Raw genomic sequence first — 57671 nt, 5'->3', positions numbered from 1 at the left:
CCAATACCATGGATCTGTATGGAGTCAATCATTCATTTGGTGAACTGTATGGCATTATGTATTTTGAGGATCGCCCCATGACGCTGGAAGAGATGAAAACGTCCATGAACATGAGCAAAAGTAATATGAGTTATGCTGTACGTTCGCTTACCGAATCTCAGATGATCTATAAATTGGAGGAAAAGCGGGAACGCCAGGATCAGTATCTGGCCGAAACCAACTTTTTCCGCACGTTTCAGAACTTCTTCGGAGCCAAGCTTCAACGGGAAATCGACGTGATGCAGGAAAGCCTTCGGGAGGTCATTCCGCAGTTATCGGAGATTATTCTCGCCAGAACAACTCCGCCGGAGGAACGGGAAGACGCTTTGCGCGATTTGCATAAACTTCAGCATGCGGAGCAGTATTATGAGTGGTTGCAGGGATTTGTAGACCAACTGCGGGAAGGTGTTTTTTACAAAGACGCTCCACATGAAAGTGATTAATAAAGTGTATACACCTTATAAAAAAGCCAACTCGCCGATCAACGATGTGCTTGCTGAGCTGGCTTTAAATAATCAAAAGGGGAGCCCCACCATGTCTTCATGGTCGGAGCTCCCCTTTTATAGATATGGTTATCTTACTTCTGTGCCGCAGCCTCAATGTCTGCATAAGCCCAGTGTGTTGCAGGTACGTCTGTAAAAGTTGGCGTAGTTACGCCTGTTGCCGGCGTCCGTTTGAACAGTACATTTAATACTTTCACGGCTTCAGCACGAGTCAGTTTGCTGTTCGGTTTAAATTTACCATCGTTATATCCAGTCATCAGGCCAGCCGATTGTACGTAGGCAATTGCATCGAAAGCCCAAAGGTCGGCGGACACATCTGTAAATCCAGCACCATCTGTTGCTTGTGTTGTGCTGCTTGATGCGTCTACGCTTTGTTGCTGTATCCAGCGGTATGCAATGGTCGCCATTTGTGCACGGGTAATCGAACCTTCGGGTGCAAATTGAGTGGCGTTCATACCGTTCATGATGCCTGCGGATTGCGCTTTTTGAATATCACTTGCTGCCCAAAGGGTAGCAGATACATCGTCGTAGTTTACAGCGTTCGAGGATGCAGTTCCCGCTTCATCAGACAGATTACGAGCCAGCATCGCTGCCATTTGCGCACGGGTTACGAATGCATCCGGACGGAAATCATCACCAAAACCGTTGATATACGGGTTGTGCGAGCCTTGGGAAGCTTTCAGTCCATCCACCACAACGAGGGTAAACGTGCTGAATTTGTTAACTGTAAACTCGATGCCTTCACTGGAATCACTGAGCTTCACGAGCTTACCTTGAATCAACTCTTTCGTGCCGTCACTGTGTTCAATGTACACAGCCAGGTTGTCCAAAGCTTGCTGACGGGCAGCCGGATCAGTTGGCAGACTGTCACACAGCGGTAATGTCAGTGTTACTTCATGACTTTGCATATTCGTTTCAATCTCAACCGGACGAGCCAGTACTTTCACGTTTGAATTTGGAGTAATCTGTTGAATCAACTGCTCTTTCTTCGCACGTTCTTCCACTTCTTTACGCTCGGATTCCTTTTTCAACGGAACGACGCGGAAGTACAGATCCTGGTCGAATCCGGCAATCGACTTCGTTGGAACCGAGATAATAGCGTTCTCTGTGGAAATCTCAAGGTTAAGCCCACCATCATTCAGCTGTTTCACCGCTGCTTTTGGCAGTTCAATGCGTGTCTCAGACACAGCATCTTTGGCGTCAGGGATGACAATGCGTGCAGTGTTCATGTTTAATTGCTTCGCTTTTTCCACCGATTCCTTGGCAATCGCCTCAGACATCTTCACGAGGTCCTTAATCGTACCGTCTGCCTCGGTTGTACGTGTAATTGGCGTTTTGGTGAGGTTGGTGCCATTCGCTCCGTTCACGTCCACGACGATTTGTTCCTGCTTGGTCGTCGGTGTAGTCGTTACAGGTGTAGTCACTGACGATCCACCACCTGTGCTTCCACCCGTGGTTGGTGTTGAACCATTTCCGTTATTGCTATCGCCATTCGCCGTGAAGACAATCTTCACCGCACGTCCTGGCAATAAGTCACTGATGGCTTTGTAACGAACCCATACCGTTTTGTCACCGCTAAAATCAAATTTCTGAATAGAAGCAACATCAATCCAGTTCAGTTTGCCGTTAAGGGAGATCTCCATGGTGTCATCCAAGCCAGTTATGGTGTTGTTGATATCGTTTCCCGTTACATTTGGGGCCGTAAAGAATCGGTTGATCACATATTGTAGATTCCCAACATCCTCGTATCTGTCTTGTTCGTTAAGCACCCATTCGGCCAGTTCTTTTCGGCCTTCCGGGCTAAGTTCAGCTCTTTTGGACAAATCAAGGGCACCTGTACGTCTAAATTTATAGTTATCGAAGAATGCTTCCCCTGCAATCCATTCGTTCATGGCATGATCAAGCCATTGATCCATTAGCGGAATAGAAGTAGCATTCTCAAAGGATTCCAAAGGCATAGAAAAGAGATTCAGCACAATGTCCGGATTAACAATATTCCCTTTAAATTCTCCTTCCAACCTTTCAAAAGCCACCTGATGCAGGTATTTATAAGCAAAAACTCCTTTATCTACTTGGCTACGGTCCAAATGTTGTTGCCCCAAGCTGCGCAGCACATATGTTTGTTGGTCATTAAAATAATCTGGTCCATCCACCAACTTTTGTGCAAATAAATCCAGTTTGTTTTTAAGAACGTCGAATTCCTTCTGCCCCCAGATGGATTGTGCCAGAGCAGCGAGTTCAATCATATATTGAACCTGATCTTTATTTCTATAATCGTTCTTCACATAATCAATCAGGAAACCAGCAATGAATTTCTTAACTTGCAAGGATTCATAGTATCCATTCGGTAAATTAATTTCCAGATCAGGATTTTCCACGGCCAGAATCATACCATCGATATCGTTGCTACTCTTTGCAGCATTTACAGCAGCCAACGCATCAATTTCATTACCAGGGAAAAATTCGTTAAATGTAGTCTGAATGGATTCAAAGCTGGTATATCCACCCATCGGTCTTTGAGCAAGCATATGATCAGCCAAATGCTCCTGCTCTTCCGTTGCAAGGTTTTCCCATTTACTTACATTCGAAGGAAAGCTCGCCATCGGGTTTTCCGGATTCGCAGTGTTGTATGAGTTACTCTCTTTCTCAATGTCACGGAATTTCTGCAACGATTTCAACATTTCCTCAGTCGTGTTTGCACGATTAATGAATGGCGTTTTTTCTACTGCTGTGTCTGTATATTTCAACACACGAGAAATGGACGGTGTTTTTTTGAGTCTAAGCTCGTACAGATAAGCAGTCATTCGTTTATCAATCTCGGAGGAAGTGCGATATGCATTAATGAGTTGATAGAATTTATCTTCTGGACCAGGGTAATCAAAATGCTGCCCTCGTTCTGCCTGTTTCGCATACATGTCATCAAGTGCAGTTATGGATCTTTGTCCCCCGATTTGGCGAGTCACTTCAAGGGCTTTCAGAGCTAATTGCACCAAAAACTCAACTTGCCCTTTGTTCTCGTATCCAGCGCTTGTTGGTGGATCAATTTCTAATAAGTATTGTGCAATAGCCTCCTGATCTCTTACAGGCAAAGATTTAAAGTCAGGCTCTCCAATGAATTGCTCATTACTAAGCAGCAAGATAGCTTCTTGGATAAAGTCATCGCTGTTACCCCGGTCTGCCTTCTTTTTGAGTTCGTTGTACTGATCTAGCTCACTCAGTTGTGCAGTGAATTGGATAGATTGCATTTGATACGCAGCTTCCAAATATCGGTCTTTAACTACTACATTGAAATAGTACGTATCGCCTTCTATTAGATCTGTAATTATTTTCGAAAATGTACCATTTGTAGTAGAAGCTGAACCATTAATCGGATCACCATAAGCCTGTCCTGATGCTCCACTGATTTGTTGCATGTCTGCAAGATCAGGAGCATTAGATATGTAAACCTGGTAATTTACATCAGGTGGTGTAGAAGATGAGGATTGTGCATACTCCCACTGTAGTTCTATTGATTTCTCGTCCACATACTTTATCGTTAATAGACCGTTATTTCCGGGTACCGGATACGATGCCCCTGCATGTACCTTTCCTGCCGGTACTGCTAACCAAGGAGCTACCAACACCAAAATGAGCAGCGTGCTAAATATTTTTCTGTATTGCATATACGCTTTCCTCCCTAATCTCGCTTGTCGAAATATAGGCCTATTGTATTACGCAACTCTGAACGGATTCTGAACATTCGCTCCAATAAACGGAAAAAAATCCGGCCTGTAGGTGAAAAACAGGCCGGATTTCAAATATTTTTCGTCATTATTCATCATTTTTACTTCTTCATTTAATTATAGAGTCCTATATTCCATAAAATTTATGATTCTTGTCACGTCGTACCTGTACTCATCCACCGCTCCTTGCCACATCAAACAGGTAGACGCATCAAATCATCGTGTATCCGCCATCGACAAACAATGTGCTCCCTGTCGTAAATGTATTCGTCATAAGGTACGTAACCGTATGTGCAATCTCCTCATTGTACCCCACACGCTTGAGCACAGACAGCTTCTCATAGTCTTTAAAATGTTCACCGCGAGGTGTACCCTCCTGCCCCTCTCGCCAGATGGTTCCGGGGGACACGACATTCACGCGAACAGGCGCGAGCTCCACTGCAAGTGCTTTGCCCAGACTTTCAATCGCTCCGTTACACGCAGCGTAAGAGGCCCCGCCCTCCAGTGGGCGTTGGCTGAAGCCGCCCGACATTAACGTGATCGAACCCGAAGCTGATAGATACGAAGCTGCGTATTTGGCAGCAAAATATTGAGGCCAGAACTTGCCCTTGAAACAGCTTTCGGCCGTCTCTCGATCTGAAGTTAACGGACCACGGGTGTATGCAGCTCCAGGGGTGAACAGGTGATCGAATGCACCAACCTGATTGAAAAATTGTTCGATTTGCTTTTCATCCTGATTGTCCAATACGTACACTTCGATGGACACCGTGCCAGTCTTGCCTTTGCCTGCGACACGAGCAATCTGCTCCCTTGCTTCCTCTAGTCTGGTCTCCGATCGTCCCGCGATAACTACATGTGCACCAGCCTCAGCAGCCTGCACGGCTGTTGCAAGTCCAATTCCAGAGCTTCCTCCTATAATCACGACACGTTTATTCTCCAATGTAAATGAACTCATTCTGCATCTTCCCCTCGTAGCGCCAGAACTTTCGTTGTACCAGCGTTTTGTTCATTATTATTGAAAAGATTAGCGCTGAACAGTACGCAATTGGATCGTACCAGGTACGAAAATTCGTACTATTGGAACCAGACACACAGTTATTTCTGCCCAATTAACATAGACAAAACAAGCAGAATGCGATGAAATCAGGTATAATGGAGTTACATATAGTTGTTTAAATCGAGGTGAATACTATGGATTTACAGGAGCCACGGTTACAAGGTGTTCTCGTTACGTTGGAAGCCATTAATGGAAAATGGAAACCGCTCATCCTGTTTATTTTATTGAAGGAAGGCACGAAACGATTTGGTGAACTAAGACGCATGATTCCCGATGTAGCACAGGGCACGTTAACGAAACAGCTGCGGGAGCTGGAACAGGATCAGATTATTGTGCGCACTCTCTATGGCGATGTTCCACCGAAGGTCGAGTACAGTCTGTCCAAACACGGGCAGACGATTGGTACGCTGTTGGATGGCATGTGCGGCTGGGGCAAGGCTCATCTGGAGTATTTGAACGGAACCAAACATATGATTACTGCGGAGAAATTAGTCGAGGAATCCCATAACGAAGCGAAATCTGAATAAAAACTCATGCCTTCATCTCTGTTAGCAGACGAGACGCCAGTATTGCCATCTGTTATGAACAGGCTACGCCTCATAACCGAACCACAGAATGTTAAGAAATCAGACCCAATTTTAGCACTCTCGCAATATTCTCGGTTGTACGCTCCACATTCTCCGGGCCTTCGCGCAGAAGTTGTTCCAGATCAGCCGCCCCCGGCACAATACCGAACACCGCGTCAATACCTTCAGTGTACAACGTATCTATCCCTTCACCAACGTAACCTGCAATGGCGATAACCGGCTTGCCTGCTTCCTTGGCAGCACGCGCTACACCGTAAGGCGTCTTGCCAAATTTCGTTTGAAAATCAATGCCGCCTTCGCCCGTAAACACCACATCCGCATGTAGCAGCTTGTCACGCAATCCAGTGTATTCAATGATGATTTCAATACCTTTGCGCAACACAGACTGTGTAAAAATCAAAAGCCCTGCGCCCAAACCACCTGCCGCACCAGCACCCGGCACATCACGTATATCCTTGTGCAGCTGCTGCTTCACCACATCTGCATAATGGGAAAGATTCGCATCCAGCACCTGTACCATCTCCGGTGTAGCTCCCTTCTGCGGTCCAAACACCCGTGAAGCGCCATGCTCTCCACATAACGGATTCGTTACGTCGCAGGCGACAATGAACTCCACATCCTGCAATCGTTCATCCAGGCCGGACACATCGATATGTGCCAACTGATCAAGTGCCCCACCTCCACGTGCAAGTGGATGCCCGTGTGCATCCAGAAAAGTTACGCCAAGCGCCTCGGCCATGCCTGTACCCCCATCGTTGGTCGCACTTCCACCAATTCCGATAATGATTTTGCGAATACCCTGATCCAGACACGCCCGAATCAGCTCTCCCATGCCATAGGTTGACGTGTGAAGCGGGTTCCGGGTTGCCTTGGTCACCAGATGAATGCCGCTCGCCGATGCCATCTCAATCGCCGCTGTTAACCCATCGCCCAGAATGCCATACTGCGCTGATACAGGCTGCCCTAGTGGCCCACTCACCTCTCTCTGGTGAATTACGCCGCCAGAAGCATCCACCAGCGACTGTACGGTGCCTTCGCCTCCGTCAGCCATCGGTACATGAATATAGTTGGCGGTTGGATAGATTTTACGCAATCCTTTTTCCATGGCCACACATACTTCTTTCGCTGTCATGCTCTCTTTAAATGAATCCGGTGCCAGTACAAATGTCGTCTCTCTCATCTTCTCCCACCCCATCCGTGTTATTAAAGGATAAACCTTTTTTGAACGCGCTTTCATTATAGTTACTGGTAAGCCAAATAAATATTGATGAACAGACGCAAATTCATTGTGCACGTGCACAATGAATAATGGCAGGACCGAATATCCTGCCACCCATACACTAACGTGCTTCGCTGCTACTTAGAGCAGCACACGGTGTTCCATTATATTTTTCATACTAATATGGGATTTGGATGGCCCAAGCTTCACAAGCGAGTCTTGGAACTCAGCAAGCTCTTCAATGGTTGCCGTCTGTACCTTAATCAGATAGTTGTACTCACCGCTAATCCGATATAAATCCGTGACCTCAACAGCCTGTTCACAGAAGTGAACGAATTCCTCACAATGCTCTGTTTTGAGTAAAATAAAAGTCGTTGTCCCACGATTTAGTTTGGACAAATCATAGATGGTTGAATATCCCGATATGACCCCATTTTCCTCCAGTTTGAGAATTCTCTCCTTGACTGAAGGCTGGGACATGTTTACCTCTTTGCTAATCTGTACAATTGGCATGCGAGCATGGTGCTGCAGCAAACGCATAATCTGCTGGTCGATCTCATCTATAACATAACCCATTTGTAGACCCTCCCGAGAATCAGGCTAATTTAATAAGTTTTTTGGGATAAAAGAGCTTATATATTGCAACTCTCACTCCATTATATCCTTTGATATCACATGGTTCCAATGCGCCGTTCCTTTTATACTTTAGAATACAATCTGACGAAGGAGTGATGAGCATGAGTGTAAACGGACTTGCTCACGTAGCCATTCAAGCACGTAATTATGAGGATACCCTCTCATTCTATACGAATGTTTTAGGATTTAAAGTTGGTCACTCCTGGAGTCTGCCCGCCTTCCAAATTACCGAGGCGTGCATGCTGATCTCACCGGATCAACGGACCTGCATTGAACTGTTTGACCCCGGAGCCGTAATCGCGGCCGAAGGTGAACCAGCAGAGTCTCCCGAAGCAGTAAAACATGGGGCATTACTGCATTTCGCCTTTTACGTAGACCATGTGGAAGAGATCTACGAGCGAGCGCTTGCTCACGGTGCCAAGCCTTATATTCAACCCGCTTGGATCTCACTTGGTGAACCCCCGCTTCAAGTTCGAAATGCGGTTGTGCATAGTCCAAATGGTGAAGTGATCGAATTCCTCAAAGAGGTTGATTTTGATCGTTCCTCTACACCATCGATCTAACGTTACACAAACCGAACAGCCTGTTGCCCGGAAATTCGTGGCGGCAGGCTGTTTTATACTATGTTTTTTGAGCGATAGGAAAGCGAGCATATGAGCATAAGACATACTCCTTGCCCTCCTTGCCCTCAATCCCGCTCTTCAATGCCCGGCTTATACTCCTTTAACTTCCCTTCATACACCAGCTGCAGTTGTTCACTTTGGCGAAAATCATCCGGGGTCACCAGCGCAGGCAGCTTGTTCCACAGCTTGATGCCTGAACGCTGCAGAATCTCGGCAACAAATTGTGAGCAAAAGTAGGAGTTGCTAAACTCTACTGGCTCCTTCAACGTAATACCAATCACACCAAGCAGATTGTACATATATTTCTGACGGCTGCGGATGAAGATGTGCAGCACCCGTTTCATTTTTTCCACTTCACGCTCCGTCACCTGAAGCTCATAAATCACACATGTGGTATTTGGATATTTACTGTATGTACCTGTCTGAATATCTTCCTTCACAAACCCGCCGTTCAGCGGATTGCTGGGATGCTTGCGACCAAAGCTGTACAGCTCGGATAATTCCCGGTCAAATGAGATGGAGGCATGATTGTATGGCGCTCTGGTGTAACTTTGAATGACTTTGGTAAACAACGTTCCCGTATTCGTAAGCAGGATATAGATGGAGCGTGGTTCTGTCATAACGAAATTTCCCCTTATCAAGTTGGCACTATTCCTTCATAATAACATAGGTACCCTATATTGGAATCTTACTTTTGGATAAGCAGGTGATTGTACTTGAGCAGTTCACTCTTTACCTTAACACTGATTTTTATTGCTTTATTGGTCATACATATCGTGTACAAAATCATTACGAAGCTTCAGCCGGATAAGGATTATTCGGGCATTGGCAACAAAATCAAAACCTGGTGGGGCATGTTTGTCATCTTCTGTCTCGCCACCCTCTTCAATCCGATTGTCTCCCTGATCTCCCTTATGGTACTCACCTTTTTCGCGCTGAAAGAGTACTTCTCCATGATCCGCAGCACCCGCAAAGCTGATCGTAGGCTGTTTCTATGGGCGTATATGGCGATTCCGGTACAGTTCTACTGGATCTATATTGGATGGTATGGGATGTTTATCGTGTTTATTCCGCTATATGTCTTCCTGGTGTTACCTCTGCCACGTCTAATTAATAAGGGCACGGTTGGTTTCCTGCGCAGTGTCAGCTCGACGCAATGGGGATTGATGCTGATGGTATTTGGACTTAGTCATCTGGCCTACTTCCCGTTCGCAACACCGGAATATGGCTCAAAGTTGGTCTTGTTCCTGGTCGTATTAACCCAGCTGAATGATGTGGTGCATTATCTGGCCTCGCTCTATCTGGGCAAACGCAAAGTGGTGCCCACGGCCAATCCTTTTTTGACATGGGAAGGGTTCGCCTGTGCATTCGTTGTAACCACCGCTGCCTCTTATTTCATTCATCCTTACCTGACTCCGTTTGATGCACGTTTCGCACTTTTCATCGGTGTGTTGATCGCTCTGGCAGGGTTCTTCGGAAGTCTGACGGTTTCTGTTCTGAAGCGGGATTTGTTAATTGGGGATGACAATAAGTTCGATGCGCTGAAAAAAAGCTACCTGAGCCGGGTCGACAGCCTGACGTACACCTCTCCGGTCATGTTCCACGTGGTGCGTTATTTCTTCGACTTCATGTAGACGGAGTATCCGTTACAGATACGAGATGCCGAAACACTCAGTCGATAGAACAAAGTGTAAGCTTGCAGATCAATAAAAAGCAGCCTTGACGGCTGCTTTTACTCATTTATGGGAGAAATGAAGGCGCACGTATAATGTGTCTGTTTCATTTTCCATTTTTGGATTAACAGAAAGCACTGCACACGGTTATGATCTGCCTGATTATTTTAATTTAATTTCCTTCTCCGAGGTCACTTCTTTCCCCTCTTCATTGGTAAATACAAAAGTCGCTTTGCCGCGTTCACCCTTCATCTCATCCGAATAAATAAATCCGGAGAATTGCCCGTCACCACTGATATAAAACCCTTCTTTTCCATTCGCGCCATGCTCGATCGCTTCCTTGTAGGAATTCACAATCGTTACCGTGTTGGACGTCCAGCGCATCTCGGATAAAGCATAGCCCTCAGGAATTTGTTTTATCGCAAAATCAAAGCTATTGCCCTCGGACGGCTTATCCGTCTGGTCAATGACGATCATGACCTGTCCTGCCGTATCAGCGGAGGATTCCGATTGGGCCGTAGGCTTGCCTTCATTCCCACTTTCGTTCGTCTGATTATTGTTATTCTTCGCCTCCATATTGGGAACGGAACTATTTCCCGCTTCCTCTATGGGCTGCTTTGATTGTGGGTAGGCGTGTTCCTGTACGGATTCGTTGTTGTTTTTTGCCCCACATGCGCTGGTCAACAGCAGAATACATAGAGCAGACACCCAGAGTATAGATTTATTTTTATTATTTTTCATCATTGGAACTCCCTCCATTGATCTCAAGTAACAAACCTTATGCATTCATCCAAAGAGAACTTCCCAAACAGCACCTTCTATAGTAATTACTACACCATATCGTCTCACATTAAGCTCCATATTATGTAAATGAGTACTAAATTCAATTCGTTAATACACTTCGATGAACCCTGAAATGTTGGCGTGTTACCCTGAAAGGGTCAAAAAAACATGCTATTTGAGGGGGTAAAAGGTTGAATCGCTTTGCTTTTATGATGCTCGTTATACTCGCCACTTCGCTTATGGGTTCATCCTTTGCTGTGGGCAAAATCGGATTGACTTATGTCTCACCCATTTTGCTGGTCGGCATTCGATTTACGCTCGCTGGAGGATTAATGGCGATCTGGGTACGAAATAAAAATCTTCCCGTGACCGCGCCTGACTGGCTCCGGTTATTCGTCATCGGTCTGTTCCAGACGACGGGTGTGATGGCCTGCATTTTCCTGAGCATGCGCACTATTCCTTCCGGGCAGACATCCATTCTCACATTTACAAATCCGCTATTGGTAGTTCTTCTCGGGAGTGTATTTCTTGGTCTGAGATATAAGGTATACCAGTGGTTTGGGGTGCTCATCGGTATAACAGGAGTTTTCATCACGCTTGGTTTCCATCTTCAATTCTCCGGAGGAACGTTACTGGGTATGGGGTCTGCCTTGTCCTGGGCGATCGCTACCCTCTTGGTCAAACAATGGGGCTCACACTTCAGCACATGGGTGCTAACGGCATATCAGATGTTATTCGGCGGACTAACGCTGTTATTGCTCAGTTTTACCATGGAATCAACAAAACTCATCCTGAACACCACATCCATAGGGGTGATTCTATATCTGGCGATCCTCGGTTCCATTGTGCAGTTCGCTACGTGGTATTACCTGTTAAGCAAGGGCGATCCGGGCCAGACAAGTGCGTTTCTGTTTCTTGCTCCATTTTTCGGGGTCTTATCCGGCTGGCTGCTTCTGGGCGAAGTCATTCGGAATTACGTCTATATGGGCGGGCTATGCATATTCCTGGGTATCTTTCTGGTAAACTGGACTGGACGAACAAATAATAAGAATGTATTGATGAAATAAAAATATTCATGCCTGATTTTCGGCGATGCCCTGCGCATCGTTTTTTTATAATATCAATAAGGATAAACTCTACTGATATAAGGACGTGCGCCCAATGATTTCTGCTGAACTGAAAGAACAATACTATGAGGCTCTGGTTGCCAAGGATTCGGAATACGAAGGTTTATTCTATGTAGGCGTCAAGACGACGGGTGTATTCTGCCGGCCTACATGCCCCGCGCGGAAACCAAAATTCGAAAACTGTGAATTCTATGAGACGGCGCAGCAGGCATTGCTTGCTTCGTATCGTCCTTGCCAGCGTTGCCGCCCGTTGTCTCATCCCAATCAGGTATCTGATGTGGTACGCGTATTGGTGGAAGCCGTGGAGAACCATCCGGAGAAACGCTGGAAAGGCCAGGACTTCAAGGCATTATCCATCGACGAATCTACCGCCAGACGTCAGTTCAAGAAGCGATTTGGCATGACCTTTGTCGAGTATGCCCGTGCCCGCCGCATGGGACTGGCTCTGAAAAATATTCGCTCCGGTCGCACGGTCATTGATGCCCAGCTGTCCACCGGCTACGAGTCTGGCAGCGGGTTCCGGGATGCCTTCTCGCGAATCATGGGCGCAGCGCCTACACAAGTAGATGAAGAACATGTATTGAAGGCGTCCTGGATCGACACACGTCTTGGACCCATGATGGCTGTAGCCGATGAGAAAGCATTATATCTGCTCGAATTCGTGGATCGAAGAGGTCTGGAGCGCGAGGTGGAACGATTGCGCAAACGAACGAAGTCAGCCATTGTACCTGGAGTAACAGATTCGATTCGTTCCATTGAACGGGAACTTGCACAGTATTTTGAAGGCACGCTAGCTGTATTCCATACCCCGTTGTTCTGGTTAGGAACACCATTCCAGAAGAGTGTATGGGAGCAATTGATTGCGATCCCGCCGGGGGAGACGAGATCATATCAAGATATCGCGAATGCACTGGGTAAACCCACAGCATGTCGAGCGGTAGCACAGGCCAACGGAGCCAATCAACTGGCCATTGTTATTCCTTGTCACCGTGTGATCAATGCTAGTGGTGAACTGGGTGGATACGGAGGAGGCCTGACACGCAAAAACTGGCTTTTAACTCACGAGAAGCAGGGTAGCTGAGTACTCAATAGATAAGAAAAGAACGGCAAGTGATATGAAGGATACAGCTATGTAACGGAGGAGATAAGTCTTATGAGTACCCTACAAAAAAAAGCGTTGATGTTCCACCAATCCCATACCAAAGGCAATCCATTGGTTCTGGTCAATGTCTGGGATGCCGGGAGTGCACTCGCCATCCAATCTGCTGGAGCAGCAGCAATCGCTACTGGAAGCTGGTCTGTAGCTGCTGCCCACGGTGAACAAGATGGAGAAGCGATGCCATTCCAGCTGGTACTGGACAATCTGGCCCGGATTACAGCGAGCGTGGATTTGCCTGTTACGATCGATATTGAGGGAGGGTATGGCAGGTTGGCGTCAGAAGTGAAGGGAAATGTGAGCCAAGTGATCCATCACGGTGCGGTAGGAATTAATATTGAGGATCAGCTCCCCTCTGGCGCGGGACTGTACGCTGTGGAGGAGCAATGTCTGAGACTGTCGGCTGCCCAGGAAGCTGCGGAGCAGGCAGGCATTCCGCTGTTCATTAACGCCCGCACAGATATCTTTTTGCAAAATGCACCTGAACGACACAATCACGCTCTCCTGGAAGAAGCACTTATTCGCTCCAAGGCATATGCAGAAGCAGGCGCCAGTGGTCTGTTCGTTCCGGGCTTACAGAATCAACAACTGATTCAGGAATTGTGTGAACGTTCGTCGCTTCCGGTCAACGTGATGGTTACATCCCATGAACCCTCACCGAAACAACTTGCCGGGCTGGGTGTGGCACGCGTAAGTTATGGGCCTTATCCTTATCTACAAGCGATGGAACACCTGAAAGAACTGGGGCAAAGTATTCTATCTGGAAATTAACAGAAAGGCGCGCTTCTCATTTTCCACCAGAAGGAAGCGCACTTTTCCACGATATTCATTTAATGCTACTATTACAAGCCATCATCTATGATGTGAATCCTCAAACAGGTGCTATACTGCGCCTGTTTTTTGATGCTTATCTTTTCACCTATGTATGTTATAATCACCACTACCCAACACTAACAGGAGGAAAATATGCTTAACGTTGAACAAAAGCTTGAAGTGCTACAATCGTATCCCCAACTGCAACGCAAAGATGTTTCTCTCGGCCGTGTTAATTTCCACTACGAAGAAAGTGCGTACGAGAAAAAGATCGTTGCTCTCCATATTCATCCTAACGGTAACGGTTATATCTATGCAGGGCTGCTGCCCAACTATGAGACAGATAATAAAGGATTCGTCAATATTCGAGATTACTCCGAAGCAGATCTACGCACATTGTTAGATGAAACGATTAAAGCAATGTCAACCAATCCCAACGCAGTAGAATTAGAAGAGCCAGAGCCAGAACAAGCAAAAGCTGCTCCTACATTGGCTACAACCTCTACTGCTGGCGGAACATGGATCGATGAAGATGGACATACACTTACTTTAAAATATGAAGATGACATGTGGTATGTGTATTCCGGTGTTAATCTGGATATGGCTTTCGAAACGCGTAGCGAAGCAGGCGAGTATCTCAAAGAAGAAGGATTCAAACCACAAGCTCAAGCTTAACTCATACAAAAAAACACGAGGCGTGTATGTACGCACTCGTGTTTTTCTGATCTTATCAGTCTTTTCTGCCTTTCATTGTAAGCGGCGCATTCTTCATCATGGGGTACGTGCTCAGAAGCAAAGCACCTCCAATGACCCCCAGAGTGGTGAACAATGTCATGCGATTGACCCCCGCAATCCACAACATAAACTCACTAAGATCGGTCAAAGTAAATACCAGCGTGACGATTAAGCTAAATCCAAAGAACAGACTGAAAAAATTGCGCATCCCCAATCTGATCCAACAGACGGTTGAAAAGATGGACAGTCCCAGCACGAGAAAACCAATCATCAGATCGATCCACAAATAGGAGAAAAAATGATATTCGCTTGAGTACAGCATGCCTGGTTGATAAAAGGTTACGCGAAGTGTTCCATATTCAAGGAGAAGATGCGTAATAAAATAGATTATATTCAGGATGGTAATTGTGCCTATGACCATCCAAACCGAAATGATATAGAAGGATTTCATGAACTGAATGCGTGTACTCCCTATACCTATCGCAACCGGAAACAAGGTAACGATTCCCGCAATCGCAAAAGCACAGATCCCTCCATACATTGGACCACAAAGTTGTGTAGTATAAGCAATATCGAAGATGAATCCAATGGCCAGATAGACTACAGTAAGCATAAGGGTGATGAAGGAGAAGATCATCAAATACCAGCGCATATCATCCAGAATCAGCCGATTCGTACCTTTCACCGAGTTCATCACTTAATCCCCTCCTGATTACGCGTCCTGTTAACCAAATAATCCTGTAATGTCGCCTTCTCAATGGAAAGCCCCTGCGTATGAGCGATGTCTTTCCACGTTTTCGAGTATGGCTCATCAATCATCACTTTCAAGGTCGATCCCATCTGGGAAGATTCTATGACCTTCACGTCTGCGGTGACTCGATTGATATCTTCTATTCTCCCTGTTAGGAGAACTCCTTTTTCGCGCATCTCTTCCATCGACTGATTAAACAACACTTCCCCTGCTTGCAGAACGATAAGGGACTCACATAAAGGCTGAATTTCCTCAATATGATGGCTTGATATTAGAATTAGACGCGGGTTATCTTCATAAGTCTCCAGTAAAGCATTGTAGAAATATTTACGTTTCTCAGCATCAAGTCCATTGGTGGGCTCATCAAGAATCGTTACCCTTGCGTTACTGGCAAGACCCAATATCATCTGAGCGGCGGTCTTCATGCCTTTTGAGAATTTGACGATCTTCTTCTTCTCTGGTAATTCGAAGATGTCGATTAGTTGCTCGGCAAGAGCCTGATTCCACTGAGGATGGAAGTATTGACCGAATCGAACCATGTCCTTGATCGTCCAATTTCTACCCAGGGGATGGTTCTCCTGGATATAACACAGGTTCTCCTGCGCAGCCAAGTTATTGTATGGATCCTGACCCATCACTTGAATGGTTCCAGCATCAGGTCGGTTATGGCCTGCGAGTAGACTCATCAGGGTTGTTTTGCCGGCACCGTTTCTTCCCCACATTGCACTGATGATCGGCTCATTTTCATGCAAAGTAACGTTGTTCAGAACCGGCGTTTTTGTTTTCTGATAGCTGTAGTTCATCTGCTCGATATGAATCATAACTCACTCTCCTTATCCTTCTTGCCGCGAATCAAATCAATAATCATATCCTCATTCATGTGAATCCGTCTGGCCTCTTCAAGTAAAGGTTTAATATATTCCTCGTAGAAATGCTGTTTTCGCTCAACAAGCAACGCTTCCCTGGCTCCCTTCGCAACAAACATTCCAACACCCCGCTGTTTGTAAATGATACCTTTGTCCACGAGCATTTGAAGCCCTTTGCGTGCCGTGGCTGGATTAATATTGTAAAAGCGAGAGAGCTCATTGGTAGACGGAACCTGTTCCTCTACCTTCAATCTGCCGTCTACAATGTCATCCATAATCATCATGGATATCTGATGAAAAATGGGCTGAGATTCATCCAAATTCGATTTCATGCGATTCCAACTTTCATTCATCGTTAATTAGTTAGTCGGTTAGTTACTCATGTGACTAACTATAGTATACGGAAACCAATATGTAAATAGGCGAACCACTAATTAATCAAATTTTTCATTTTGGCTCGATTGTATTGATTAATAAGACCGTCCAGAACTACAGATTGTTGGATGACTTCAGGATGAAGCAGACTACCGTATTCCGACTGTAAGCGGTGAAGCTGTTGTCTGGCTTCTTCGATCTGTGACATTAACTCCAGGCAATCCATAGTATCCCTCCTTTTTGTCATATTTTAGTTTATTATGCCAATCGATAGGCCGCAAGGGGTACGACATACTTATTCTTCCACCAGACGCAAAAAAAGACGCCTCTGAATGAATATTCAGAAGCGTCCCTTGGCTTAGGCTTATGTCCCTAAACCATGGTCATTAGTTCGGTAAATTGAAGGGTTCGGAACTTCCTCAGTGGGGACAGGTCCAATAACAGGAGCAACGATGTTCACCACTATACTACATGTAACTATCAGCAAAGCCAGCTTTCTCTTCATTGAGTTTCTGCACCTCACTAATCAAAATTTTGTACTGCTGTATAGCTGTGTCAGACGCATAATCCCTATATTGCTCAAATAGCCCGACACCTCTAAGCATACCTCGTCCGTCACTAATTTCAAGTGAAAACCTCAAACTATCAAGAACAAAATCTATTCCCTTGGCAAATTCATCTTTTTTAAGGTAATAGGTTCCCAATCCTGCCAACAGACGAACATAGCGATCATCCGTTACCTGTTTGCTAACTTTCCCAATTCGATTACTTTGTTCTTGATAAGTGAAGTAGGATTCGTATTCCTTTAGTACATAGTCAATATTCATATCATAGCGATTTGCAGCTGTTACAATGTCACACAGTGCAGGGAAAATCTCATTTTCTTTCGTTGAGATGTAATCGAGATAGTCAGGCAATATCTCAAACTGTCCAGCCATTAATTGATATATATAGCGATTTCCTTCAGCCCATTCCTGGAATTGATTAATGACAACCAGCTCATCCGAATCAGGCTTTTTTACCCAACTGTAGTCCGTATATAAAGAAACATATTTCAGTGCAATTTCATAATTATTTAGATGGAAGTTAGCACTTCCAGATGCCAAATAGGCATACATAATATAAAAGATAATCGGTCGTTTCGTCTCTTCCTGTTTCCGTCTTCCATTCAACTCATAATGAATGGTCGCTTTTACTTTCAACTTTTCAGAGAGCTCCTGAACCTTGCTCCACCTGTGAAGAGATGCAAAGGCATTGATCAGTTCGTTAAGCGCATCCAGCTGATAGCGTTCATCCAGCCGATCCACATAATACTCAAATTGAGCCGCAATGATTAGATTTCGTTGCTGATCATTGCTCAGCCCCAATCTGAATAGTCGATACTGACATAGTGCAAGCCGTTCAGAGTGTTGCATTTTCTCACTTTCGGCTATCGTTTCATATAGTAGAACGGCCGGTTTGAATTTACCAGCATGGTAGAATTCTTCAGCCAGATCAAATAACAAAGGAATATAAGATAGATTATCCATCATCAACCGGATAACATCTTCAATACAATTCAATTTATCCAATTCTGCACATCGATGAAGGAATGGTCCCAGTCTTCGCCAGTCAGGGGCAGCATGGACAAAACACTCATCTATATACAATTCATAGAAGTAACCTTCTTCAAGTCTCATAGCTGAAGTGATTCGATCCAGCTGCTGCATCGCAATCGGACGATTCTTATTCAAAATGTTGCTCAGCGTACCCGAGTTAATTCCTGACGTTTCCGAAAAAAGACTAATGGACATCTGCTCACGCTTCAGATAACTCTCTAAATGATCGCGTATCGTGGTTGTCGGCTCCAAACTAACACCACCCTCCAAAATAAAAAACCATAAACAGGATTAACGGTATGCAAAAGTAATTATATGTAATAATTAAGCAAGGGTCAATAAGATAAATTCAACTAATTTGTATTAATTACAAAATAATCCTTTTGTTAAAATAGAGGCCCTACCCTTATTTTATACCGGGAACGAATAAGCATCAAATAAAGGATAAAATAAAAACACGAGCGCTATATACGCTCGTGTTTTACATGCAATACAGCAGATCATTCTGCTATGTATTGATTTGGGTTTAAGGCAGCACATTGCCCGCTGCACGATAGATTTCGTACCACTCTTGGCGTGTAAGGTGAACATCGCCAGCTTTGATGCAATCCTGCAAACGCTGGATGTTCATTGTACCTGTCACGGGCTGCATTTGTGCCGGGTGACGCAGCAACCAGGCAATTGCGATGGTCGTGTTGCTCACTTCATATTTTGCAGCAATCTCATCGATCTTCGCATTCAGTTCCGGGAACTTATCGCTGCCCAGGAATACGCCTTCGAAGAATCCGTATTGGAACGGGGACCATGGTTGAATCGTGATATCATGCAGGCGGCAATAATCAAGAATACTGCCATCACGGTTAACCGCGGCATCGTTCTCCATATTTACGTTGATTCCACTGTCAATCATCGTGGTATTGGTAATACTCAACTGCAGCTGGTTGGCTACCAGTGGCTGTTTAACGTATTTTTTCAACAGTTCGATCTGGTTCGGATTCTGGTTGGATACCCCGAAGTGACGCACTTTGCCTTCGCGTTCCAGCTGGTCAAAGGCTTCAGCCACTTCTTCCGGTTCAACCAAGGTGTCCGGACGATGCAGCAACAAAACGTCCAGGTAATCGGTTTTCAAGCGTTGCAGAATGCCATCCACCGAATTCAAGATGTGCTCTTTGGAGAAATCAAACATGCCTTTGCGGATACCACATTTGGATTGAAGGATCATATTTTCACGAACCTGGGGATTCATCTGCACAGCCTCTGCAAAGATCTCCTCACACGCTCCGTTTCCATAAATATCAGCATGATCGAAGAAGTTCGCGCCTGCTTCCATGGCGGAATGAACAAAATGTTCAGCTTCTTTGCTGCTTAATGAATTAATTCGCATGCAGCCAACGGCTACAACCGGTATTTCGAGTGCGCTGCTGCCAAGTTTAATTGTTCTCAAGATGATTTCCCTCCATATTCGAATAGTATCGTACATTCATTCTCATGATCTTTGCCAACTAGTATATACTTGTCTTCCGTCTATGATTGTGACACAGAACTGCAATCGGTTTCAATGGAATTTTAGAATTCTTATATGGAATAATGGAGGTTTTTTTCAGCATCGTTCCCCCACCTATACTTCTTCCGGGACTATCACTTCAATATGCCGAGGCAATACACTGATTTGAATGGGCAGAGAGGGCCCTTCCTCCCCATCCACATTTGTGCGAATGGCTTCTATAGAACGGACGTGAACTTCTTTTGCTGTAAAATAATCAACATCCTTATGGTTCTTCAGGTTGCCAAACAACAGGGACGTTCCGAGTGTTACCGTATTAAAGACATTCATGCTACGGATCACAAAACAATGAATTAACCCATCATCCACCGCTGCTTCCGGGGACAATTTCTCAAAACCTCCAACCGAATTGGTCAGTGCCGCGAGGAAAAGTGGAGACTCCCCTTCCCAAAACTGCCCGTCATACTCAATAGTTAGTGGCTTGGCCGGTGTATTCATCAGATCTTTCAATCCTTCTTTCAAATAAGCGAATGAACCCAGCTTCGACTTCTCTTCCGATGATACCGAAAACAACGCCTCTGCCAATGAACCGGCTGCCACCACGTTGGCAAACAGACGATCATTGATTTTACCGAGATCCACCCTATGGATCTGCTCCGAACGTAACTGCCGAATGGCTTCCTCCGGATCAAGCGAGATATTCAGCGCACGCGCAAAATCATTCACCGTACCCAGCGGCACCACACCCAGTCTGGGACGATGCTCCTGATCCATCATGCCGTTAATCGTCTCATGCAGCGTCCCATCCCCTCCGATGGAAATGACGAGATCACAGCCATCTTTGCAGGCACTCAGACAGTAGTTGGTCGCATCTCCCTCACCAGCCGTCTCATTGACCACCACTTCATACTGCTGTGATTCAAGAATTTCTTGTACCTGGGACACATATTGCTGAGCCTCTTCTTTACCCGACGATGGATTACTAATGATCATGGCTTGGCGCATACCTGCATCTTCTCCTCCAAATGGCATTCTTACTTCATCTATACCCTTTCTGCCATGGAGTTGAATAGCATCTGGGGGAGTTGTACAATATTTTTTTGAAAAAGATGGCTGGAAGAGTGCAGTATGGGGTTTGTATCATATAGAATAGAAGTAGATGTTCTACCTGTCATGAATTTCTTGTTCCTTTTGCCCCATGATGGGTTAATAACTATAGATGTGTTTTTATTCGTGCCTGCATAAGTTAAACTGGTCCATTTACACTTACCACTCCGATGGCAGAACAACCTTCCGATCACTGTTATCCCCGGATTTCCTTGATTCCCTTTTTCTAAAGGGAGAAATCCCGTGATAAAGGTGACCGCTTCGCTTCTTCAGGTTATTTCTGCCCTCTCCGTTATCGTGTAAATATTGTACTTACCTTATATATCATCGAAAAAAATCAATCTGTTCGGAGTATTTTAAAATCGGAATCGGAGGGAATTCATGCAATGAGAAGAATGACTCTACTATTTCTAGTATTCATCCTGAGTCTTGGGGCGGCTGGGCAAGCGATGGCCTATACTACGGCAGACTTGGGCGAAGGAATCATCAAAGATCCTGCACTGGAGAACGGACTGAAGCTGATCCTGAACAAACCGGTAGATGCCCCTCTAACCTCCTCCGATCTGGAGCAGCTGAACGTGGTGGATCTAAGCAATGCAGGCATTCAAAGCCTGTCCGGTCTGGAATACGCCACGAATCTGACCCACCTCCGGTTATATGGCAATGAGATTGAAGACCTAACACCGCTTGCGCATCTGACTCAGCTTCGCGAGGTTGACGTCCGCAATAATTACATTACATCGATTGATGCACTGGCTGATTTGAAAGACCTGGGACGGCTGTATATCAGCAACAATTCCATTTCTTCCATAGAAGTTGTACGTGGATTCACCCGATTACATACGTTTCACGCCAGCGGTAACCAGATTACTAGTCTCTCCGCACTGGCGGATGCAGATGATCTTCAATGGCTTGAAATCTCGAATAATGCGATAACGGACCTGACACCACTGGCGGATAAAAGAAAACTGAAACAGCTCAATGTGGCCAACAACCACATTCATACACTGGATGTACTGGCTGATCTGCCGAATACACTTCAGAAGCTGAATGTGGCAGGCAACGAGATCTCCGATCTGATGCCCTTGAAGCATATGACACGCCTGCAGACGCTGGACTTCTCCGGGAATCAGGTTCAGCATCTGGCACCCTTGGAAGACCTGGTAGGGTTGAAAGAACTGAATGCGGAGTCCAATCAGATCTATGATCTGGAGCCATTACGCCAGCTATCCAAGCTGGAAGTACTGAAACTGTCCAATAACCGGGTGTGGAATCTGTCACCGATTGCCGGTTTTACTTTTACAAGAAACAGCTCTGCAAATACAAATACGATAACGGATATCTCGGCTTCCACTTCCTTATCCTCCGGTACGCAGACCTCGGTCTCTGAACCGGAACCTGCCGGACTTACGGTGCAAAATAATTATCTGGATGTTGCGAACGGTAGTGACACGATGCAGCTTCTAAACCAAATGAATGTGCGGGAGCAGAAGCGTACTCCACAGGGTAATTTCCAGCGGCTTATTGAAGGCTCTACCACGGCCTATGTCGGGGATCGTGCTTACGCACTGGAGGCTGCACCTTTTATCGATGAGGGACGGACCTATGTACCACTCCGTTTTGTCTCCGAGCAGTTGAATGCCAGCGTGAACTGGAATCCGGATACACAGGAGGTTCAGATTGCGCAGAATGATACAACGATTCATTGGACGGTGGGCAACAAGCAGGTGGTTGTGGACGATACGCTTGCTATAAATGATGCACCCCTGTTGATGAAGGATGGAAAGGCGTTTGTCCCGGTACGTTTTATTTCGGAGCAATTCAATACGACGGTTGCGTATATCGGAAGCAGCAAAACGATTCTGATCTTCGAAAACAAAGCGCAGGACGAAAATGTACAACCTTAATTAAGCAAAGCATGATCAGCACCGCGCACTTATCTCAACTTATCTTAATGCACAATTCAATTCATATGCCCTCCATGTAGATTGTTACATGCACAGCGAAGTCCCCGTCTGAACATCAGCGGGGATTTTTGATGAGCATTAAACTAGATACGAGCTGGCAGGAATGCAGTTTAATCAAAAAAACGGATGCTGCCCATGGTCAGCCTGTATTCACTGGGACTCATGCCAGTCCATCGCCTGAACTGCCGACTGAAGTGCGCAAGACTGGAATATCCAAGCATGGTGGCAACGCGAGTGAGGTTAAGATCAGGCTGGTGTATTAGCTGCTTAGCCTCGTGAAGCTTCAGTTCGGACAAATATCTGCGCGGAGAGATGCCGTATACTTTCTGAAACGTCTCCAGAGCATATCCAGGGCTGATTTGAAGCGAGGCCGCAATCTCTTCAATCCGAATCTCCTTATCCCCCAGACCTTCCCGCTGGATATTCCCGGCATTGAAGCGGCTTTTGATTGCCTCAGCAATCAGTGTTGCATAGTGCGCCACAGTAGGCGATACGGCTTCTTGGGAACGGGAGAAGCTTTGCTCTGCCAATATCGCCAAAATCTCCAGCAAACCAGCCTGCATACGGAACAGATCTGATGTTGTATATTCTTCTCTGTGCTGAAGCAGATCCACCCATTTCATCATAACTTCCGTTAATCGCTGATTATCCTCGCCGCCACATGGGAACAACATCTGCACATGACGACTCATCTCCTGGCGAAACAGAACCTCATCTACATTGAAATGGGCAATAAAGTAGGTCAGCCCCTGCTCCTGATTACATTCATTGGTATGTTTGCATCCAGGCGGGATAAGCAATATATCTCCTGCGTGGAGATCATAACGGATGTTCTCCAGTATCGTCGTCTGCGATCCTTCCAGAATCAGTATCAATTCAAAGGCCAAATGCGATTCCAGCGGCACTTGCCAGCCTCGCTTTACCTTCTGCATGTGAGCACCAAACAGCTTGACGTTCCAGTCCGTCGCAGGCAGCCATCGGCTCTCCGGAGATAGATAAGAACGGTATGGTTCAGGAATGATCATGCATTTCACCACCTTGGATTAGGGCAAATTTTACGCGGTTCAGCGTATCTTCTTTTGCAATGGGACTTGATATACTGACTGTACATCATACCTAAGATTCAAGCGAGGAGGAAATTCCAATGTCCCTGACATTACATGGTTATTCCACTACACCAGATCATGCATGGAAAGAGATCTCTTATACATCTACAAATAAAAACGCTAACTTAAAGCTCACAGGTGAACAGCATCAGCTTGTAGAAGGATTTGGCGGTTGTTTTAATGAGCTTGGTTATATTGCCCTGTCCCACTTGAATGAGGAGCAGCGTCATGACGTATTTCATTCCCTCTTCCACCCGGAAGGTGAACATAAATTCAACATCTGTCGCCTGCCCATTGGCGCGAGTGATTATGCAGAGCAATGGTACAGTCACAATGAGGTGGACGGCGATGTGACCATGGAACATTTTTCGATCGAACGTGATTTCAAATATCTGATTCCATACATCAAAGAGGCCCTGAGCTATAATCCGAATCTGCAATTCTTCGCCTCGCCGTGGAGCCCGCCCACCTGGATGAAATCACCGAAAGCCTATAACTATGGAACGCTGCGCTGGGAGAAGGATATCCTGGAAGCTTATGCGCTGTATTTCGTCAAATTCGTACAGGCGTACAAGGACGCTGGCATCACCATCCATCAGGTCCATGTACAAAACGAAGTCATCGCGGATCAGAAATTCCCTTCCTGCATGTGGACAGGAGAGCAGCTGCGTGAGTTTATCGCCGATTACCTGGGTCCTGCCTTTGATCAGCACGGTCTGGATACGGAAATCTGGCTGGGAACGATCAACGCACCTGATCCATGGGAAGAATTGATCAAGAAGAAAACCAATGATTTTGATGAGTATGCCGGGCTGGTGCTTAGTGATCCCAAAGCCTACGCCTATATCAAGGGAGTTGGTTATCAGTGGGCAGGCAAAAATGCCATCCAACGTACAGCCGCGAGCTACCCGGAGCTTCGTTACATGCAGACCGAGAATGAGTGCGGTGATGGCAACAACTCTTGGAACTACGCCAAGTATGTATTTAATCTGTACCAGCACTATTTCAGCAATGGAGTGAATGCGTATATTTATTGGAACATGGTTCTGGAGCCGAAAGGCCGCAGCACATGGGGGTGGGAGCAAAACTCCATGATTACGGTAGACCCGGATGCCAAAGGAATCATTCGGAATCCCGAGTATTATGTGATGAAGCATTTTGCTCATGATGTCGTGCCTGGTGCACGAAGAGTAGGACTGTCTGGAGCCTGGAGTGGCAAAGCCGTGGCCTTCCGCAACCCGGACAATAGTCTCGTCATTGTCATCAACAATCCGTTCAAGGACAGCCGTGACCTGCATCTGGCATATGAAGGGCAGACACTCCGGTTCGAGCTGGAGGCTGATTCCTTCAACAGTATTATTATTTCCCAATCTTAATACCCATTCAAACCACGAAATAGCGTTCATGTCCCCCTACTTGATGTGGGGGATATGACGCTATATTCTTGTGTCAATATATGGAAATAAATGATTCTGTAAATGACTCTGTCTACCTCGTTTAAGGATTGTTCGCAAGATAATTTCTCAGCCATTGCAGTGCTGGACGCTCTGTACCATTGGTATTCACCAAATGGGAACCGCTCACCCAAGTCTGACCTTGATTAAAGCCCCACAACGTCACACCTTTAACGGCCGAATGCTGCCAGAGGACAGGGAATTTCTGCTGGTAGCGCTGCAGCTGTGTGTTATCATCGCCGGTTATATCCAGTTCGGATACATAGATCGGCAATCCGGTTGCGGCCAGTTTGTTCAATACGGTATTCATTGTGCTGACAGAAACGTTATCCATATTAAAGTAATGACACTGGATGCCGATGCCATCAATCAGGCCTCTGCTCTTCAAGATATTGATGATCTGAACGTATTGATCAGCTGCATTCGGATCGCCAATAATCCCATATTCGTTCAGCAGGAGTTTGGCGTTCGGGAAAGCTTGTCTTGCTTGCTCAAAAGACCAAATAACCCAGTCCCACCCTGTCGCTCCATCCCCGCCTATGGCGTTACGATAGGAAGGTTTGGCATGTAATGGTTCGTTAACTACATCGACAAACGCGGATTTGGAATATCTCTGACCTGCTGCCTTGATCCACTGGATTACTTCAGCTTTCTGATCTGCAGCGGAAAGTCCACTAATCCAACCTGGCTCCTGACTTCCCCAGACAAGCGTGTGAAACTTGAACGGAAATCCATTGTTGTTGGCATAATTGTAGGCAATATCTGCCTGAGACCAGTTCATATTATTACGCGTGGCTTCGACTGCTCCCCATTTTGTTGAATTCTCCGGCGTTACCTGATTCCAATAGGGACTGAAATTGGAGGGAACACTGCTTGCAATGATATTGCCCAAAAACTTGCTACCTTTGGCCAAACCTGCACTCACACTGCCAACCGCGACTGAGGTAGCGAGCACACCAACCAATGCCAGTGAACCTACAGTCTTAAACCATTTGGACTTGAACATGATCTTCCTCCTTTGAATTTTAGTATTCGACTCATTGGTAAGCGCTTACAAATTTCATTTTACTGGATATATTTGTAATTATCCATGTAGAAAGTATAGCTTGTCCCTCAAAAAGTATAGATGTTGGGCACTAACATGATGACTTAACTAAATGACTTACACTTTATTATATTTACAAATCTATAAATATAGATATAATGTAATTCTGAGAACTTATTATATCGGCCATATATTTTTATATAGGTGAGGAGGCATTTTTTTAGTTTAATATATCTATTTTTCTATATATATAAATATATTTGGAGGTCTAGACTTTAACATGAAATCGAAATCACAACAGGTTAATCCGTTACTCATCCTCATTCTGGCGCTCGGTGTATTCGCCATCATTACTACAGAAGTCGGCATTATCGGAGTACTGCCCCTGATCACGCAGAAATTCAACATCACCGCTGCACAGGCCGGATGGCTGGTAAGTATTTTCGCTCTCGTCGTTGCTGTGTCTGGCCCTTTCCTGACTTTGCTCGTATCTGGTATCAATCGTAAAACCATTTTGTTAACTGCCGTGCTATTGTTCGCCATTTCCAACGTAGTATATGCCTACACAACCCGATTCGACATGATGCTAATCTTTCGGATTATCCCGGCCATTTTCCATCCAGTCTTCTTCTCCGTTGCTCTCGTCACGGGTGCCAAGCTGGTCCCACCGGAAAAAAGCAGTCAGGCCGTTGCCAAAGTCTTTACCGGAATCACTGCCGGCTTTGCATTTGGCGTGCCCCTAACTTCCTATCTTGCGGAACGATTCTCGTTGGAGGCTGCGTTTTGGTTCGGAGCGGTTGTCAGTATCATTGCTTTCATCGGTATATGGATATGGTTGCCCTCGATGCCTGTGCAAGAGAAGATGTCTTATGGCAAACAGATCGGCATTTTGCGGAAACCTGCGCTGTGGCTAAATATTGCTACTGTCATTTTTATTTTTGCAGCGATGTTCTCCGTATACAGTTATTTCGCCGAATACCTTGGGCAAGTCACCCGTATGGGCGGTTCATGGATTAGTGTGATGCTCTTGGCCTTTGGTGTTATTATGATCGCCGGAAATTTGGTATTTGGACAGCTTCTGCATCGGAATATTCCGAGGACCGTTCTCCTCTTCCCGGTGCTATACATGGCGGCTTATTTACTCGTTTTCTATGCAGGTACCTACTTCATTCCGATGATTATCATGGTGTTCGTCTGGGGTGCGATTCACTCTGGCGGTCTGATTGTCAGCCAAACTTGGCTTACGACGGAATCTCATGAAGCGCCGGAATTCGGAAACAGCCTCTTTGTCTCTTTCTCTAATCTGGGGATTACCCTCGGTACCTCCATTGGTGGCTGGTTCATTGCCCAACTCGGCATCCATCAGGTCATCTGGAGCGGAATCATCTTTGGTTTGCTTGCTTTGGTATCCATCGTTGTCAAAATAAAATTTTTTCACCTCTCGTAGTGGTAATTCAATTGAGACGGTATAAGAGTTAAGTGATCCGATTAGGAATGGAGCATTTTACGTTCAAGTATTAACTTCATCTGGGCATCCAGTTGGTAAGGCATTGATATGGGATCGGTAACTGCGAATTCCGTATACTCCGTCATATACACCTGGTTTTGCCTCACTGCAGGCATTTCCTGCCACCAGATGCTGCTCGACATATGTTGATACCGCTCCGAATCCAGTACCGTCAGGAACAAGTGGTCTCCTACATAGGATGCAACTTGCTCCTCTGAGATCATGAGATAAGCCTGACGGTCAATTAATTCCTTCTGTATACGTTCAGGTGCCTGGAGTCCAAGGCCATCATACAGATTGTAGGCTCCTCTGCACCAGTAATTCCCGAACACATAGATTGAGTCATCGCGTATTTCCATCACAGAGAACGTATCCGTACTCTGAATCATACCTTTCAACCGCGATCTCAGGCGCTGTGCCTTGCGCTCATATTGCTTCATTACCTTCTCCGCTTCAAACCCCTTACCAAAGACCTCACCAAGTTTCTGTAACAATACGAATGGCTTGTCGTCGTTCTGTGAAAAAATATATGTCGGCGCTATTGGCGACAACGTATCGTACTCCTCCTGATTTCCAACCAGAATCATCTCTGGCTGCAAATAGGAAATTTCCTGCGGGTCCAGCGGTACGCTGTTGACCTTATGGAAACTCGTACTCAACTTGCTTAGGTAATGCTCATTGGCTAGATTTTTGGCTACCGCTGCTGGGCGGATCCCAAGGGCAAGCAGATGACCGAGGCAACTCATCACACAGATGTTAGATGAACTTTTCCGATGGTTAAGAATGAACTGGCCCGGCGAGATTCCTTCCATCTGTTTAAATCGACGATTGAAATAGTATTCATCCCGATATCCCACCATTGCGGCCACCTCCTTCATACGCTCCCCGCGTAATAGCAGTTGTTTGGCATGTTCCATCCGCAGAGTTGTCATATAATCCGATAGATTCGTTCCTGTAAGCTGCCTGAACCAATGGGTAAACCTCCGCTTGCTAATCCTGGCCTGATCTGCCAACTCATCCACGGTAATTTCCTCGTTGTAGCGGCCTTTTAGCTGCGTAATGATCTCGGATATGTTCGCTCTCGTATGCTCACTGGAGACTTCTCCTTCGTGCTCAGGGGTATCTTTCAGTACCATGCTCATCAATCTCTGAAACTGGGTGTGAATGCCGACTCGTTGTTTGCGATCCTGCGCCATACGGCGGTTTTCAATGGCCCGGATTCGCTGCACCATGGATCGAAATCCGGCCGTATCCGTTTCGCGGGTCTCTATAAGGGAAGGGGACATTTGGCGCTCAGGATCATGCAATGTAAATGCGATTAACCACACGGATAACAACGCCTCTTCGTTCATCCGAATCTCTACAGTGTGTCCCGTATTGATGACCAGGGGAACCCCATATTGCAGTTCATTTATCTTACCATCGCAAATGAGCAGACCTTCCCCCTCCTCGACCACAATCATGAGGTCGGTGGTTAGCGTTTGTCGTGGAATGCCATCATTAAGCGATAGATGTTGTAGAGCCAACCCGTGAAGTTCGTAATAAATGTCGGGAACAACGTACCGGGTTTTGAGATGAGTCAGATCCACAGCTAGCTCTCCTTTTTTCTGATAACCATTATCAATTAGAGTCATCATAACCCAACTCTTCCTTGGTTATCAATGACCGAAACTTGCCCACAACCAGCCTATTAATGCAAAAAAAACGTCCTATTATTCCATTGAATGCACCCTTGAACCGCATTACACTTGGTTTATTGATAATGATTATCAGTAAATGTTTAACCATACAGGGGGATATTCATGATACACAAAATGTCGAGATTCACCACGTTGCTCACCTTATGTTTGATTGTATTGGTAGCAACAGCTTGCGGTAAAACAGCCGATTCAACAAGTAATACAGCACAGACCACCAGCCAAACTGAGGAAAAAGGAACCCAAATGGCGACCGATGCCTATGGTAACCAGGTGGAGATTCCCATAGCGCCCAAACGTATCGTATATACAGACAACACCGTTGGGGATCTATTAATTTTTGGTATCAAGCCTGTAGGTGTGGTACAGCAAGGTCTGCAATACGCGACGTATAAAGACGAACTGAAAGATGTTGCAGATATCGGCTGGCCGCCAAGTCCGGAGAAGATTGTGGAACTTCAGCCCGATCTGATTATTACATCAACTCCCGACCAAAAGCAGAATGAGACGCTCTCCAAGATCGCTCCGGTTATCCTGACCAATGAATGGGACCCTATGCCTGATCGGATCAAGCGACTGGGCGAGTGGCTCGGCAACAAGCAACTGCCTGAAGAATTTCTCGCACGTCATGAAGCTGAGATTGTGAAGATGTGGACCGCACTGCAGCAGGATGGCACCATTCAGAAGGACGAGACGGCATCCGTATTTCAATACATGATTGGCCAGAAAAGATTGAGTGTGTACACGACCAGTTACCTGACCGGTTTTGTCTATAACAAGGATGGATTCAAGCCAACCACAGCGATTCAGAAAATGATTGATAACCCGGATGACTATGGCTATGCCGATATTTCCACCGAACAGCTGCCCGAAATTGCCGGAGACCGAATTTTCATTGTGTATTACAGTGACGAAGAATTGAAGGAAGTTGAGAACATGACCAAGGGTCCCGTATGGAGCCAACTACCCGCTATCAAAGCCGGTAAAGTATATTTCGTGAATGGTGGGTTAGGTATATCAACAGATCCGCTGGCGAGGGAAGAACTGATCAAACAACTTCCTGTGATGCTCAAAAAATAAAGGGTTTCTGCCCAACGAATCATGGAGGTTAGCGATGAAAGATTCACTTGAACGATATGATGTGACCATCATCGGCGGAGGACCCGCCGGGTTATACACGGCTTTTTATAGCGGAATGAGAGAACTGAAGACCAAGGTCATAGAAGCACAGGATGAACTGGGCGGAAGAGTCCTGACCTATCCTGAGAAAATGATATGGGATGTTGGGGCCATGCCCCCAATTCGTGGGGAACAACTTATTGCCCAGTTGATTGGACAAGCCCACACATTTGATCCGACGATTGTGCTCGGCCAGCGGATTGTCGGCATGGAGCGTCAGGAAGATGGAACCATCCTGCTCACCGCTGATCACGGTCAGCAACATCTGACCAGGACCGTTATTCTGGCCATTGGCTATGGCGAGCGCCAGAACGTCAAGCTTGAGATTGAAGGAGCAGATCGCTTCGAGGTGACCAACCTGCACTACACGGTTCAGGAGTTAGAACGATTCCGGGATCAGCGGGTACTAATTTCGGGCGGAGGAGATTCCGCTGTGGACTGGGCCAATGAGTTGCAGTCCATTGCCAGCAGCGTAACGATCGTTCATCGCCGGGATCATTTTGGCGGTCTGGAGCGAAGTGTTACGATGATGAAGAACTCCTCCGTCCAGGTTCGGACACCCTATACCATTGAAGCGCTCCACAGCAGCGACGGGACACAAATTGATCGTGTATCCCTCCTCCATACTGAGACGTCAGAGCGAGAGCAGTTGGAGGTTGATGCGGTCATCGTCAATCACGGCATGAAGTGCAATTATGGTTCCATCCGGAATTGGGGTCTGGATCTCGGTGAGTGGAACCTGGAGGTGGGAGCCGAGATGACGACCAACGTTCCCGGTGTATTCGCTGCAGGCGATTTTGTAGCCTATGATAGTAAAGTTGAATTACTGGCAGGCACTTTTACCAGCGGTATTCTCGCACTAAACAGTGCTAAGCGATATATACAACCAGATGCTTCACTAATGGCATATGTATCTTCACACAATGAGCTGTTCAAAGAGAAAAACCGGGCTTTGGGTATGGTTGAGGAAGAAATTTAAACATATAAAGAGACGTGTAGAGACCACTCTGATCACTCCCTATGGAATTTCCATGGAATGATCCAGAGTGGTCTCTTTTATTTGTCATTTTGTGGTTTACATTTACCAAATGTTTATCTAGTATTAACTCCAATAACACATATCTTTACATAACATTAGATAACAAGGGAGATTACAACATGCGCAAATTTTCGCCAAAACGTTACGCCGGATGGCCCTTATCATTCCTCTTATGTGCCTCCATCCTCTTCGCACCTTTTGCCTCCACTCCGGCTCAGGCTGCTGAAGCAGACAAGGAAACCAAGATTACGTTGCTGGGAACATCAGACATTCATGGCCGATTTATGCCGTGGGACTATGCCCTGGACGGTCCGAATCCAACAGGCAGCATGACGCAGTTGTACACGATTGTAAAAAAAGTACGTGCTGAGAATCCGAATACGATTCTGCTGGATGCAGGCGACATGATTCAGGACAACTCGGCTGAACTGTTCAACGATCAACCTCAATCTCCCATGATGGTCGCAATGAACGAAATGAAATATGACGCATGGGTTATGGGAAATCATGAATTTAACTTTGGATTGGACGTATTAGAGAAGATTTCCTCACAGTTCAAGGGACAACCCTTGGTAGGTAACATTTTCAAAGAAAACGGCGACCGCTACATGCCTGCTTATACGATTATTGAGAAAGATGGTATCAAGGTTGGTGTCATCGGAATGAACACACCTATGATTACGGAGTTCGAGAAAGGTACGGATCACCTGAATGGCATCATTGTCAAAGATCCTGTAGAAGAGACCAAGAAGGCCATCGCTGAGCTGAAAGGCAAAGTGGATGTCATGGTTGGACTCATGCATATGGGACTGGATAACGAGAACGGGAACCCGGGCACCGGGGTCACGGATATCGCCAATGCCAACCCGGAGCTGGCTGCCATTTTTGCCGGACACATGCATACCCTGATTGAATCCCAAACGGTTAACGGCGTATTAATCTCCGAGCCGAACAAATATGGTTCACATATTTCACGGATTGACCTCACGTTTGCCAAAGAAGGCGACAAGGTTGTACTGAAAAGCAAGGAAGCTCAAGCACTCGCTGTAAAAGCAGCTGATGGCTCTTATGAAGTGTCCGATCCCGGACTGGAAGATACACTGCATCCGTTCCATGAGTTCGCTCGTGCTGATGCCAACATTGAAGTAGCTGAACTAAAAGGAACCAACCTGGTGCCAGCAGATGAGATCAAAGGTATTCCTGCTGTGCAGATTCAGGAGACACCACTCTCAGACTTCTTCACTGAAGTCATGCTGCATTATAGCGATGCCGACGTTGTCGCGCACCAGATTGATAACGATAAGGCCAAGTTGGATGTCGGACCGATCAAGAAAAAGGATATCGCGTTCAACTACCAATATACCTTTGGTGAAGTAACGGTATATGAAGTGACCGGACGTGATCTGAAGGATTACATGGAATGGTCTGCGGGTTATTTTAACTCCACACGTCCTGGTGATGTGACGATCAGTTTTGATCCGAAACGACGTGCTTCCAAATACAGCACCGACGATTTCTTCGGCGGAGTGACGTATGAGATTGACCTGACCAAGCCTTACGGCAGTCGGATTACGAACCTAAAATACAGTAATGGCAAAGTGGTTAAAGAAGACGATACGCTCAAGCTCGGCATGAATGCCTACCGGATGGAAGCCCTGATTGCCAAAGGTGGGGCACTGGAAGGACGTAAGTTCAAGCAATTATGGTCCTCCAAGGATGCTTCAGCATTTGGCGAGATTCAAGGTACGATCCGTAATCTGTCCATTGCTTATCTCAAAGACGTGATGAAGGGCGTTTACGAACCGAAAATCCAGCACAACTGGAAAATCACCGGTGTTGATCTGACAGCACCTGCACGTGCAGATATCGTAGAGCTAATTAATGCTGGCATCATGTCTGTTCCTACAACGGAAGATGGCAAGTATACCAATATTGCGTCCATTAACATTTTGGATACGGTGACTCAAGAAGAAATGACCACACTTGCCTCCAAAGCGAACGTAAGTATCGCGAAATTCTCTGGCGTGAAAACCAAAGGTGAGTTCTATCAAGAGCTGAATAAAGCTCGTAAGGCGTCCACTGGCAGTGGTGAGGAAGAGACTACTACACCTGAGAAGCCGACGACACCAACAGTACCGAAACCAGACACATCGAAACCTGGAAAACCATCGACATCACCAGGTACAAGTAAACCAGGTACAGTCGTTAAAGGTAAACAAGCCAAGGTTACTGCGGCCTACCTGAACATGCGCTCCAGCGCTTCATCCAAAGCCAAAGTAGTTACTGCCGTACCGAAAGGCACCGTCCTTGAAGTAATCAGTACAGATAAGTATGGCTGGGTCAAAGTGAAACTGGATGGACGCGTAGCTTATGTCTACGGAAAATACGTAACTATGCTGAAATAGACTTCCAATTGACGACTTTAGGTAATTAATCTATTCATAAGAAAGACCTCCTCCACAATGCATGTGGAAGAGGTCTTTTACTTTTTTTGGATTTTAGAGCCGTATGTTACGTGTTCACTTACTCCAGCGCTAAGCTTCGCACCCTTTTCACAAACTGCTCCAGCCTGATTCCATTCGTTTGTTTGGTGAATTCAAGCGCCTCGTTGGAGAACCCCTCATAGGCAGAAAGGACATAATCCCCATTGACGATATAGTACATACCATAACGAGAGAAGAAATAACCTCCATGTTGCTCGGACCCTACTCCCTTATTGATCGCTGTAACTATTCTCTGACCAGGCATAAGTTTAGGCTCGAGCGCCGCAAACGCTGCGTTATAGAACAGAAATGTCTCCTTGGCTACATCTCCTCCTACAATCACTTCGTGCACCTTTACTTTGTAAGAGACGAACTCAGCTTCGTAGGGAGTCATTCCCGTATTCTCCTGCTTTTCTGCCATTTTGCGTTCAGGTGTATCTGATTCAGTGGTCAACACCATACTGAGATTCGGCAGAACGCTCACAACCTCTGCCACAACAACTGCATCTGAGGAGTCCGTGATCTCTCTAAAGGTCACTTTTTTCATCCATGGAGTCACGAGAGACTGTGGCGATAATGGGTAGTCCTCCCTTAGTTCCTGTAACCGTTCTTGGGAGAGAACATCTAATTCAATATCATCCGAGTTAGAAAAAGGGGCCGAGCAACCCAATAGACCGACTGTTAACGTGATTGCAAACAACCAACACATTACACGAAGTTGTGTCACGCATCCTTCTCCTCCCTAGCGTTTTCTCACCTTATATTAATCCCTCTTGACATCCCAGCTTGCAAGCATGCCTCTCGCCATTTCCATATTGGATTCTTCCCCAGTGATTAACGCAAACTGTGCCACAATTGCCGGGTATGCCGCCCACTGTTCTCGAATATGCTCCAACATCCGAGGCCACACCCTTCCCCCTGCCTTCTCATAGCGATTGAGCAAATCCCGCAAGCCTTCCTCTTCGAAGAGTGCATAATAGATAACAAAATCCTTGCCGGGATCGGCAATCTCCGCCTCAGTCCAATCAATAAGTCCAGTAACACGCTGGGCATCGTCGACGATAATGTGCGGCGGATGCAGATCACCGTGGTTGAACGTGGAGTGCTCAGGCCAATAGCTGTCCGTTGTCAGCCAAGCTTCCCAACGCTTGGCCAGTTGATCTGGCACCTCAAAGCTTTGTTTAATCCCCTCAATATTGGCTGCAAAAGCTTTACGAGCTTCTGTAGGCGTCTTGCTGCGCACTCCGCCCTTTACCGCCTCATCAGGATCAATGTTGTGCAATGCGGCAAGGGTAGCAGCGAGCGAATCGAAGAAATCATCGGATAAGCTTTCCTGTGGAAATCGCCATGCGTACCCTCCCCCTGCCGGATCTACGACCGCAATCGGTTCTCCATCAAGTAAAGGATAAGCGATCAGTTCCGGCGTACAAATCCGCCACTCCGGTACCTCTACCGGAAGATGGCTTTTTACAACCTCCAGCACCTTGCGCTCATTTTCAGCCCGCTCCCATACATCCTCACGCCGTGGCTGGCGCAGTATCCACTGTTGTCCCTGTCCATCGGTGGCAAACGCTACCCGAAAGTCCATACCTGACTCGTTAATTTTCATGGATTCCTCAGCAATATGAAGCCCGTTCTGTGCAGCTAAAGATTTTAGTTCCTTTTGAAATTCAAACTGCTCATTCACGTTCGTTTTTGTCATTTCAGGATTTCCCCTTTACCTCAATAAAATAAAAAAACACAGACATCCATGCCTGTGCAGTTCATTTCGGATATTGGGTGTACCTGAATGCTCGCAGAAAAATAGTAGTACACTAAAGAACCACTCTAAACGAGTGTTTCTTTAATGACTAGCGGCATACGTGTAAATAGGCAAACCGATCCCGATGAGCTGCACACAGGCAGAAACACAGCAAGCGCAAACAAACGTTTCGCCATACTATCTCCATCGGATAAAATTTGCCACACGTATCCCTCCGTCCCGTAAGTTAACCATATGTTAACATATTCCATTTTTTGATTCCAGCTTAAATGGTGGTTTTTTGTTATTTTTTCAGCGATGTGTAGGAACTTTGTTGACTCAGAAACCGTAACTGTCCCTTTGGATGGGACATTGGTTGGACGCAGAGTTGAAGTGTGGACAGGTGAGTTTATCGCCAAATCTTATCCTCCTCAGACTAAGGCTCTGAAGATGATCATCCATTAACACAAGATTAAACAGGTGATATGTTATAATAACGAAATAATCTTATAAGGAACGGGGAAGGATTCGCATGGACGCTAAACAACCCCCAGATCAAGAGAATCCCATTTCTCGAGGTCGACCAAGGAGTACAGAAGTTCACAAACGCATACTGGATGCCACACTAACCTTACTTGGCGAAGTAGGTGTGGAGAAACTGAGTATGGAGTCTGTCGCACAGCTCGCAGGCGTAGGTAAAAGCTCAATCTATCGGCGTTGGAGCAGCAAGGAAGCGCTGGTCGTGGATGCACTGGAACGTGTCAAGCCGGAGTTCAGCACAGCTGTACAAGGCGAACTACATGAAGTGTTGTACGAAATGGCCCAAAGTTTTGCTCATCAGATGAACAATCCGCTTGGGAAGCAGATGCTCTCATTGCTGATTTCAACCCTATCTGGCAGTTCACAGATTTCAGAGTCGTATTGGGAAAACCATTCACTGCCGAAGACCAAGGAAATCTCCAATCTGCTTGAACGTTATATCCCGAAAGAAAAACTACGTCATGATACAGATCTGGATCTGGTGTCTGATTTTATAATCGGCTTTATTATGTATCAACTCTTGCTCAAACCGACTTCATCCGATCTGGATAACGAACTGAAACGCGGTATTGATATGATTTTAAACGGAATACAACCCAAATGATTTAGGTCCCGCTATGATTAGCAGGACCTTTTTATTGACAAATAACGATACGATACAGTATCGTATCTAATATAAAATCAATCAAGGGAGTGTAATCCATGAGTAAACCCAATAAAACAGTGATTATTACAGGCGGTAATACCGGCCTTGGATACGAATGTGCCAAAGTGATCGCTTCATCTCAGAAGTGGCATGTCGTTATTGCTTCTCGCAGCCTAAGTAGAGGAAACGCTGCGGTGCAGACTTTGATCCAATCTACCGGCAATTCCAATATCTCGGCTATGGAGCTAGATTTGGCTTCAACGACATCCATAAGGAAACTTGCAGCGCTATATATACAAACCGATCTTCCACCTCTCTATGCCATCGTTTGCAATGCTGGGTCTCAATTTGTGCAAAATACACAATCCACTACGGATGGTGTCGAGGCAACCTTTGGCGTAAACCATCTGGGGCATTTCCTGCTCGTCCGCTTGCTGCTTGAGTCGCTTCAGGAACAGGGCCGAATCATCGTTGTATCCAGTGACACGCATGATCCCGGAGCCAAAACTGGTATGCCCGCTCCTCGCTATGCTCATCCCGATATCATGTCTGACCCTGCCAAGTCCGATCAATTACTCGCCTCCCTCTCTCCTTCTGCCCGGGGACAACTACGTTATACAACATCGAAGTTATGCAATTTGTATTTCACCTATGAACTCGCCCGCCAAGTCCAACAATCTGGAAGAACTGTTGCAGTCGCTGCATTTAATCCTGGGATGATGCCTGGCAAAGGTTCCGCTCTCGCCAGAGAGTATCGCCCGCTCCTTCGTTTCATGTGGAATTATGTAATGCCTCTGATGCGTTTCTTTAATGCTGGCATACGCACCACTAAGCAATCTGGAACTGACCTTGCAAGTCTCGTATTACATCAACCTTTAAGCGAATTGAAGGGAACGTACTGGGATGGACCGAAGAAAATCCCTTCTTCCGAGGAATCCTACAGCCCCGAACGTGCCGTAGAATTATGGGACTGGAGTTCAGAAAGAGTTGGTTTGCATCATACGATTTAAACATCATTGTGAATTACTCCGTTAACCCACCTGCATATAGAGTATAATGAAGAGGTATACGATAAATGTACGGTGCAATGCTTGTACATAAGCATATTGCATAATTCGATTCCAAACGCTCCCGTGTACAAGTCGCTTTAAGGAATTATGCAATATGCTCTTGTATTCAAAACTAACGTAAAAGAGGTTAACGATGAGTAAGCAACAATTTAAAGATTATGGACTTGGCGAAGAAATTGTAAAAGCGCTGGATAGCCTGGGCTATGAAACCCCAACTGAGGTTCAAACTAAAGTTATTCCAGTAGCCCTTGAAAATAAAGATCTTGTGGTCAAATCACAAACAGGCAGCGGAAAAACAGCCGCCTACGGCATTCCAGTCTGTGAGCTGGTAGATTGGAACGAAAATAAACCGCAGGCTTTGATTCTCACGCCAACCCGCGAGCTGGCTTTGCAAGTGAACGAAGACATTACCAATATCGGACGCTTTAAGCGTATTAAAGCAACCGCATTATACGGTCAGTCCCCTTTTCATGTTCAGAAAGCCGAGTTAAAACAAAGAACACATGTCGCTGTAGGTACACCTGGACGGGTATTGGACCATATCGAACGTGGCACCCTGCCACTGGATCGGATCTCATACCTTGTCATTGACGAAGCCGATGAGATGCTGAATATGGGCTTCATCGAGACGGTACAATCCATTATTCAAGCACTGCCTAGTGAGCGAGTGACGATGTTATTTTCCGCTACGTTCCCTGAAGATGTAGCCAAGCTGTCGCGCAAATACATGAACAATCCGGTCGAGATTGAGATCAAGGCAAGTGGTCTTACCACAGCCACGATTGAACATGCAGTAATTCACGTGCCAGAGGTGAACAAAACGGCGCTGCTTCAGGACCTGTTTATTGTTGAAAATCCAGATAGCTGTATCGTGTTCTGTCGTACGCAGGAGAACGTGGATAAACTGTTCCGTGTCATGGCTGACCTCGATTATCCAGCCGATCGTATCCACGGAGGCATGGAACAAGATGAGCGCATCGAAGTGATGAATGCATTCAGAAGAGGACAATTCCGTTATCTGATTGCAACGGATGTAGCCGCACGCGGGATTGATATCACGAATATTACCCATGTCATCAACTACGATATTCCTTTGGAAAAAGAAGGCTATGTGCACCGTACAGGTCGTACGGGTCGCGCTGGTAAAACAGGTAAAGCCTTTACCTTGGTTACCCCGAAGGATGGCAGACGTCTGGCAGAGATCGAATCGTATATCGGATTTGCCATTCCTGTCGTGAAAGCTCCTTCCGAGGAAGCTGTTGACCGTCGTCGGGAAGAGTTCGAGAAGCGTTTGAAGATCGTGCCTGAACGCAAAAAGGACAAGCGTGAACAGTTGAACCAACAGATCATGAAGTTGAACTTCAACGGAGGTAAGAAAAAGAAACTCCGTGCGGTAGACTTTGTAGGCACCATCGCCAAGCTTGAAGGCGTCACTGCAGACGACATCGGGATCATTACGATTCTGGATAATGTGACGGATGTAGAGATCCTGAACGGCAAAGGCCCACTCGTACTGGAGCTCATGCAGAATACAACGATTAAGAAGATGCAGCTCAAGGTTCGCAAAGGTCATAAATAGATTTTGAACCCGTTTAAATAGAGTGTTATTCCAAAAGGGATAGTAGCTTATTTTATAAGTCTACGATCCCTTTTTTATATATTGAATGAGGTAAATGACTCGCTATCGCCGCTATATTCAGGATAAAGTTCCATTTGTTCATCAGGGTACACATTGTTCACTTGTACAAGATTCCATTTTTATTACACTAAATATGTAAACGCTTCACAAAGGACCGATATTAGGAGGTGTACGTAATGGGCAACAGGAAAGCAGTCTGGTTTCTGGTCTTCGCGCTCACGCTAACCATGTTTGGTGTTCTTCCAGAACGGACCAGCGCGGCAAGCGTGACCATCACCAACGGTTCCGATTGGCTGGATACCGCAGGCAACCCCATTCAGGCCAATAGCGGAAACATTCTGAAAGTCGGCAGCACGTATTATTGGTACGGAGAGCATGCGGTCAGCGGTAAGTTTGACAGCGTTAATGTCTATACTTCAACCGATCTGAAGAACTGGACGTTCAGCAATGCCATACTGACCAAGGATTCGGCCACCGAGCTAGCCTCCAGCAAAATTGAACGTCCCAAAGTCATCTACAATGCCTCCACGAAACAGTATGTGCTATGGGCGCATTATGAGAACGGCACGGACTACAATTTGGGGCGGGTCGCGGTAGCAACCAGCAGCACACCAAACGGTAAATTCACGTATGAGGGAAGTTTTCGGCCTTTGGATTACGAGTCACGCGACATGACTGTTTTCGTAGATACAGACGGTACAGGCTATCTGATCACAGCTTCCCGCAAGAATGGCGGGGCCAATGATACCATGGCTATTTTCAAAATGAACGCCAGCTATACCGGTGTGGAATCCTTTGTGGGTTGGCAATTCGAGAATGCCTATCGCGAAGCTCCTGCCGTTGTGAAAAAAGGAAATCGTTACTACCTCTTCACCTCCCAGGCTGCTGGCTGGTATCCGAATCAGGGAGCGTATGCAACCGCATCGTCCATGACAGGCACGTGGTCCGCTCTTACACCTTATGGCAATCCATCGGCCTTCGGCTCCCAGATCCATGATATTGCCACCATTACAGGCAGCAACACCACATCCTATATTTATATGGGCGACCGCTGGAATCCACTTAATCTCGGTGAACATAAGCATATCTGGCTTCCTTTAACCTTGAACGATTCAAACGGAACCGCCTCACTGGAATGGTACAAAGAGTGGAATATCGATGCTGTAACAGGCACGGTAACGCCACCTTCTCTTGTTAATCACGCCCAAGGCAAAACAGCTACCGCCATCTCCACAGCCTCCGGCTCATCTGCATCCAATGTCAATGACGGCAACTATCAGACTTCTTGGGCAGCATCGTCCAGTACTTGGCCAGCTTGGTGGCAGGTCGATTTCGGTGCACCGAAGACCATCACAGAGATCGATATCTCCTGGTTTATGTATAAAGGATCGGAAGGCTATTATAAGTACAAAATTGAGATCAGCAACGATGGCGTCAACTACTCCACGCTGGATCGAACCAGCAACACCACCTATGGGTTTACGACCGACGCTGTTCATTTTACCGCCCGGTATGTACGTATCAATATGGTCAACGCTGTCCTGTGGAACAATCCGGGTAACTGGTACACCCCAACCCTGCATGAGGTCAAAATGTTAGGCCCAGCAACACCTGATGCGACGAATTACAGCCGTTTCAGCTCCTTCAATTATCCGGATCGGTACATCCGTCATTCCAACTTCACTGCACGGATCGACACCAACGTCTCACCTGTACTGGATTCCCAGTTCCGCGTCGTACCCGGCTTGGCCAGCTCTACAGACATCTCACTGGAGTCTATCAACTTTCCTGGCTACTTCCTGAAGCGCAACGCCAGCAACAAAATCGTACTTGAGGCATACACGGATACCGCCACCTATAAAGGAGATGCCACATTCCTGAGCAGCCCCGGCTGGGCTGACAGCTCCAAAGTATCCCTCCAGTCGTATAGCCAGCCCGGATATTACATCCGACATTACGACTACGTATTGCAGCTGGATGCCATCAATGCTTCCAGCAGCACAACGGTGAAGGGTGACGCCACGTTTGGGCGAACCGATTTTTAGTTTAGCGATCGGAGATGAGAATGAGCATCCACATCTCGAAAAAAGGCCGCTTCTTCAGAACTCATACTGAAGACGTGGCCTCTTTTGCTTTATAAAATTTATGATTGGTGTGTACCTACTTGAAGGGGCGTATCTAGGTAAAGTATTCCTTAACACTCAGGGGGGCAGAGCCTGATGCCGATTCTCGAGGAAATATGCAATGGGGAGTACTCAACGCACAGGACTCACAGACTCTAAATGAATTATTATAGCTTATTGACGATATCCAAGATTTCTTTCATATTGTATGTGTCGTCCTGAATACGCCATTCTCCTTGTTCCTGTAAAAAGGTAATCTCCCCTTCTAACGGAATGGTCTTCGTTTCTTCTCCATCATAATTCGTAAATACTAAATTCAGTGTGTACTCCACAAGCATCCAATCATTTTTACTTTCTTTCATCTTCGCTTTTATATCTTTAGCATGCAGTGACGCATCTTCTTTGTCTGCCACCTGGAATGGTAAACCCATACTATTTCTTTCAAGATTCCGTTCAGTCAGGAAGGGCTTCAAAATCTCTTTCTTGGCTAGCACATTTTCTACGGTTAATAATTCTTCACCCTTCGTGTTATCCACTGCAAACTCCGCCTTTTTATAATCCAAGGTCATTTCAAGAGCCTGCTGCTCTTCCTGGGCCGATGCCTTTTGGTTCGTCAATATACTCAACTGACTAGTTGAAGATGGAGCTGGCTCTTGAATATTTTCGGTTTTTTTGGACTCGTTACACCCCATCATTATGATAGACATCAGAGTAACTGTTCCGATGATATAATTTAATTTACGCAAAATCATCCTCCATCCTGTGCGTTCTTGTTATCGACTACAGCTGAATACATAAGCGGGCGGCAGGTTACGGTACACCCTTGTCATGCTTACGTTTTCGAAAAATTGCTTGAGCAATCCCCGTTTGAGTAACGTGTACTGAAAAGTAATGAACTTGCCATCTTTCTTCAAATATTGCCTTGATTTAGCTAAAATGTCCAGTGATACCTCCGCAGGCAGACTCGCAAAAGGCAGTCCGGATACAATGTAATCAATCTTGTCCAGTCCATATTGTTGCATGTGCTGATCGACATGCACGGCAGAATCGTGAATGATGTGTACATTCGGAAGATGACCGTACTTTTTGCGAAGCAGCCGGCAGAAGCGGGCGTTGTTTTCAATCAGGATCAGAACCGTCCCTGGCTGCATGTTCGCAAGCAGCATTTCCGTAAACACCCCCGTGCCCGGCCCATACTCCACAATGCATGATGCACGGTCAAATGCGATGTCTTTCACCATTTTCACTGCTAGATATTTTGAGCTGGGGGCAATCGCCCCAATCCATCTGGGACCCTGGATGTATTGCTTCAAAAAAGATAACCACTCCATGCTGTCCGACCCCCTAAGTTGATTTCTGAGATCAGTATAGAATTCAAATCTGTAGAAGCAGTCGATGAAATCATGAAGAATAATGAAGATTTGCGACCTTGGCATGCTATATCATATTCCGGAAGGACAAACCTTGCGAAAACTGTGGGTTAAAAACGTAGAAATATCCACAAACAAAAAAAGAGCCTACCGGATTACTCCTTAGGCCCTTAAATATAATCAAAATAAAATATCTAAAATAACGATTAACGGTTTGAAAATCTGAAGATCAACTTTTCTCCATCATGCGTTTGGTCCTGAAGCTCCTTATAGTTGCCCTGGGTATAGTTCGATACAGTCTTTCGCCAAAAGTGTTGACCTACTTTATTTTTCTCCGAAGGATTCGTGAACAACTCCCATCGGCCCCGATATCTCTGAAATACCTCTTTTGCAGCGTGCTCTGCGATCCCCACACCTCTGAATGGCTGCATTAGAAAGAATTCATGTACAAAGAAATCCGTGTCTGCTGAACAATGAGGCGCAGTAGCTACAAATACAAAACCTGCTGGTACGCCATCTACTCTAATCAAAAATGCATAGAGGACGTTCGGTTTTTCCCACCATATGTTCTGGACATCATATTGATCTTGCAACGTTTTGTAATCATCACCCATTTCAAATATCCCATGTTGATTCGGAATGTGTTCTGCTTTCAGCCCATAATGTCCGGATAAATCATGAAGGTAGAGAGGATACATGTTTTTGATGATATATGCCTCATTGTTATGCGCTAACTGTAAGTCAATTTTCATTTTGGCTCCCCCCACAGCTGACGTAATGTTTTGTTAGTAACCGTTCTATATTCTCATTGTATGGGTCTTCTTTCGCACAATATAGGCAGCAAACCATTTAAACTAATCCCTGCACAAAAAGCCACATTCGATTTCTCGAATGCAGCTCTAATCCTTTAATCACTTTTTGGAATATACAATTTTCTTGATACTATCGATGGACAAACAAAATTGTTCTGTGAGTTGGTCGATGGACATGCCCGCAGCAAAGAGCTGGCGGATCTCATCGTTCCTTTGCTTCAAAATCATCCGGCTGCCCGAATTCTCGCCCCACTTTTGATGGGTTTCCTTGGGTTTGGGGATGTACACCATTCCACCAGGGATATGACGCTGGATCTCCTTTAGCAATGATTCCGGAAAGATCGTGTCTGCGTTAATATATTTCATATTTGCTCCGCTCCTTAAAAGTTAAGATCTTTAAGGCAGCAGAGTCAACCGATGAACACTTGTTATACGCATTATAGTGGTGTGGCGGAAATAGATTTCAAGCTCTATACAAACAACCGCCGTTGTTCATCGCATGGACTCTGCATAGAGCGGATCGTGAAACTTCTTATGAATTGAATCATGGTAGTCCCCCATTCTAAGTTACTTTCATGGTACTCTTATATGTTCCATATGAGAACACGATATCCTTTTACAACATTCAATACTGATTCAAACTCCGTTCGAGCATCTCTTTCACTTGTTGTTGCAGCTCCAGAGGCTGAATCACCTTCACTTCAGGCCCATAGGAGAGCAGCTTCCTCGCTGTAAAAGGAAACTCCTCAGGCGGAACAAGCCCACGCCATTCATTACCTTCAACCGACTTGAACAGTACATCTGATCCTGCCAGTCTCGCCCCAAACTCCGTGAATTGCAGCACGACTTCTACGCTTTCTCTGTTTTCCTTATAATTTATCCACTCTTGCAAAGTAGGAACCGACTCGTCGATGGAATCCAGCATAACCAGCTCCTGCATGCGATCCACCCGATACAACAGCACCCGATCCTTCCTCCGGGCTGGCATATACCAATACCCGTGATCGTAATAGATGCCTATGGGGAAAGCCTGTACTTTTTTATGTCCCTGCCGGGAATGATATATAAATTCAATCTCTCTTTGATCTACTGCCGCGCCTAATATCTCTGTTGTTACTGCCTCGACCTGTACAGCATGATGTTGAAGGAACGTAACGTGCTGCCTCATCCGTGTAATCAGATCCTGTACATCCTGAGGCAAAGTTGAATAATATTCCTCGGCCAGATGCTCACGAATCGATCCATACGGAAAATCCGGGACGTTCTCCAAATATCCAATCATCATAAACAACCCCAACGCCTCATGCTGTGTGAGTTGAAGAGGTGGCAAAATCCGATTAGGAAGCACTCGATAACCCCCGTTCACTCCAACCTCCGTATACAAAGGAAAGCCCAACTCCTGCAGATCATTCAGATCTCGCTGGATCGTACGAATCGACACCTGAAAACGCTCCGCCAATTCACGAGCCGTAAATTTCTTTCTCGAATCCATGAGTCGCATCAATGCGAGTTTTCGATTATTCATGTTCACCCCACCTAACTACGTCAACATTTGTCATAGTTGGAGTGTATCATACATTTCAGAAGGGAGCGATTGATATGTCTAACAATAAAGTTGTGTTATATATTGCGATGAGTCTGGATGGATACATTGCAAGACCGGATGGTTCGGTGGATTGGCTGTTCGATGTGGAAGGCGATGGCGCCGATAACGGGTATGGCGAGTTCTATTCAACGATTGGATCGGTGGTTATGGGACGTCTTACGTATGAAGAGGTGCTCAAGCTGTCAGAGGATTTCCCCTATACGGATCGCCCGACGTATGTACTTTCCCGTTCCAAACAAGCCCCTGCACCACATGTACAATTTACGGACGAGGCTGTGGAGAACCTGATTCCCCGATTGAAGCAAGACTCCAGCGGTGACATTTGGATTGTTGGCGGAGGCCAGCTGGTGCAATCCGTTCTGGAACAACAACTGCTCGATGAGGTTGAGATTGCCATTATTCCAAAAATCCTTGGCCAAGGAATCCCCCTATTTCCAACAGGGACGGTACCAACCCATTTCAAAATGATTCATACACAGACGCTGGGGCAGATCATTTCGATCCGCTATCAGGTACAAGGGAATTAACTTTAGCGTAGTTAACACATCCCTTTCGATGTATAAGGTGTACTAAAAGAAGAGCCAGGCCTCTCTAACTAAGAGAGGTCTGGCTCTTCCGATTTCAAATGTAAATTAAAATTTATTTTAAAATTTCCTTTAGATATTCCGATAACGCATCAGCAGTTCTTCGATGAGATAACTCACCCGGATGGCTTCTGGCGCCTACCGTCTCCTCGGTCGTATTGGGAAGCTGTATAACCGTAACTTTTGTATCTCCAGCCTGTTTCGTATACGCGTCAACAGCACGATAAATCGCTGGCATCATCGGGAACCCAAGCATGCCGTATGCCCATACGAGATGCGCCTCAGGATTGTTTTTTCGAAGTTGAATTAGGAAGCGGGTCACGGCATTCTCAAAAGCAGCAAGATCCTCTTCATGGTAAGTCCCGTCTTCGTTCAGGCGTTGCTTGTACACCTTTCCGGTAGCGGGGTCCTTCCATTCTGGTGTCTGAAAGGCTCCTCCATCATTGCTTCCCAGATTAATCACCACTACATCCGGCTGCCAGGAATTAAAATCATGCTTATCCCCAGCGCCAAGTGCTGCGTTCTTATCTCCGGTCACCAATCCACAGACTTGCTCGTAATAATCAGGGATATTGGCATTCGGATTGTTATCCCAACTCGTCAGCACACCCCACCCGCTCTGCGAGATGACGCGGTATTCTGCATTCAGCGCTTCTGCTGTCATGGCCGTATAATTATGTATGGCACTGAACCACATCGGAATCCAATCCTCTTCCGCTTTGCCCCCGATCGCACCTTCTCCAGATGTAATACTGTCGCCAATAAATTCAATCTTGTACGGTTTTTCCTCTACAGGCACGAAGACACCATCTGATTTCACCGCATGAATCTGCAAGGAACAGCCCGGATCTCCATTCATGGCCTGTACATCTTTGACGATGCGTACATTTTTCACCACATTCTCGTTCATGCCTCGGAATACACAGATCCAATACTTTCCCGCTATTAACATCTGTCTGCTCACCGGGACACCGTTAATCAGAATGCTGATCCAAGGTTCATACAGGTCATAATCAGACTCGATTTCTACCCACAACTCAGAGCCTTTTACATGAAGTTCAACCGCGCTTCCGGTCCAAAATAAGGTTAAGGGCGACCGTTGTCCTGTCGTTCTGCCATGTACTTTGAGATTGCTGACATCAGATAACGCGTACGTCTGTATTTTCTCATTAACTCCCACCATGTATTCCTCCCGCATGATTATTGCCACAAAGGGCAGTCTCATATGACTAGATTTTGAGAAAATGGTCTACATGCTTCTGATACTTCTCGTACCAGATTTTCCATTCTGTTTCGCGAGATTCCAGGGTACTTCCATCCAGTAATGCCTCAATGACGTTCAGGCAGACATGCCACCCCGCTAGATCCTTAGGTGTATGGCTTGTGATGTGATGAATGGTTTCGATCAGTAGCAGACGACACCCATTCGGCTCTGGATACAGCTCAAATCGAACCCGGTCTTCTGCCCAAGTGTATTCTAGAACAGAGCCAGGGATAAGCTCGATAATATCGAGTTCCTTGAAGGTACCATCCGGCATATTAAACTTGATGCTTCCCCCTTCCCGAAGATCCGTTACTTCGAGTTCGGAGAACCACTTTGCAAGCTTTTCGTTTTCGGTCAAAAAGGACCATACATCCTCCACAGCGTGCTTCCAATGACATTCAAAACAAGCCAGGGTGCCGTTCGTTACTCGCTTCAAATCTGCAATCATAATGGTACCTCCTCCATAAGGATAGATCATGACTTACCACTCTAAATATGAAATTAATCGATATTATGCAAAGCCTGAAGTGCTTCCTCTTTGTTTTTCAAAAATAAAACATGCTTGCCATGGTTACACTCATAGATGAAGTCTCTGAGGCTTTTGCTGTTGTATCCGTCAAAATCTCCGACTATGGCAAGTTTAACCTGGTAATTCACATATTTCTGCAAAATATCACCTGCAAGTTTGGTCTTCAATTCGAAGAAATCTTCGGTGAGGTTGGATTTATCAATCAAGATTTTATGAGCGTCATCTGTGTAGTTCACGGAGGCCATCAGATCGAGAGCGTCTTGAACATTGTTAATAACGACGTCATTACTTTCGATGATGGCAACCTTGGAGCTGCCCTGTTGATCAATGATTATATTCTCATTTTAACCCACCTTCCCCTTATTACATTATTGGATTAATATTCGGTCATCCATAAATTGAGTGATATGAAGTACGGCATGCCGGATATACTTGCTATCTTCATAAAGCTTGCTTAACATAACGCCCCCCTCGATAATGGCGATGATGTTGCTGCTCACTTCCTCCAGTGCAATATCTGCTCTAAATTCCTTTTGCTCCATACCCTGAATAAGGACCTGTGTCAGCTCATTCAGCAGATTGGTCATGGCATGCTGTGCCCTTTCTTTCAGCAAAGGGTGTGCATCATCACTTTCAACCGCAGTATTTAGTAGGGGGCATCCCCCTTCAAGCGTATTGTTTTCCATCATATCAATATAAACGCCGCATATGGCGAGTAGTTTGTCTTTGGAACTTGTGACGCCTTCAAGAGCCTGTGAGTGGAATCGCAGCATCTGTGATACCGAGTAATCAAAAGCAGCCAGTGCTATCTCATCTTTACTTTCAAAATGATTATAAATCCCGCCCTTGCGAACGCCACAACGTTCTATAATCTCAGACAGGGAGGCACCGGTGTATCCCTTCGTGTTAAAAAGTGCTGCCGATTCACGAATAATATGTTCTTTGGTGATTTGGCCTTTGCGCACAATGCTCCCTCCGTTTCCATTCATACCGATTGGTCTTAAAATATCATACGCCTATGGCTTAATACAAGCACGCATTCATACGTATGCTGTACATGAAAACAAAAAATCAAGGATGTTGCATGAGAAGCACGGTTTATGTTATTTTAAAACAGACCGGTCGGTATTATTTTAGCAAATACATATTATATCTAAGGAGAATTTCCGCCATGACGCTAACCATTCAACATATCCGCCATGCCACCTCCCTGATCACCATACAAGGGAAAACGATTCTGCTCGATCCAATGTTAAGTGATGCGGGAGAACTTCCGCCTATTCCCTTCACACGTCATATTCGTAGAAACCCAACCGTCCCCATATCTGTGCCTCTAGAAACTTTCGAACACATTGATGCGATCCTCGTTACACATTTGCATGTTGACCACTTTGACAAAACGGCAAAGAAGATACTCAATAAAAAGATACCTGTACTTTGCCAGCCGGAGGATCAACAACGCATTATATCGTGGGGGTTCGAGAATGTATTCCCTATCGAGCAGTTCAGACACTGGGGGGGTATTGATTTTACAAGAATTCGTGGTCAGCACGCAAAAGGAAACATCTCCAAACTGCTTGGCCCCGTATCCGGGTTTATCCTGAAGTCACCTGACGACGGATCGTTGTATATTGTGGGTGATTGTGTCCTTACAGATCAGATTAAGCACGTGTTCGAGCAGCACAAACCCCGGATATGCATCGTCAATGCACCCAACGCTCAACTGTTATTTGGTTCCATCATTACAATGATACCCGAGGATATCGGTACAATCCTGAAGATTTCACCTTCCACCAAAGTTGTCGCTGTACATATGGATGCCATCCGACATTGCACTTCATCAAGAAAGGATCTATTACAGTATATAGAACAGCAGCAGTTATTAGATTCAGTCGTGATTCCTGAGGACGGAGAATACATTTACTTTTGAAATATAAAGACTGGCACAAAATAACGCCCTGTATTCATCACCCACGATCTGGATAGAAAGCGTCGTCTGCACCGTCCTCATTAATAAGATTGGCTTTTGGAATGGATACAACAAATGAGGAGCCCTTTTCGCCTTGCGGCGCTGATTTCACGCTAATTCGGCCTTCCAGAGACTGAACGATATCACGTACATGGGACAGACCAATTCCGGTTGCTGCAATGCCCACTTCATTGAATTTGGTTGTATAACCCGGTTCGAAGATCACGTCTCGCTTTTCCTCGGGTACACCTTTCCCAGAATCGATGACTACAAATTGCACATCGGCTCCCTCTTCCAATACTCGAATCCGAATCGTTCCGTCGTTCTTAATAGCTTCCACGGCATTGGCGATCAGATTATTCATTACAGTTAAGAGAGGAATATAGTAAGGGGAGTCGCAATCATATTGTTGCTCGATATGGATTTCAATCTTTTTGTTCAACATTTCACTATATTTCCGATTTCCCTTGGTCGCAAAGTTCAGTACCTCGGAAAGGCTCATATTCACTGATTTTTCACTATCGTACAATTTCAACAGACCTGCAAGGATACGTTGGGAGTCTTTTTTCACCTCATGAATCTGTTGAGCAATGCCGAGCGTCCGCTGGCTGTATTGGTTCAAGTCCTTCTCTCTGAGATCCCGATAAAGGTCGTAGCTGTCCACGGCAATGCCTTCAATCGTATTCATGGCTTTTTTCAGATAAAAGACTTCACCGTACAGACCTGAGTTAACGCTCAGCATCTGCTCCATCCGCTTCTCCTGCTCAGCATGCAGCAATCGCATCTGCCTCACCGCAAAGCTGTTATACAGCCCGATGATAAAGTAGCTTCGCAAACCACCGAGCACCAGCAAATAAAGCCATTCTTTCATATAAAAGATATTGGTCCCACTCAACACACCGCGAATGAATAGCTCCACGAGATTCGAGGAAAAATCAATACACGTAATCAATCCACCTAGTACAAGAGGCGGTATCTCATGGAATCTGTTCTTGAGTTTGCTGAGGCCATAGGTGAACACGACATAATACATTCCCGCGCCCAGATTATCCTGCATGCTTTCGATGATCGAGATCGAATTCACATGATTCAGTAAGTCAGCCGATTGAAAAATGAAGTTCGCAATCCCCGCCAAAATCCCCGTCTTCACATAAGACAGATGCGGCATAAGCATCAGCAAAAATAAAAGTATACTTACACCCAGACCAATCCGGAAGTAATCTTCTCGAAAAGGATTTATTTTAAAAAGCGCTCCCACAGCTGTAGCAAAAGCAACTGCAGTCATTTGCACATTTTCATTACGAACCCAATTGCGCATCTTATCCCACCCACCATAATCCCAATTAAGCGCCAAAGCTTCATTCGCACTTCTGATTTTAAAAATACTAACATATGAAGAATCCTTTAGAAATCCTGTGACTGAAAATAGTTAAACATTTTGATTTCGCAAAATTTAATTGTATACTATTAATTACACATCCATTAAGCTCAACCAGATGAACAAAGAGAGGATGATTTCACATGTTGGAAACCAATCAACTGTTCGGACAAGCCCTAGTCAAATCACTAGTCGGAGAACGCGGACATATTCGTATTGCACGCGCTCTACCGGACATTAGCGTAGAACTAGCTAGTCGCAAACATGAACATATGCCATACAGTATCTATCAATTGGTGAAACATATGCATTACTGGCAACAATTTATGTTGGAGCATTTGGAAGGAAGAAAGCCGCAGCTTCCAGCGAATGTGATGGAGAGTTGGCCAGAAGATACGGGTCCTCAGGATGAAGCAGCGTGGGAGGCAGATATTCAGGCCTTCCTGGACGGGGTAGATCGAGCAGTAACGATTGCCGAAACGGTGCAGTTGGATGATTCACTGCCGTATTTCCCAGGCGAAACCAAAGCCGGACTTTTGCGCAACATCGCATCTCATAACTCCTACCATCTGGGCGAGATTGTGCTGCTGCGTCGCTTCTACGGGGCATGGCCACCACCAGGAGGCGGTTTCCCAGCGTAACCCTATTTACATCCGATCAATTGGACGAATTTACAGACACATACATCTAAGCTGTGAAAGGACGATTGTTCCTTTTACAGCTTCTTGTGGTTATAGGCAAGTGACATCCATTGAAGTGCAGATTATAACGCTCATATCCTGCTCCAGGCTCATATATTACTTCAAAGTACGTATATGACTTTGAGGTGCGTACTTCTCATCCTTCTTTTTCTGACCCACAATATGAACAGAAGAAGAGAGGAGCATGTCCATTGAAAACCGAACAATTGGTTACCCGTTACACCGCGCTTGTCATCGGTGCTGGAGGTGTCATTGGAAGAAACCTCATTGATTATCTGATGACACTTCCGCAATGGGATATCATTGGTGTATCTCGCCGCGGAGGAGAAGATGCCCCCAAGTTACGTTATATATCAGCTGATTTACTGAACGAAGCAGACACACAAGACAAACTGAGTCATTTAACGACCGTTACGCATATTTTCTACGCCGCGTATCAGGATCGCCCAACCTGGGCCGAATTGGTACAGCCCAACTTGGCCATGCTCGTCAATGTGGTGAATACCATAGAACCGATCGCTCCAAATCTCCAACATATTAGCCTAATGCAAGGTTATAAAGTGTACGGTGCACATCTGGGTCCATTCAAAACACCTGCCAAAGAAACAGATGCACATCATATGCCCCCTGAATTCAATGTCGATCAGCAAATGTTTCTCGAGAATCGGCAACCCGGAAGTAGCTGGACCTGGTCAGCCCTGCGCCCGTCCGTTGTATGTGGATTTGCCCTGGGTAATCCAATGAACCTTGCCATGGTTATTGGCGTTTATGCGTCTATCTCCAAGGAGCTTGGCTTGCCACTTCGATTCCCTGGGAAACCAGGAGCGTATCATTCGCTTCTTGAAATGACTGATGCCACATTGCTGGCTCATGCAACTGTATGGGCAGCAACCGAACCTCGCTGTGCCAATCAGGCATTTAATATCACCAATGGCGATCTGTTTCGCTGGAATGAGCTATGGCCCAGAATCGCTGCATTTTTCGAATTGGAAACCGCACCTCCACTCCCCCTCTCACTTGCAACAGTGATGGCAGATAAAGAAGATCTTTGGAAATCCATGATTGAAAAGTATGGTTTAGTAAACACCCCTTATGATGATGTCTCTTCCTGGGTATTTGGAGACTTTGTCTTCTCGTGGGATTATGACTTCTTCGCAGATGGTTCCAAAGCTCGCCGCTTCGGATTTCATGATTTTATTGACACTGAAGCTATGTTTATGGATATTTTCAGAAATCTACGTGAGCGCAAGATCCTTCCGCAAAGTAAATAAAATGCATAATAAGCCGATTCGTGAATTCCAGAATCGGCTTATATAAGTTCCTCAACGGTCCGTAGTAGTTGGCGGCTTAAACAGAATTTTTCCTCGATCACCATAAACATTCTCCACGTGTATATCGCCCCACCTACACATCAGATGAAGAATCTCTTTAAGACTCCACCCATACTCTGTTAATTCATACTCCACTTTAGGCGGGACCTGGTGATGGGAAATACGGACAATGACCCCCGCCTCCGTTAGTTCACCAAGTTGCTGAGTCAACACTTTCTGGGTGATTGCAGGGATCAGCTTCATCAGCTCACCATTACGTTTCTTGCCAAAGGTAAGATGGAATAGAATAACGGGCTTCCACTTTCCCCCGATCACTTCAAGAAAAGCTTCAACTGCGGTGTTATATACTTTGAGCGGTTCCTCCATATCACCCTCTGTCTCCCTTCCAGGCTATTTTTCAATCTCCCGATTCATCTTCTCAAAAATGTTTACTAATTGGGCACGATCTTCTTCGTTCAGTTTCTGGAATAAATTCTTACGCAGCTTCTGCCCCTCCAATATTGCTCTTTCGAGGACTTCGATCCCTTTGTCAGTAATGTTCAAATATATAATACGGCGGTCAGCTTCATCTACCATTCTGACGGCTAATTTCTTGGCAACCAGCTTATCAGCTAAATAGCTGAGCGTAGGCGGGGTCAGGCCCAATAGTTTGGCAATATCCGAAGGTCGGCTTTTTCCATTTTGATTGAGATGACTGAGTACAAGCACATGAGAGACGCCGAGGTCCTCATTAAACGATTTGTTCCACTGTATAATCAATTTATTGGTGAAATTGTCCATGTTGTGTATGAGCTCAAAAATGTTCTGTTCTTCCATGTGTTCCTCCTCGCAAAAATAAAACAACAGCCCTTATTCAACTTAAGGGCTGTCATCATTTTACACGCTATTGGGCTGAGTATCCACCATCGATAACCAGCTCAGATCCTGTAATGTACGAAGAATCATCCGAAGCCAGGAACAGTGCAGCGTTGGCAATATCGATAGCCTGCCCCAGACGTTGCAGAGGCGTTGCCTGAATGAGTCGGTCAAGCAGTTCCTTCGATGTGTTCAAGGCTTGCGTCATTGGTGTTTCGATGATCCCCGGGAAGAGTGCATTCACCCGAACACCTTGACGACCAAAGGTTGTCGCCGCTGCTTTGGATAATGCGCGTACCGCGCCTTTGGATGCCGAATAGTGGTTAAAGCCTTGTCCAATCAATGCGGTGTATGAAGAAATATTGACGATGGAACCTTTCTTTTGTGCTGCCATATAAGGAGCTACATGCTTCATACCAGCAAATGGGCCAAAGCCATTAATGGAGAGCATTTTCTGCCAATCCTGTGCATCAATCTCCTCAAATGGCTTCTCTGAAGAAATACCTGCATTGTTGACCAGAATATCAATTTTACCAAACCGTTCGTTAACTACTTTCGCTAATATCTCCCAATCTTCATCGGAGGAAACATTCAACTTCATTCCGTACACATTCTCTTTTTGGCTTGCTTTCTCCAGCGCTTCCTCATTAATGTCTGCAGCAATAACGATGGCGCCTTCCTTTGCAAAGAGATCAACCATGCCTTCACCAATTCCTGATGCTCCACCTGTAATAATAGCTACTTTATTATCTAATCTTCCCATATGAAACGCTCCTAACGTAATTTATTTATACGATGCTGCTTTAGTTGCTAGGCGTATTGTGTGATTTCATAAACTGTTCAAAATCCGGAACGGTTGGGTTGGCAATATAATGGCCGCCTTCAACCTGGATGGTCTGTCCGGTCATGAATTTGGACTCGTCTGAGGCCAGAAATAAGACAGTGTATCCAATATCATCGGGTTCCCCGTGATAAGGCAGCGCGTTATATTTTGCGAACATATCCAATACATCCGGAGGCATATTATTCTGGGCTGCCGGGGTCAAGATCAATCCAGGTGCGACAGCATTGCAACGAATGTTATGCTTGCCATATTGGGTGGCAATATACCTTGTTAGATTCACCACTCCTGCTTTTGAGGCACCGTAAGCAACCCGAACCGCATCGCCTGTAAAGCCAGCCATGGAGGCCGTATTAATGATGGAACCTTCACCCGCTTCAATCATATGAGGGATGGCGAATCTACAGCCGAGCAGCACGCTTTTCAGATTCACGTTCATCAGCCGATCCCACTCGTCCAGATCTACGTTAACCACGTCCAAATCCTTCTTCAGGTTAGTCAGGCCAACGTTGTTGAACAGACTCGTGAGCTTACCATATTGCTGCACCGTAAAATCCACAGCTTCCTTAATCGAAAATTCATCTCCGGCATCAACAAAAACGGCCACTGCCTCTCCGCCTTGAGCCTGAATATCCGCTGCCGCTTCTTTTGCACCATTGACATTGAAATCAGCAATAACGACTTTTGCTCCTTCTCTCGCCATCAATTGGGCTGCGGACAATCCTATTCCAGAAGCGCCTCCAGTTACAAGGGCTACTTTGTCTTTCATTCTCAACATGGTTCTCAAGCTCCTTTCATAAAGAAACCGAAAATAAATAACAGTTCTAATATTTAGATGACTAAATATTAGATGTCTAAATAATAGCAGAGGAATTGTCTTTCTGCAACGCATACGGCCCTGTATCCTTATTTTGGATGCCTTTAGCGAAGCAAGCGAAGTGTTTAAAATGGGAATGGAAAAACCGGATAAGAATAACCTTATCCGGTTGGCTTAATTTGATCATGTAGTTGACCCATTTTTAATTCAACAATTCAACACAGTCATACACCCACCCGGCACTTAACCAATTGCCCAAGTCGCTGGAGCCGCTGATTGGCGTAATGGTTACCGTGTTGGACCCATTAACAAAATAGGATGCCGGTATATTCCAGGAAAAGGTTGTATTGTTGCCTCGGTAGGTCCCAATCGTAAAGCTACGAGAGTTCGGTTGGGAGGAGGCTGCCGGATTGGTTAACGTCTGACCGTTAATCGTTACGCTGGGTCTTCCATTGTTGTATGCTGCCGTAATACCGATGTTAAGAACATGCGAAGATGCAGCTTGAGAAGAGTTTAGGCTAAAGGTAACGGTTGTGGGCGAGTTTTGTCCCCGGAACTGAATCGCTGGAAACTTGTTGGTTGCACTGCCAGTGGCATAACTGACGGGTCCCCAGCTTGGATTACGGCTATCGGAAGGATGACGGATCGGAATTGTCTGGCCGTTCAGGAACTCTGACGGTGTACCATCCCAATTCCCAATGCGCCAGATGCTGGATGCTTTACTTGGGTCATTGTTGATCGTACGCGTATTCAGCGTTGTCGTTGATCCTCCAGTGACGTTCACACTTTCCGTATAGACGGCTAGTTCCCCCTTATACACCGTCATGGTGTATGTACCTGGAATCATACTGTATTTGGCAGCTGCCCCACTCGAAGAGGCATTCACCCAATATTGGGCGTTGCTATTGGCAAAACCAATCGTATATGCATAACCCGTATCTATACCAGAGAGTCCATTAAGCACGATATTACCTCGGCTGGATACCCAACCTGTCAGATTTAGACCCGACATCCAGCTAAAATCAGGTACACTTGGCGTTGCACCGGTGGTGAAAATCAAGGCATACGGTCCATGCAGACCCATACGCCAATTTTCGGTCTGGGCATGTCCTGAATTCATGTAATTGTAGACCTCCGTATCTCCACCACTCTGGAACTGAATATCACGGAAGAACGGACCTCCCGAGCTCTTCTCTCGGTCGCCATAGGCCATAAACACGCCCACACCATTCCCCGTAACGCCTCGAATGGTCAGATCCTTGGCCTGGTCGTTGCCGTAATACTTCGAGGTACTCTGTCCGTTGGCGTAACCAAAAACATCCTCGCTCTCAATCGCGCCGGTGTTATTCCGATTATTCGAGTTGGCCGGAACCCCTGTTAACACGCTGCCGTTACCCCGGAAAATATAGCGCAATTCACCCACAGACGGTTCTGCTGTGACATACGTTGCCATATAGATAATGTTCTCACCGCCACGTGATGCATAGTATTGGGTAAGCGTGCT

The 57671-nt window shown here is 45.8% G+C and carries 56 protein-coding genes (2 of these 56 cut by a window edge); 22 read left to right on the top strand and 34 right to left on the bottom strand.

The window, feature by feature from the left end; genetic code table 11:
• Positions 1 to 482: the 3' portion of a GbsR/MarR family transcriptional regulator gene (locus A6049_RS17280; protein ID WP_063565860.1), read on the top strand. The gene continues 85 nt to the left of window position 1, outside the view; 482 of the gene's 567 nt are visible here — the last part of the coding sequence; its start codon lies off the left edge, out of view; its stop codon occupies positions 480 to 482.
• 134 nt (positions 483 to 616) lie between these two features.
• Here A6049_RS17280 and A6049_RS17275 read toward each other — a convergent pair whose 3' ends face one another.
• Together A6049_RS17275 and A6049_RS17270 are read right to left on the bottom strand one after the other, a co-directional pair.
• Positions 617 to 4204 (bottom strand): S-layer homology domain-containing protein, encoded by a 3588-nt coding sequence (locus A6049_RS17275; protein WP_063565859.1) that lies wholly within the window; start codon positions 4202 to 4204, stop codon positions 617 to 619.
• 271 nt (positions 4205 to 4475) lie between these two features.
• A complete protein-coding gene (locus A6049_RS17270; protein WP_063565858.1) occupies positions 4476 to 5219 on the bottom strand; it encodes an SDR family oxidoreductase in 744 nt (247 codons plus the stop codon).
• Positions 5220 to 5455: 236 nt separating this feature from the next.
• On the opposite strand from A6049_RS17270, the gene A6049_RS17265 reads away from it, so the two are divergent.
• Entirely contained in the window at positions 5456 to 5848 is a 393-nt protein-coding gene (locus A6049_RS17265) for a winged helix-turn-helix transcriptional regulator (RefSeq protein WP_083584696.1), read from the top strand.
• Between the two features lie 91 nt (positions 5849 to 5939).
• Here the strand turns inward: A6049_RS17265 and A6049_RS17260 are convergent, their stop codons facing one another.
• Positions 5940 to 7088, bottom strand: a complete 1149-nt coding sequence (locus tag A6049_RS17260; RefSeq protein WP_063565857.1) for a glycerate kinase family protein — start codon at positions 7086 to 7088, stop codon at positions 5940 to 5942.
• Positions 7089 to 7268: 180 nt separating this feature from the next.
• The gene (locus A6049_RS17255) at positions 7269 to 7703 is read right to left on the bottom strand and encodes an Lrp/AsnC family transcriptional regulator (protein ID WP_063565856.1); all 435 of its coding nucleotides are present in this window, start codon (positions 7701 to 7703) and stop codon (positions 7269 to 7271) included.
• 161 nt (positions 7704 to 7864) lie between these two features.
• On the opposite strand from A6049_RS17255, the gene A6049_RS17250 reads away from it, so the two are divergent.
• Positions 7865 to 8326, top strand: a complete 462-nt coding sequence (locus A6049_RS17250; RefSeq protein ID WP_063565855.1) for a VOC family protein — start codon at positions 7865 to 7867, stop codon at positions 8324 to 8326.
• Between the two features lie 125 nt (positions 8327 to 8451).
• Here A6049_RS17250 and A6049_RS17245 read toward each other — a convergent pair whose 3' ends face one another.
• On the bottom strand, positions 8452 to 9006 hold the full coding sequence (locus A6049_RS17245; protein WP_063565854.1) for a hypothetical protein: 555 nt from the start codon (positions 9004 to 9006) through the stop codon (positions 8452 to 8454).
• A 96-nt stretch (positions 9007 to 9102) separates the two neighbouring features.
• Here A6049_RS17245 and A6049_RS17240 point away from each other — a divergent pair, with 96 nt between their 5' ends.
• Positions 9103 to 10020: a phosphatidate cytidylyltransferase gene (locus tag A6049_RS17240; RefSeq protein WP_063565853.1), complete on the top strand. Its 918-nt coding sequence runs from the start codon at positions 9103 to 9105 to the stop codon at positions 10018 to 10020.
• Positions 10021 to 10221: 201 nt separating this feature from the next.
• On the opposite strand, the gene A6049_RS17235 is transcribed toward A6049_RS17240, so the two are convergent.
• On the bottom strand, positions 10222 to 10803 hold the full coding sequence (locus A6049_RS17235; protein WP_095206136.1) for a hypothetical protein: 582 nt from the start codon (positions 10801 to 10803) through the stop codon (positions 10222 to 10224).
• A gap of 230 nt (positions 10804 to 11033) precedes the next feature.
• On the opposite strand from A6049_RS17235, the gene A6049_RS17230 reads away from it, so the two are divergent.
• The 4 genes from A6049_RS17230 to A6049_RS17215 all read left to right on the top strand — a co-directional run bounded on the left by A6049_RS17230 (position 11034) and on the right by A6049_RS17215 (position 14613).
• Positions 11034 to 11909 carry a DMT family transporter gene (locus A6049_RS17230; RefSeq protein WP_063565852.1) on the top strand — a complete coding sequence of 292 codons (876 nt, stop codon included), beginning with the start codon at positions 11034 to 11036 and terminating at the stop codon, positions 11907 to 11909.
• Between the two features lie 94 nt (positions 11910 to 12003).
• Positions 12004 to 13050, top strand: coding sequence for a bifunctional transcriptional activator/DNA repair enzyme AdaA (locus A6049_RS17225; RefSeq protein ID WP_063565851.1), 1047 nt, complete (start codon positions 12004 to 12006; stop codon positions 13048 to 13050).
• A 72-nt stretch (positions 13051 to 13122) separates the two neighbouring features.
• Entirely contained in the window at positions 13123 to 13896 is a 774-nt protein-coding gene (locus A6049_RS17220; protein WP_063565850.1) for an isocitrate lyase/PEP mutase family protein, read from the top strand.
• A 195-nt stretch (positions 13897 to 14091) separates the two neighbouring features.
• Positions 14092 to 14613 carry a hypothetical protein gene (locus tag A6049_RS17215; RefSeq protein ID WP_063565849.1) on the top strand — a complete coding sequence of 174 codons (522 nt, stop codon included), beginning with the start codon at positions 14092 to 14094 and terminating at the stop codon, positions 14611 to 14613.
• A 55-nt stretch (positions 14614 to 14668) separates the two neighbouring features.
• On the opposite strand, the gene A6049_RS17210 is transcribed toward A6049_RS17215, so the two are convergent.
• The 7 genes from A6049_RS17210 to A6049_RS17185 form a co-directional block, all read right to left on the bottom strand.
• Positions 14669 to 15367 (bottom strand): hypothetical protein, encoded by a 699-nt coding sequence (locus A6049_RS17210; RefSeq protein ID WP_063565848.1) that lies wholly within the window; start codon positions 15365 to 15367, stop codon positions 14669 to 14671.
• The gene (locus A6049_RS17205) at positions 15367 to 16245 is read right to left on the bottom strand and encodes an ATP-binding cassette domain-containing protein (RefSeq protein WP_063565847.1); all 879 of its coding nucleotides are present in this window, start codon (positions 16243 to 16245) and stop codon (positions 15367 to 15369) included. Before A6049_RS17205 ends, A6049_RS17210 begins: the two co-directional genes overlap by 1 nt.
• Complete coding sequence (locus A6049_RS17200) at positions 16242 to 16622, bottom strand: GntR family transcriptional regulator (RefSeq protein WP_063565917.1); 381 nt, start codon at positions 16620 to 16622, stop codon at positions 16242 to 16244. The genes A6049_RS17205 and A6049_RS17200 overlap by 4 nt, the downstream gene beginning before the upstream one ends.
• Positions 16623 to 16720: 98 nt before the next feature.
• A complete protein-coding gene (locus A6049_RS32640; protein ID WP_072733860.1) occupies positions 16721 to 16891 on the bottom strand; it encodes an aspartyl-phosphate phosphatase Spo0E family protein in 171 nt (56 codons plus the stop codon).
• A gap of 241 nt (positions 16892 to 17132) precedes the next feature.
• Positions 17133 to 18515 carry a hypothetical protein gene (locus tag A6049_RS17195; RefSeq protein WP_063565846.1) on the bottom strand — a complete coding sequence of 461 codons (1383 nt, stop codon included), beginning with the start codon at positions 18513 to 18515 and terminating at the stop codon, positions 17133 to 17135.
• A gap of 274 nt (positions 18516 to 18789) precedes the next feature.
• Positions 18790 to 19707 carry an aldo/keto reductase gene (locus A6049_RS17190; protein ID WP_063565845.1) on the bottom strand — a complete coding sequence of 306 codons (918 nt, stop codon included), beginning with the start codon at positions 19705 to 19707 and terminating at the stop codon, positions 18790 to 18792.
• A gap of 174 nt (positions 19708 to 19881) precedes the next feature.
• Positions 19882 to 20772 (bottom strand): diacylglycerol/lipid kinase family protein, encoded by an 891-nt coding sequence (locus A6049_RS17185; protein ID WP_063565844.1) that lies wholly within the window; start codon positions 20770 to 20772, stop codon positions 19882 to 19884.
• A 488-nt stretch (positions 20773 to 21260) separates the two neighbouring features.
• Between A6049_RS17185 and A6049_RS17180 the strand changes: the two genes are divergently transcribed.
• Positions 21261 to 22781, top strand: coding sequence for a leucine-rich repeat domain-containing protein (locus A6049_RS17180; RefSeq protein ID WP_063565843.1), 1521 nt, complete (start codon positions 21261 to 21263; stop codon positions 22779 to 22781).
• A gap of 170 nt (positions 22782 to 22951) precedes the next feature.
• Here the strand turns inward: A6049_RS17180 and A6049_RS17175 are convergent, their stop codons facing one another.
• Complete coding sequence (locus tag A6049_RS17175; RefSeq protein WP_063565842.1) at positions 22952 to 23866, bottom strand: AraC family transcriptional regulator; 915 nt, start codon at positions 23864 to 23866, stop codon at positions 22952 to 22954.
• A 119-nt stretch (positions 23867 to 23985) separates the two neighbouring features.
• Between A6049_RS17175 and A6049_RS17170 the strand changes: the two genes are divergently transcribed.
• The gene (locus tag A6049_RS17170) at positions 23986 to 25323 is read left to right on the top strand and encodes a glycoside hydrolase family 30 protein (RefSeq protein WP_063565841.1); all 1338 of its coding nucleotides are present in this window, start codon (positions 23986 to 23988) and stop codon (positions 25321 to 25323) included.
• Positions 25324 to 25444: 121 nt separating this feature from the next.
• On the opposite strand, the gene A6049_RS17165 is transcribed toward A6049_RS17170, so the two are convergent.
• On the bottom strand, positions 25445 to 26407 hold the full coding sequence (locus tag A6049_RS17165; RefSeq protein WP_063565840.1) for an endo-1,4-beta-xylanase: 963 nt from the start codon (positions 26405 to 26407) through the stop codon (positions 25445 to 25447).
• Positions 26408 to 26726: 319 nt separating this feature from the next.
• On the opposite strand from A6049_RS17165, the gene A6049_RS17160 reads away from it, so the two are divergent.
• On the top strand, positions 26727 to 27893 hold the full coding sequence (locus A6049_RS17160) for an MFS transporter (protein WP_063565839.1): 1167 nt from the start codon (positions 26727 to 26729) through the stop codon (positions 27891 to 27893).
• A 41-nt stretch (positions 27894 to 27934) separates the two neighbouring features.
• Here A6049_RS17160 and A6049_RS17155 read toward each other — a convergent pair whose 3' ends face one another.
• Complete coding sequence (locus tag A6049_RS17155) at positions 27935 to 29590, bottom strand: helix-turn-helix domain-containing protein (protein ID WP_063565838.1); 1656 nt, start codon at positions 29588 to 29590, stop codon at positions 27935 to 27937.
• 165 nt (positions 29591 to 29755) lie between these two features.
• Between A6049_RS17155 and A6049_RS17150 the strand changes: the two genes are divergently transcribed.
• The 3 genes from A6049_RS17150 (at position 29756) to A6049_RS17140 (ending at position 34273) form a co-directional block, all read left to right on the top strand.
• Complete coding sequence (locus A6049_RS17150; RefSeq protein WP_063565837.1) at positions 29756 to 30730, top strand: ABC transporter substrate-binding protein; 975 nt, start codon at positions 29756 to 29758, stop codon at positions 30728 to 30730.
• 34 nt (positions 30731 to 30764) lie between these two features.
• On the top strand, positions 30765 to 31808 hold the full coding sequence (locus A6049_RS17145; protein WP_063565836.1) for an NAD(P)/FAD-dependent oxidoreductase: 1044 nt from the start codon (positions 30765 to 30767) through the stop codon (positions 31806 to 31808).
• Positions 31809 to 31987: 179 nt separating this feature from the next.
• Positions 31988 to 34273, top strand: coding sequence for a 5'-nucleotidase C-terminal domain-containing protein (locus A6049_RS17140; protein WP_063565835.1), 2286 nt, complete (start codon positions 31988 to 31990; stop codon positions 34271 to 34273).
• Positions 34274 to 34391: 118 nt separating this feature from the next.
• Here A6049_RS17140 and A6049_RS17135 read toward each other — a convergent pair whose 3' ends face one another.
• From A6049_RS17135 to A6049_RS33755, 3 genes are all read right to left on the bottom strand, one after another.
• The gene (locus tag A6049_RS17135) at positions 34392 to 35078 is read right to left on the bottom strand and encodes a hypothetical protein (protein WP_063565834.1); all 687 of its coding nucleotides are present in this window, start codon (positions 35076 to 35078) and stop codon (positions 34392 to 34394) included.
• A 36-nt stretch (positions 35079 to 35114) separates the two neighbouring features.
• Positions 35115 to 36053: a macrolide 2'-phosphotransferase gene (locus tag A6049_RS17130; RefSeq protein WP_063565833.1), complete on the bottom strand. Its 939-nt coding sequence runs from the start codon at positions 36051 to 36053 to the stop codon at positions 35115 to 35117.
• 125 nt (positions 36054 to 36178) lie between these two features.
• A complete protein-coding gene (locus A6049_RS33755; protein ID WP_157258564.1) occupies positions 36179 to 36319 on the bottom strand; it encodes a hypothetical protein in 141 nt (46 codons plus the stop codon).
• 305 nt (positions 36320 to 36624) lie between these two features.
• On the opposite strand from A6049_RS33755, the gene A6049_RS17120 reads away from it, so the two are divergent.
• From A6049_RS17120 to A6049_RS17105, 4 genes are all read left to right on the top strand, one after another.
• On the top strand, positions 36625 to 37236 hold the full coding sequence (locus A6049_RS17120; RefSeq protein WP_063565831.1) for a TetR/AcrR family transcriptional regulator: 612 nt from the start codon (positions 36625 to 36627) through the stop codon (positions 37234 to 37236).
• A gap of 98 nt (positions 37237 to 37334) precedes the next feature.
• Positions 37335 to 38288, top strand: coding sequence for an SDR family NAD(P)-dependent oxidoreductase (locus A6049_RS17115; protein ID WP_063565830.1), 954 nt, complete (start codon positions 37335 to 37337; stop codon positions 38286 to 38288).
• Between the two features lie 193 nt (positions 38289 to 38481).
• Complete coding sequence (locus A6049_RS17110; RefSeq protein WP_063565829.1) at positions 38482 to 39927, top strand: DEAD/DEAH box helicase; 1446 nt, start codon at positions 38482 to 38484, stop codon at positions 39925 to 39927.
• A gap of 287 nt (positions 39928 to 40214) precedes the next feature.
• Positions 40215 to 42032, top strand: coding sequence for an AbfB domain-containing protein (locus A6049_RS17105; protein ID WP_240321480.1), 1818 nt, complete (start codon positions 40215 to 40217; stop codon positions 42030 to 42032).
• 245 nt (positions 42033 to 42277) lie between these two features.
• Here the strand turns inward: A6049_RS17105 and A6049_RS17100 are convergent, their stop codons facing one another.
• The 5 genes from A6049_RS17100 to A6049_RS17080 form a co-directional block, all read right to left on the bottom strand.
• The gene (locus A6049_RS17100; RefSeq protein ID WP_063565827.1) at positions 42278 to 42856 is read right to left on the bottom strand and encodes a hypothetical protein; all 579 of its coding nucleotides are present in this window, start codon (positions 42854 to 42856) and stop codon (positions 42278 to 42280) included.
• 27 nt (positions 42857 to 42883) lie between these two features.
• Entirely contained in the window at positions 42884 to 43441 is a 558-nt protein-coding gene (locus A6049_RS17095) for a class I SAM-dependent methyltransferase (RefSeq protein WP_063565826.1), read from the bottom strand.
• Between the two features lie 245 nt (positions 43442 to 43686).
• Positions 43687 to 44232 (bottom strand): GNAT family N-acetyltransferase, encoded by a 546-nt coding sequence (locus tag A6049_RS17090; RefSeq protein WP_063565825.1) that lies wholly within the window; start codon positions 44230 to 44232, stop codon positions 43687 to 43689.
• Between the two features lie 159 nt (positions 44233 to 44391).
• A complete protein-coding gene (locus tag A6049_RS17085) occupies positions 44392 to 44658 on the bottom strand; it encodes a CD3324 family protein (protein ID WP_063565824.1) in 267 nt (88 codons plus the stop codon).
• 259 nt (positions 44659 to 44917) lie between these two features.
• Complete coding sequence (locus A6049_RS17080; protein ID WP_063565823.1) at positions 44918 to 45817, bottom strand: helix-turn-helix transcriptional regulator; 900 nt, start codon at positions 45815 to 45817, stop codon at positions 44918 to 44920.
• A gap of 74 nt (positions 45818 to 45891) precedes the next feature.
• Between A6049_RS17080 and A6049_RS17075 the strand changes: the two genes are divergently transcribed.
• A complete protein-coding gene (locus A6049_RS17075; protein ID WP_481852977.1) occupies positions 45892 to 46425 on the top strand; it encodes a dihydrofolate reductase family protein in 534 nt (177 codons plus the stop codon).
• A gap of 112 nt (positions 46426 to 46537) precedes the next feature.
• Here A6049_RS17075 and A6049_RS17070 read toward each other — a convergent pair whose 3' ends face one another.
• From A6049_RS17070 to A6049_RS17055, 4 genes are read right to left on the bottom strand one after another with little or no spacing between them, the layout of a single operon-like run.
• Positions 46538 to 47662, bottom strand: a complete 1125-nt coding sequence (locus A6049_RS17070) for an SGNH/GDSL hydrolase family protein (protein WP_095206143.1) — start codon at positions 47660 to 47662, stop codon at positions 46538 to 46540.
• A 49-nt stretch (positions 47663 to 47711) separates the two neighbouring features.
• Positions 47712 to 48194: an SRPBCC family protein gene (locus tag A6049_RS17065; protein ID WP_063565821.1), complete on the bottom strand. Its 483-nt coding sequence runs from the start codon at positions 48192 to 48194 to the stop codon at positions 47712 to 47714.
• A 53-nt stretch (positions 48195 to 48247) separates the two neighbouring features.
• Positions 48248 to 48610: a DUF4180 domain-containing protein gene (locus A6049_RS32635; protein WP_095206135.1), complete on the bottom strand. Its 363-nt coding sequence runs from the start codon at positions 48608 to 48610 to the stop codon at positions 48248 to 48250.
• Between the two features lie 33 nt (positions 48611 to 48643).
• The gene (locus tag A6049_RS17055) at positions 48644 to 49240 is read right to left on the bottom strand and encodes a TetR/AcrR family transcriptional regulator (protein WP_063565819.1); all 597 of its coding nucleotides are present in this window, start codon (positions 49238 to 49240) and stop codon (positions 48644 to 48646) included.
• Between the two features lie 206 nt (positions 49241 to 49446).
• On the opposite strand from A6049_RS17055, the gene A6049_RS17050 reads away from it, so the two are divergent.
• Positions 49447 to 50205 (top strand): MBL fold metallo-hydrolase, encoded by a 759-nt coding sequence (locus A6049_RS17050; RefSeq protein ID WP_063565818.1) that lies wholly within the window; start codon positions 49447 to 49449, stop codon positions 50203 to 50205.
• A gap of 37 nt (positions 50206 to 50242) precedes the next feature.
• On the opposite strand, the gene A6049_RS17045 is transcribed toward A6049_RS17050, so the two are convergent.
• Positions 50243 to 51562, bottom strand: coding sequence for a sensor histidine kinase (locus A6049_RS17045; RefSeq protein WP_063565817.1), 1320 nt, complete (start codon positions 51560 to 51562; stop codon positions 50243 to 50245).
• Between the two features lie 203 nt (positions 51563 to 51765).
• Here A6049_RS17045 and A6049_RS17040 point away from each other — a divergent pair, with 203 nt between their 5' ends.
• Positions 51766 to 52263 (top strand): DinB family protein, encoded by a 498-nt coding sequence (locus tag A6049_RS17040; RefSeq protein WP_063565816.1) that lies wholly within the window; start codon positions 51766 to 51768, stop codon positions 52261 to 52263.
• A gap of 251 nt (positions 52264 to 52514) precedes the next feature.
• A complete protein-coding gene (locus A6049_RS17035) occupies positions 52515 to 53594 on the top strand; it encodes an SDR family oxidoreductase (protein WP_063565815.1) in 1080 nt (359 codons plus the stop codon).
• A 51-nt stretch (positions 53595 to 53645) separates the two neighbouring features.
• Here the strand turns inward: A6049_RS17035 and A6049_RS17030 are convergent, their stop codons facing one another.
• The 5 genes from A6049_RS17030 to A6049_RS17010 all read right to left on the bottom strand — a co-directional run.
• The gene (locus tag A6049_RS17030; RefSeq protein ID WP_063565814.1) at positions 53646 to 54020 is read right to left on the bottom strand and encodes a winged helix-turn-helix transcriptional regulator; all 375 of its coding nucleotides are present in this window, start codon (positions 54018 to 54020) and stop codon (positions 53646 to 53648) included.
• Positions 54021 to 54044: 24 nt separating this feature from the next.
• Positions 54045 to 54470: a MarR family winged helix-turn-helix transcriptional regulator gene (locus tag A6049_RS17025; RefSeq protein WP_063565813.1), complete on the bottom strand. Its 426-nt coding sequence runs from the start codon at positions 54468 to 54470 to the stop codon at positions 54045 to 54047.
• A gap of 67 nt (positions 54471 to 54537) precedes the next feature.
• The gene (locus A6049_RS17020; protein WP_063565812.1) at positions 54538 to 55272 is read right to left on the bottom strand and encodes an SDR family NAD(P)-dependent oxidoreductase; all 735 of its coding nucleotides are present in this window, start codon (positions 55270 to 55272) and stop codon (positions 54538 to 54540) included.
• A gap of 40 nt (positions 55273 to 55312) precedes the next feature.
• A complete protein-coding gene (locus A6049_RS17015; RefSeq protein ID WP_063565811.1) occupies positions 55313 to 56128 on the bottom strand; it encodes an SDR family NAD(P)-dependent oxidoreductase in 816 nt (271 codons plus the stop codon).
• Between the two features lie 241 nt (positions 56129 to 56369).
• On the bottom strand, positions 56370 to 57671 hold the 3' portion of the coding sequence (locus A6049_RS17010; protein ID WP_063565810.1) for a rhamnogalacturonan lyase B N-terminal domain-containing protein. 324 nt of this gene lie beyond the right edge of the window; the window shows 1302 of its 1626 coding nt (coding positions 325-1626); its start codon lies beyond the right edge, outside the window; it ends in the stop codon at positions 56370 to 56372.

This window comes from Paenibacillus sp. O199 (assembly GCF_001636635.1).
Lineage (GTDB): Bacteria > Bacillota > Bacilli > Paenibacillales > Paenibacillaceae > Paenibacillus > Paenibacillus marchantiae.
The sequence above is the reverse complement of the archived record's forward strand: the minus strand, read 5'-3'. Positions and strand labels throughout refer to the sequence as shown.

What these genes read in the sequence shown, in the direction of transcription:
- A6049_RS17275 (WP_063565859.1), bottom strand. Translation starts at nt 4,204, where the DNA reads ATGCAATACAGAAAAATATTTAGCACGCTGCTCATTTTGGTGTTGGTA.
- A6049_RS17270 (WP_063565858.1), bottom strand. Translation starts at nt 5,219, where the DNA reads ATGAGTTCATTTACATTGGAGAATAAACGTGTCGTGATTATAGGAGGA.
- A6049_RS17265 (WP_083584696.1), top strand. Translation starts at nt 5,456, where the DNA reads ATGGATTTACAGGAGCCACGGTTACAAGGTGTTCTCGTTACGTTGGAA.
- A6049_RS17260 (WP_063565857.1), bottom strand. Translation starts at nt 7,088, where the DNA reads ATGAGAGAGACGACATTTGTACTGGCACCGGATTCATTTAAAGAGAGC.
- A6049_RS17255 (WP_063565856.1), bottom strand. Translation starts at nt 7,703, where the DNA reads ATGGGTTATGTTATAGATGAGATCGACCAGCAGATTATGCGTTTGCTG.
- A6049_RS17250 (WP_063565855.1), top strand. Translation starts at nt 7,865, where the DNA reads ATGAGTGTAAACGGACTTGCTCACGTAGCCATTCAAGCACGTAATTAT.
- A6049_RS17245 (WP_063565854.1), bottom strand. Translation starts at nt 9,006, where the DNA reads ATGACAGAACCACGCTCCATCTATATCCTGCTTACGAATACGGGAACG.
- A6049_RS17235 (WP_095206136.1), bottom strand. Translation starts at nt 10,803, where the DNA reads ATGATGAAAAATAATAAAAATAAATCTATACTCTGGGTGTCTGCTCTA.
- A6049_RS17225 (WP_063565851.1), top strand. Translation starts at nt 12,004, where the DNA reads ATGATTTCTGCTGAACTGAAAGAACAATACTATGAGGCTCTGGTTGCC.
- A6049_RS17220 (WP_063565850.1), top strand. Translation starts at nt 13,123, where the DNA reads ATGAGTACCCTACAAAAAAAAGCGTTGATGTTCCACCAATCCCATACC.
- A6049_RS17215 (WP_063565849.1), top strand. Translation starts at nt 14,092, where the DNA reads ATGCTTAACGTTGAACAAAAGCTTGAAGTGCTACAATCGTATCCCCAA.
- A6049_RS17210 (WP_063565848.1), bottom strand. Translation starts at nt 15,367, where the DNA reads ATGAACTCGGTGAAAGGTACGAATCGGCTGATTCTGGATGATATGCGC.
- A6049_RS17205 (WP_063565847.1), bottom strand. Translation starts at nt 16,245, where the DNA reads ATGATTCATATCGAGCAGATGAACTACAGCTATCAGAAAACAAAAACG.
- A6049_RS17200 (WP_063565917.1), bottom strand. Translation starts at nt 16,622, where the DNA reads ATGAAATCGAATTTGGATGAATCTCAGCCCATTTTTCATCAGATATCC.
- A6049_RS32640 (WP_072733860.1), bottom strand. Translation starts at nt 16,891, where the DNA reads ATGGATTGCCTGGAGTTAATGTCACAGATCGAAGAAGCCAGACAACAG.
- A6049_RS17185 (WP_063565844.1), bottom strand. Translation starts at nt 20,772, where the DNA reads ATGCGCCAAGCCATGATCATTAGTAATCCATCGTCGGGTAAAGAAGAG.
- A6049_RS17180 (WP_063565843.1), top strand. Translation starts at nt 21,261, where the DNA reads ATGAGAAGAATGACTCTACTATTTCTAGTATTCATCCTGAGTCTTGGG.
- A6049_RS17175 (WP_063565842.1), bottom strand. Translation starts at nt 23,866, where the DNA reads ATGATCATTCCTGAACCATACCGTTCTTATCTATCTCCGGAGAGCCGA.
- A6049_RS17170 (WP_063565841.1), top strand. Translation starts at nt 23,986, where the DNA reads ATGTCCCTGACATTACATGGTTATTCCACTACACCAGATCATGCATGG.
- A6049_RS17165 (WP_063565840.1), bottom strand. Translation starts at nt 26,407, where the DNA reads ATGTTCAAGTCCAAATGGTTTAAGACTGTAGGTTCACTGGCATTGGTT.
- A6049_RS17160 (WP_063565839.1), top strand. Translation starts at nt 26,727, where the DNA reads ATGAAATCGAAATCACAACAGGTTAATCCGTTACTCATCCTCATTCTG.
- A6049_RS17155 (WP_063565838.1), bottom strand. Translation starts at nt 29,590, where the DNA reads ATGATGACTCTAATTGATAATGGTTATCAGAAAAAAGGAGAGCTAGCT.
- A6049_RS17150 (WP_063565837.1), top strand. Translation starts at nt 29,756, where the DNA reads ATGATACACAAAATGTCGAGATTCACCACGTTGCTCACCTTATGTTTG.
- A6049_RS17145 (WP_063565836.1), top strand. Translation starts at nt 30,765, where the DNA reads ATGAAAGATTCACTTGAACGATATGATGTGACCATCATCGGCGGAGGA.
- A6049_RS17140 (WP_063565835.1), top strand. Translation starts at nt 31,988, where the DNA reads ATGCGCAAATTTTCGCCAAAACGTTACGCCGGATGGCCCTTATCATTC.
- A6049_RS17130 (WP_063565833.1), bottom strand. Translation starts at nt 36,053, where the DNA reads ATGACAAAAACGAACGTGAATGAGCAGTTTGAATTTCAAAAGGAACTA.
- A6049_RS17120 (WP_063565831.1), top strand. Translation starts at nt 36,625, where the DNA reads ATGGACGCTAAACAACCCCCAGATCAAGAGAATCCCATTTCTCGAGGT.
- A6049_RS17115 (WP_063565830.1), top strand. Translation starts at nt 37,335, where the DNA reads ATGAGTAAACCCAATAAAACAGTGATTATTACAGGCGGTAATACCGGC.
- A6049_RS17110 (WP_063565829.1), top strand. Translation starts at nt 38,482, where the DNA reads ATGAGTAAGCAACAATTTAAAGATTATGGACTTGGCGAAGAAATTGTA.
- A6049_RS17105 (WP_240321480.1), top strand. Translation starts at nt 40,215, where the DNA reads ATGTTTGGTGTTCTTCCAGAACGGACCAGCGCGGCAAGCGTGACCATC.
- A6049_RS17095 (WP_063565826.1), bottom strand. Translation starts at nt 43,441, where the DNA reads ATGGAGTGGTTATCTTTTTTGAAGCAATACATCCAGGGTCCCAGATGG.
- A6049_RS17090 (WP_063565825.1), bottom strand. Translation starts at nt 44,232, where the DNA reads ATGAAAATTGACTTACAGTTAGCGCATAACAATGAGGCATATATCATC.
- A6049_RS17085 (WP_063565824.1), bottom strand. Translation starts at nt 44,658, where the DNA reads ATGAAATATATTAACGCAGACACGATCTTTCCGGAATCATTGCTAAAG.
- A6049_RS17080 (WP_063565823.1), bottom strand. Translation starts at nt 45,817, where the DNA reads ATGAATAATCGAAAACTCGCATTGATGCGACTCATGGATTCGAGAAAG.
- A6049_RS17075 (WP_481852977.1), top strand. Translation starts at nt 45,892, where the DNA reads ATGTCTAACAATAAAGTTGTGTTATATATTGCGATGAGTCTGGATGGA.
- A6049_RS17065 (WP_063565821.1), bottom strand. Translation starts at nt 48,194, where the DNA reads ATGATTGCAGATTTGAAGCGAGTAACGAACGGCACCCTGGCTTGTTTT.
- A6049_RS17050 (WP_063565818.1), top strand. Translation starts at nt 49,447, where the DNA reads ATGACGCTAACCATTCAACATATCCGCCATGCCACCTCCCTGATCACC.
- A6049_RS17045 (WP_063565817.1), bottom strand. Translation starts at nt 51,562, where the DNA reads ATGCGCAATTGGGTTCGTAATGAAAATGTGCAAATGACTGCAGTTGCT.
- A6049_RS17040 (WP_063565816.1), top strand. Translation starts at nt 51,766, where the DNA reads ATGTTGGAAACCAATCAACTGTTCGGACAAGCCCTAGTCAAATCACTA.
- A6049_RS17030 (WP_063565814.1), bottom strand. Translation starts at nt 54,020, where the DNA reads ATGGAGGAACCGCTCAAAGTATATAACACCGCAGTTGAAGCTTTTCTT.
- A6049_RS17025 (WP_063565813.1), bottom strand. Translation starts at nt 54,470, where the DNA reads ATGGAAGAACAGAACATTTTTGAGCTCATACACAACATGGACAATTTC.
- A6049_RS17020 (WP_063565812.1), bottom strand. Translation starts at nt 55,272, where the DNA reads ATGGGAAGATTAGATAATAAAGTAGCTATTATTACAGGTGGAGCATCA.
- A6049_RS17015 (WP_063565811.1), bottom strand. Translation starts at nt 56,128, where the DNA reads ATGTTGAGAATGAAAGACAAAGTAGCCCTTGTAACTGGAGGCGCTTCT.